62 protein-coding genes and 1 pseudogene (2 of these 63 only partly in view) are annotated in these 57,020 nt (G+C 44.3%); 46 read left to right on the plus strand and 17 right to left on the minus strand.

Going from position 1 to position 57,020, the window contains the following annotated elements:
- Window positions 1-72: the final stretch of a tryptophan 2,3-dioxygenase gene (gene kynA, locus AR335_RS15290; RefSeq protein WP_062237517.1), read on the plus strand. It extends 786 nt beyond the left edge of the window; the window shows 72 of its 858 coding nt (coding positions 787-858); its start codon lies off the left edge, out of view; it ends in the stop codon at window positions 70-72.
- A gap of 246 nt (window positions 73-318) precedes the next feature.
- Window positions 319-1,284, plus strand: a complete 966-nt coding sequence (locus tag AR335_RS15295) for a nuclease-related domain-containing protein (protein ID WP_062237518.1) — start codon at window positions 319-321, stop codon at window positions 1,282-1,284.
- Here AR335_RS15295 and AR335_RS15300 read toward each other — a convergent pair.
- Window positions 1,263-1,736: a hypothetical protein gene (locus AR335_RS15300; protein WP_062237521.1), complete on the minus strand. Its 474-nt coding sequence runs from the start codon at window positions 1,734-1,736 to the stop codon at window positions 1,263-1,265. The genes AR335_RS15295 and AR335_RS15300 overlap by 22 nt on opposite strands.
- A gap of 147 nt (window positions 1,737-1,883) precedes the next feature.
- Here AR335_RS15300 and AR335_RS25235 point away from each other — a divergent pair, with 147 nt between their 5' ends.
- Window positions 1,884-2,012 (plus strand): hypothetical protein, encoded by a 129-nt coding sequence (locus AR335_RS25235; protein ID WP_255357588.1) that lies wholly within the window; start codon window positions 1,884-1,886, stop codon window positions 2,010-2,012.
- A gap of 64 nt (window positions 2,013-2,076) precedes the next feature.
- On the opposite strand, the gene AR335_RS25240 is transcribed toward AR335_RS25235, so the two are convergent.
- Window positions 2,077-2,205 (minus strand): hypothetical protein, encoded by a 129-nt coding sequence (locus AR335_RS25240; RefSeq protein WP_255357589.1) that lies wholly within the window; start codon window positions 2,203-2,205, stop codon window positions 2,077-2,079.
- Window positions 2,206-2,409: 204 nt separating this feature from the next.
- Between AR335_RS25240 and AR335_RS15310 the strand changes: the two genes are divergently transcribed.
- Window positions 2,410-2,991 (plus strand): VanZ family protein, encoded by a 582-nt coding sequence (locus tag AR335_RS15310; RefSeq protein WP_156419020.1) that lies wholly within the window; start codon window positions 2,410-2,412, stop codon window positions 2,989-2,991.
- Between the two features lie 157 nt (window positions 2,992-3,148).
- Here AR335_RS15310 and AR335_RS15315 read toward each other — a convergent pair whose 3' ends face one another.
- From AR335_RS15315 to AR335_RS15325, 3 genes are all read right to left on the minus strand, one after another.
- Window positions 3,149-3,928, minus strand: a complete 780-nt coding sequence (locus AR335_RS15315) for an HAD-IIA family hydrolase (RefSeq protein WP_062237528.1) — start codon at window positions 3,926-3,928, stop codon at window positions 3,149-3,151.
- A 612-nt stretch (window positions 3,929-4,540) separates the two neighbouring features.
- Entirely contained in the window at window positions 4,541-5,743 is a 1,203-nt protein-coding gene (locus AR335_RS15320) for an MFS transporter (protein WP_062237530.1), read from the minus strand.
- A gap of 229 nt (window positions 5,744-5,972) precedes the next feature.
- Entirely contained in the window at window positions 5,973-6,998 is a 1,026-nt protein-coding gene (locus AR335_RS15325; protein WP_062237532.1) for a YeiH family protein, read from the minus strand.
- Between the two features lie 144 nt (window positions 6,999-7,142).
- Here AR335_RS15325 and AR335_RS15330 point away from each other — a divergent pair, with 144 nt between their 5' ends.
- The 4 genes from AR335_RS15330 (at window position 7,143) to AR335_RS15345 (ending at window position 11,868) form a co-directional block, all read left to right on the plus strand.
- Window positions 7,143-8,018, plus strand: coding sequence for a LysR family transcriptional regulator (locus tag AR335_RS15330; RefSeq protein ID WP_062237534.1), 876 nt, complete (start codon window positions 7,143-7,145; stop codon window positions 8,016-8,018).
- A gap of 78 nt (window positions 8,019-8,096) precedes the next feature.
- Window positions 8,097-9,794 carry a ribulokinase gene (locus tag AR335_RS15335; protein ID WP_062237536.1) on the plus strand — a complete coding sequence of 566 codons (1,698 nt, stop codon included), beginning with the start codon at window positions 8,097-8,099 and terminating at the stop codon, window positions 9,792-9,794.
- Between the two features lie 254 nt (window positions 9,795-10,048).
- On the plus strand, window positions 10,049-11,035 hold the full coding sequence (locus AR335_RS15340) for a nuclease-related domain-containing protein (protein ID WP_062237538.1): 987 nt from the start codon (window positions 10,049-10,051) through the stop codon (window positions 11,033-11,035).
- A gap of 62 nt (window positions 11,036-11,097) precedes the next feature.
- Entirely contained in the window at window positions 11,098-11,868 is a 771-nt protein-coding gene (locus AR335_RS15345; protein WP_062237540.1) for an SDR family NAD(P)-dependent oxidoreductase, read from the plus strand.
- Window positions 11,869-11,909: 41 nt separating this feature from the next.
- On the opposite strand, the gene AR335_RS15350 is transcribed toward AR335_RS15345, so the two are convergent.
- Window positions 11,910-12,683, minus strand: coding sequence for a DeoR/GlpR family DNA-binding transcription regulator (locus AR335_RS15350; protein ID WP_062238005.1), 774 nt, complete (start codon window positions 12,681-12,683; stop codon window positions 11,910-11,912).
- Between the two features lie 326 nt (window positions 12,684-13,009).
- On the opposite strand from AR335_RS15350, the gene AR335_RS15355 reads away from it, so the two are divergent.
- From AR335_RS15355 to glpX, 6 genes are all read left to right on the plus strand, one after another.
- The gene (locus AR335_RS15355; RefSeq protein ID WP_062238007.1) at window positions 13,010-14,119 is read left to right on the plus strand and encodes an MDR/zinc-dependent alcohol dehydrogenase-like family protein; all 1,110 of its coding nucleotides are present in this window, start codon (window positions 13,010-13,012) and stop codon (window positions 14,117-14,119) included.
- A gap of 96 nt (window positions 14,120-14,215) precedes the next feature.
- A complete protein-coding gene (locus AR335_RS15360; RefSeq protein ID WP_062238009.1) occupies window positions 14,216-15,463 on the plus strand; it encodes an MFS transporter in 1,248 nt (415 codons plus the stop codon).
- A gap of 205 nt (window positions 15,464-15,668) precedes the next feature.
- A complete protein-coding gene (rpiB, locus tag AR335_RS15365; RefSeq protein WP_062237542.1) occupies window positions 15,669-16,151 on the plus strand; it encodes a ribose 5-phosphate isomerase B in 483 nt (160 codons plus the stop codon).
- Window positions 16,132-17,136, plus strand: coding sequence for a dihydroxyacetone kinase subunit DhaK (locus AR335_RS15370; RefSeq protein ID WP_062237544.1), 1,005 nt, complete (start codon window positions 16,132-16,134; stop codon window positions 17,134-17,136). Before rpiB ends, AR335_RS15370 begins: the two co-directional genes overlap by 20 nt.
- Before the next feature lie 12 nt (window positions 17,137-17,148).
- Window positions 17,149-17,799, plus strand: coding sequence for a dihydroxyacetone kinase subunit DhaL (gene dhaL / locus AR335_RS15375; RefSeq protein WP_062237546.1), 651 nt, complete (start codon window positions 17,149-17,151; stop codon window positions 17,797-17,799).
- Window positions 17,800-17,890: 91 nt separating this feature from the next.
- Window positions 17,891-18,856 carry a class II fructose-bisphosphatase gene (gene glpX, locus AR335_RS15380; RefSeq protein ID WP_062237548.1) on the plus strand — a complete coding sequence of 322 codons (966 nt, stop codon included), beginning with the start codon at window positions 17,891-17,893 and terminating at the stop codon, window positions 18,854-18,856.
- A gap of 229 nt (window positions 18,857-19,085) precedes the next feature.
- On the opposite strand, the gene AR335_RS15385 is transcribed toward glpX, so the two are convergent.
- Window positions 19,086-20,351 carry an ATP-binding protein gene (locus AR335_RS15385; RefSeq protein ID WP_062238011.1) on the minus strand — a complete coding sequence of 422 codons (1,266 nt, stop codon included), beginning with the start codon at window positions 20,349-20,351 and terminating at the stop codon, window positions 19,086-19,088.
- Between the two features lie 249 nt (window positions 20,352-20,600).
- Here AR335_RS15385 and AR335_RS15390 point away from each other — a divergent pair, with 249 nt between their 5' ends.
- Window positions 20,601-22,043 (plus strand): amino acid permease, encoded by a 1,443-nt coding sequence (locus tag AR335_RS15390; protein ID WP_062237550.1) that lies wholly within the window; start codon window positions 20,601-20,603, stop codon window positions 22,041-22,043.
- Between the two features lie 41 nt (window positions 22,044-22,084).
- Here the strand turns inward: AR335_RS15390 and AR335_RS15395 are convergent, their stop codons facing one another.
- A complete protein-coding gene (locus AR335_RS15395) occupies window positions 22,085-23,851 on the minus strand; it encodes an ABC transporter substrate-binding protein (RefSeq protein WP_062237552.1) in 1,767 nt (588 codons plus the stop codon).
- A gap of 112 nt (window positions 23,852-23,963) precedes the next feature.
- On the opposite strand from AR335_RS15395, the gene AR335_RS15400 reads away from it, so the two are divergent.
- The 3 genes from AR335_RS15400 (at window position 23,964) to AR335_RS15410 (ending at window position 26,062) form a co-directional block, all read left to right on the plus strand.
- Window positions 23,964-25,232, plus strand: coding sequence for an MDR family MFS transporter (locus tag AR335_RS15400; RefSeq protein ID WP_062237555.1), 1,269 nt, complete (start codon window positions 23,964-23,966; stop codon window positions 25,230-25,232).
- Between the two features lie 79 nt (window positions 25,233-25,311).
- Complete coding sequence (locus AR335_RS15405) at window positions 25,312-25,728, plus strand: MarR family winged helix-turn-helix transcriptional regulator (protein ID WP_082316118.1); 417 nt, start codon at window positions 25,312-25,314, stop codon at window positions 25,726-25,728.
- Entirely contained in the window at window positions 25,712-26,062 is a 351-nt protein-coding gene (locus AR335_RS15410) for a DUF3147 family protein (protein WP_053356850.1), read from the plus strand. The genes AR335_RS15405 and AR335_RS15410 overlap by 17 nt, the downstream gene beginning before the upstream one ends.
- Window position 26,063: 1 nt before the next feature.
- Here AR335_RS15410 and AR335_RS15415 read toward each other — a convergent pair whose 3' ends face one another.
- Window positions 26,064-26,675: a flavin reductase family protein gene (locus tag AR335_RS15415; RefSeq protein WP_062237557.1), complete on the minus strand. Its 612-nt coding sequence runs from the start codon at window positions 26,673-26,675 to the stop codon at window positions 26,064-26,066.
- Between the two features lie 92 nt (window positions 26,676-26,767).
- Between AR335_RS15415 and AR335_RS15420 the strand changes: the two genes are divergently transcribed.
- The 4 genes from AR335_RS15420 (at window position 26,768) to AR335_RS24210 (ending at window position 29,651) form a co-directional block, all read left to right on the plus strand.
- Window positions 26,768-27,469: an ArsR/SmtB family transcription factor gene (locus tag AR335_RS15420; protein ID WP_062237559.1), complete on the plus strand. Its 702-nt coding sequence runs from the start codon at window positions 26,768-26,770 to the stop codon at window positions 27,467-27,469.
- A gap of 1 nt (window position 27,470) precedes the next feature.
- Complete coding sequence (locus tag AR335_RS15425) at window positions 27,471-27,854, plus strand: MmcQ/YjbR family DNA-binding protein (RefSeq protein ID WP_369795847.1); 384 nt, start codon at window positions 27,471-27,473, stop codon at window positions 27,852-27,854.
- Window positions 27,855-27,880: 26 nt separating this feature from the next.
- Window positions 27,881-29,257 carry a dipeptidase gene (locus AR335_RS15430; protein ID WP_062237561.1) on the plus strand — a complete coding sequence of 459 codons (1,377 nt, stop codon included), beginning with the start codon at window positions 27,881-27,883 and terminating at the stop codon, window positions 29,255-29,257.
- Window positions 29,258-29,336: 79 nt separating this feature from the next.
- Window positions 29,337-29,651, plus strand: a complete 315-nt coding sequence (locus tag AR335_RS24210) for a hypothetical protein (protein ID WP_156419023.1) — start codon at window positions 29,337-29,339, stop codon at window positions 29,649-29,651.
- On the opposite strand, the gene AR335_RS15435 is transcribed toward AR335_RS24210, so the two are convergent.
- Window positions 29,648-31,189: an MFS transporter gene (locus AR335_RS15435; protein ID WP_062237563.1), complete on the minus strand. Its 1,542-nt coding sequence runs from the start codon at window positions 31,187-31,189 to the stop codon at window positions 29,648-29,650. The genes AR335_RS24210 and AR335_RS15435 overlap by 4 nt on opposite strands.
- A gap of 573 nt (window positions 31,190-31,762) precedes the next feature.
- Here AR335_RS15435 and AR335_RS15440 point away from each other — a divergent pair.
- On the plus strand, window positions 31,763-32,143 hold the full coding sequence (locus tag AR335_RS15440; protein ID WP_062237565.1) for a hypothetical protein: 381 nt from the start codon (window positions 31,763-31,765) through the stop codon (window positions 32,141-32,143).
- A 27-nt stretch (window positions 32,144-32,170) separates the two neighbouring features.
- Here the strand turns inward: AR335_RS15440 and AR335_RS15445 are convergent, their stop codons facing one another.
- Together AR335_RS15445 and AR335_RS15450 are read right to left on the minus strand one after the other, a co-directional pair.
- Window positions 32,171-32,617 carry a hypothetical protein gene (locus AR335_RS15445; RefSeq protein ID WP_062237568.1) on the minus strand — a complete coding sequence of 149 codons (447 nt, stop codon included), beginning with the start codon at window positions 32,615-32,617 and terminating at the stop codon, window positions 32,171-32,173.
- A 155-nt stretch (window positions 32,618-32,772) separates the two neighbouring features.
- Complete coding sequence (locus tag AR335_RS15450) at window positions 32,773-32,973, minus strand: hypothetical protein (RefSeq protein WP_062237570.1); 201 nt, start codon at window positions 32,971-32,973, stop codon at window positions 32,773-32,775.
- 259 nt (window positions 32,974-33,232) lie between these two features.
- Here AR335_RS15450 and AR335_RS15455 point away from each other — a divergent pair, with 259 nt between their 5' ends.
- From AR335_RS15455 to AR335_RS15475, 6 genes are all read left to right on the plus strand, one after another.
- Window positions 33,233-34,444, plus strand: a complete 1,212-nt coding sequence (locus tag AR335_RS15455; protein ID WP_082683554.1) for an FtsW/RodA/SpoVE family cell cycle protein — start codon at window positions 33,233-33,235, stop codon at window positions 34,442-34,444.
- A 68-nt stretch (window positions 34,445-34,512) separates the two neighbouring features.
- Window positions 34,513-34,686 (plus strand): alpha/beta hydrolase-fold protein, encoded by a 174-nt coding sequence (locus tag AR335_RS25245; RefSeq protein ID WP_255357590.1) that lies wholly within the window; start codon window positions 34,513-34,515, stop codon window positions 34,684-34,686.
- 38 nt (window positions 34,687-34,724) lie between these two features.
- A complete protein-coding gene (locus AR335_RS15460; protein ID WP_255357591.1) occupies window positions 34,725-35,276 on the plus strand; it encodes an alpha/beta hydrolase in 552 nt (183 codons plus the stop codon).
- Between the two features lie 268 nt (window positions 35,277-35,544).
- Entirely contained in the window at window positions 35,545-36,033 is a 489-nt protein-coding gene (locus tag AR335_RS15465) for a zinc ribbon domain-containing protein (protein WP_082683581.1), read from the plus strand.
- A 12-nt stretch (window positions 36,034-36,045) separates the two neighbouring features.
- Window positions 36,046-37,683: a zinc ribbon domain-containing protein gene (locus AR335_RS15470; RefSeq protein WP_062237575.1), complete on the plus strand. Its 1,638-nt coding sequence runs from the start codon at window positions 36,046-36,048 to the stop codon at window positions 37,681-37,683.
- Window positions 37,684-37,716: 33 nt separating this feature from the next.
- Window positions 37,717-39,138, plus strand: coding sequence for a zinc ribbon domain-containing protein (locus AR335_RS15475; RefSeq protein ID WP_062237576.1), 1,422 nt, complete (start codon window positions 37,717-37,719; stop codon window positions 39,136-39,138).
- Window positions 39,139-39,198: 60 nt separating this feature from the next.
- Here the strand turns inward: AR335_RS15475 and AR335_RS15480 are convergent, their stop codons facing one another.
- A complete protein-coding gene (locus AR335_RS15480) occupies window positions 39,199-39,729 on the minus strand; it encodes a DUF2179 domain-containing protein (RefSeq protein WP_062237578.1) in 531 nt (176 codons plus the stop codon).
- A 231-nt stretch (window positions 39,730-39,960) separates the two neighbouring features.
- Window positions 39,961-41,193, minus strand: coding sequence for a cardiolipin synthase (gene cls, locus AR335_RS15485; RefSeq protein ID WP_156419024.1), 1,233 nt, complete (start codon window positions 41,191-41,193; stop codon window positions 39,961-39,963).
- A 131-nt stretch (window positions 41,194-41,324) separates the two neighbouring features.
- Here cls and AR335_RS15490 point away from each other — a divergent pair, with 131 nt between their 5' ends.
- The 3 genes from AR335_RS15490 (at window position 41,325) to AR335_RS24215 (ending at window position 43,070) form a co-directional block, all read left to right on the plus strand.
- Window positions 41,325-41,816, plus strand: a complete 492-nt coding sequence (locus AR335_RS15490) for a VanZ family protein (protein ID WP_062237582.1) — start codon at window positions 41,325-41,327, stop codon at window positions 41,814-41,816.
- Between the two features lie 87 nt (window positions 41,817-41,903).
- A complete protein-coding gene (locus AR335_RS15495; RefSeq protein WP_156419025.1) occupies window positions 41,904-42,716 on the plus strand; it encodes a hypothetical protein in 813 nt (270 codons plus the stop codon).
- Window positions 42,717-42,947: 231 nt separating this feature from the next.
- Window positions 42,948-43,070 (plus strand): DUF3789 domain-containing protein, encoded by a 123-nt coding sequence (locus tag AR335_RS24215; protein WP_156419026.1) that lies wholly within the window; start codon window positions 42,948-42,950, stop codon window positions 43,068-43,070.
- A gap of 82 nt (window positions 43,071-43,152) precedes the next feature.
- Here the strand turns inward: AR335_RS24215 and AR335_RS15500 are convergent, their stop codons facing one another.
- Window positions 43,153-43,581, minus strand: coding sequence for a hypothetical protein (locus tag AR335_RS15500; protein WP_062237586.1), 429 nt, complete (start codon window positions 43,579-43,581; stop codon window positions 43,153-43,155).
- 94 nt (window positions 43,582-43,675) lie between these two features.
- Complete coding sequence (locus AR335_RS15505) at window positions 43,676-44,386, minus strand: L,D-transpeptidase family protein (protein ID WP_082683555.1); 711 nt, start codon at window positions 44,384-44,386, stop codon at window positions 43,676-43,678.
- A gap of 76 nt (window positions 44,387-44,462) precedes the next feature.
- Here AR335_RS15505 and AR335_RS23245 point away from each other — a divergent pair, with 76 nt between their 5' ends.
- From AR335_RS23245 to AR335_RS15520, 3 genes are all read left to right on the plus strand, one after another.
- The gene (locus AR335_RS23245) at window positions 44,463-46,055 is read left to right on the plus strand and encodes a M14 family metallopeptidase (RefSeq protein WP_082683556.1); all 1,593 of its coding nucleotides are present in this window, start codon (window positions 44,463-44,465) and stop codon (window positions 46,053-46,055) included.
- A 169-nt stretch (window positions 46,056-46,224) separates the two neighbouring features.
- On the plus strand, window positions 46,225-47,832 hold the full coding sequence (locus AR335_RS15515; RefSeq protein ID WP_062237588.1) for a M14 family metallopeptidase: 1,608 nt from the start codon (window positions 46,225-46,227) through the stop codon (window positions 47,830-47,832).
- A gap of 469 nt (window positions 47,833-48,301) precedes the next feature.
- The gene (locus AR335_RS15520; protein ID WP_062237590.1) at window positions 48,302-51,496 is read left to right on the plus strand and encodes a hypothetical protein; all 3,195 of its coding nucleotides are present in this window, start codon (window positions 48,302-48,304) and stop codon (window positions 51,494-51,496) included.
- An 89-nt stretch (window positions 51,497-51,585) separates the two neighbouring features.
- Here the strand turns inward: AR335_RS15520 and AR335_RS15525 are convergent.
- Window positions 51,586-52,077, minus strand: a pseudogene (locus AR335_RS15525) (ComEC/Rec2 family competence protein); the annotation flags it as partial.
- A gap of 445 nt (window positions 52,078-52,522) precedes the next feature.
- Here AR335_RS15525 and gvpO point away from each other — a divergent pair.
- From gvpO to AR335_RS15580, 11 genes are all read left to right on the plus strand, one after another.
- Entirely contained in the window at window positions 52,523-52,780 is a 258-nt protein-coding gene (gene gvpO / locus AR335_RS15530) for a gas vesicle protein GvpO (protein WP_062237593.1), read from the plus strand.
- Window positions 52,780-53,514, plus strand: coding sequence for a GvpL/GvpF family gas vesicle protein (locus AR335_RS15535; protein WP_156419027.1), 735 nt, complete (start codon window positions 52,780-52,782; stop codon window positions 53,512-53,514). Before gvpO ends, AR335_RS15535 begins: the two co-directional genes overlap by 1 nt.
- Window positions 53,511-53,786 carry a gas vesicle protein GvpG gene (locus tag AR335_RS15540; protein ID WP_062237597.1) on the plus strand — a complete coding sequence of 92 codons (276 nt, stop codon included), beginning with the start codon at window positions 53,511-53,513 and terminating at the stop codon, window positions 53,784-53,786. The genes AR335_RS15535 and AR335_RS15540 overlap by 4 nt, the downstream gene beginning before the upstream one ends.
- Before the next feature lie 58 nt (window positions 53,787-53,844).
- Window positions 53,845-54,654 carry a GvpL/GvpF family gas vesicle protein gene (locus tag AR335_RS15545; protein WP_062237599.1) on the plus strand — a complete coding sequence of 270 codons (810 nt, stop codon included), beginning with the start codon at window positions 53,845-53,847 and terminating at the stop codon, window positions 54,652-54,654.
- Window positions 54,655-54,673: 19 nt separating this feature from the next.
- Window positions 54,674-54,943: a gas vesicle protein gene (locus tag AR335_RS15550; protein ID WP_062237601.1), complete on the plus strand. Its 270-nt coding sequence runs from the start codon at window positions 54,674-54,676 to the stop codon at window positions 54,941-54,943.
- The gene (locus tag AR335_RS15555; protein WP_062237602.1) at window positions 54,915-55,199 is read left to right on the plus strand and encodes a gas vesicle protein K; all 285 of its coding nucleotides are present in this window, start codon (window positions 54,915-54,917) and stop codon (window positions 55,197-55,199) included. The genes AR335_RS15550 and AR335_RS15555 overlap by 29 nt, the downstream gene beginning before the upstream one ends.
- 34 nt (window positions 55,200-55,233) lie before the next feature.
- Entirely contained in the window at window positions 55,234-55,524 is a 291-nt protein-coding gene (locus AR335_RS15560; protein WP_062237605.1) for a gas vesicle protein, read from the plus strand.
- 18 nt (window positions 55,525-55,542) lie between these two features.
- Complete coding sequence (gene gvpU / locus AR335_RS15565; protein ID WP_062237607.1) at window positions 55,543-55,896, plus strand: gas vesicle accessory protein GvpU; 354 nt, start codon at window positions 55,543-55,545, stop codon at window positions 55,894-55,896.
- A gap of 27 nt (window positions 55,897-55,923) precedes the next feature.
- Window positions 55,924-56,187, plus strand: coding sequence for a gas vesicle structural protein GvpA (gene gvpA, locus AR335_RS15570; protein ID WP_062237609.1), 264 nt, complete (start codon window positions 55,924-55,926; stop codon window positions 56,185-56,187).
- Window positions 56,188-56,299: 112 nt separating this feature from the next.
- A complete protein-coding gene (locus tag AR335_RS15575; RefSeq protein WP_062237611.1) occupies window positions 56,300-56,644 on the plus strand; it encodes a hypothetical protein in 345 nt (114 codons plus the stop codon).
- A gap of 94 nt (window positions 56,645-56,738) precedes the next feature.
- Window positions 56,739-57,020, plus strand: partial view of a glycoside hydrolase family 3 N-terminal domain-containing protein gene (locus AR335_RS15580; protein ID WP_062237613.1) — the 5' portion only. The gene runs 1,002 nt beyond the window's last position; only the first 282 of its 1,284 coding nucleotides appear in the window; the start codon lies at window positions 56,739-56,741; its stop codon lies beyond the right edge, outside the window.

A 57,020-nucleotide genomic window follows, 5' to 3' on the forward strand; every position in this document is an offset into this window, starting at 1 on the left:
GTCGGTTATTTGAAGAAGGTGCTCGACCAGCGGTTCTTCCCGGAACTTTGGGATATTCGAACGGAGTTGTAGGAGTTTAGGGAGAATTGAAGGAGAAATGAGGCGCCTCATTGAGGTCGGAATTCAGTGCCGCCAGTAAATATCGCATATGCGCCAGCAATTTTGGAGAACGCGCCAGTAAATATCGCATATACGCCAGTATTTTCCTTGACTGCGCCAGTAAAAAGTCCAAACGCGCCAGTAAGCCTAAAAAATAAATTGGCCACTCTTCACAGAAGAGAGGCCTTCTCTAAAATTATGTAAAAGGATGTGATTGGTTTGATTGTAAAGGAGCTAAAAGTACCGCTGATTATAAGAAAGTTAGAGGCTTTACTTCGAAGATTGCCATCCAATCATCCTCAACGAAGTGAGATTGAACGGCAGCTGGCCAGGAGAAAGGCTGGATACCGAGGAGAGCAGTCTGTAGAATATTCATTAAGTTATCTGCCCCCAAATAAGTATATTATTTTGTTTGATCTTAGACTTTATGACAGCTCTCATTTTTTTCAAATAGACACCCTGCTGATCTCCCCGCATTTCCTTCTTATTTTAGAAGTAAAGAACTTCTCTGGTACTCTCCAGTTTGATCAGGAATTTAAACAGCTTATACGAACCTCAATGGATAAAGAGGAAGCATTTCCTGACCCGATCCTTCAGGTTGCACGTCATAAAACCCAGCTTCAAACATGGCTTTCCTCCATGGGATTTCGCCATCAAATCCCGATTGAAACCATCGTTGTAGTAAGCAGCCCGCATACCCTCATCAGATCTTCCTCAACTGGAGTCTCACGAAAAGTTACTCACCTTTCTAACCTCATTGAACTCATTAAAGATCTTGAAAAACGATACAAAAAGGATGCTGTCACGGAAACAGAAATTCAGTATTTAACAAATCTGCTTATCAAAAATGAATATCCGCATGACGCCGATATCCTTAACCGCTTTCAAATTTCCTATCAGGAGATTCTCAAAGGTATACTATGCCCTGTCTGCTTGAGCTTTTCCATGTCCAGGTCCAGACAAGGATGGAAATGTATGAATTGTGATCATTATGACAAATTAGTGCATTATACCGCGCTTGAAGATTATTTCCTTTTATTAGGATCTGAGATTACGAATAGAAAACTAAAAGAGTTTCTTCAATTATCCTCTACAAGTGCTGCAAAACGGTTACTTTTGTCCCTTAACGTTCCGCATTCAGGAAGCTTTAAAGATAGGAAATATTATTTGTCACTCCCTTTATGAAAGGGCATCCCCTGCTTAAAAACTGCCGGATCCACATTAAAATGCCTGGAAACGACCTTTTGGAAGAACGCGGACTCACGCCTGATGGAGGGAAGGGTGGGGACAGGTTTAGGAACGCCGAAGATGGGTCCGCTGACGTTGATGGTGAAGCGCGCGGAACCGATGAAGCTTCCGGTCACACGGATCTGGTCGGCAATCAGGAGGATGGCGAGGCCGATGTCAATCACATCAATAAGAGTGGTGGCAGCCTGGTTGCCATTAATACCCTCCAGGCGTGTGTCTCCGGTTAATGGCCCCGCTAAAGATGGGCGAAAACCACCTGGTGTCACAAATACCCCGATGATCGTAATTTGTCCAGTCAGCAGCAAGGCCGCTGTTGCCAAATTCAATCCCCGCTGAAGCGCCCCTATAATTTGCAGCTCGTTTTCAATCTGTTCAGCTGTTTTCCCCATGTCGTCACACCTCACCCACTATCCTATTCAAGCAACTAGGCGATGGGAATTCGAGACAACCTGAAGTGAACATTTCTTTGAAAAAGTGTACGGATAACTTGTCTGCGCAATATAGTGGTATAGAATCTCCCAAAAAGGAGTGATAAGGTGGCTCTTTCATTAACGGATATTCCAACAGTTAAACCCTCTGCGACGGGTGTTTTCCTGCTGGCCCTGCCCTTAATTATCTTTATTTTTTTCTTCACACAGCCTAAAGCGAGTGATGAGCTGCAGTAGTCAGGAGAACGGGGGGCAGCGCAGCAATGTGCTGCCCGTAACCGATAGACCAAAAATAAAAAACTTAATGATTCAGCAGCCGTTTATTGTAGTTATGGGCTGCGAAGGCTCCCCAGATCATGCAGATGGGATGGGTGATCAACAAGCCGAATCCCAGTGTGAGGACACCGGCAGCTCCTTCAATAATCAGCATGATAATGGCACCTGTGATTGTAGAATAAAACATGCCGAGAGAGCCGAATAGAAAGGTTAGTACCAAGGACAAGCCGACACTTTTTGTACTGGCAACGACCACGGTATTTTGTTGTATTTTAAACGAGTGTTTAAGGAGTAATCAAGCATTTGTAAAAATATGCTAAACTGACATGGGGATCAGATTAGAAAGGGACGTGTTGTGGTGTACAGGGTAGTGGATTTGGCCTGGCTCGGGTCTGTGTTTTTGCTTTTATTTGTTGTGGTGGACATGTTTCTTCATAAGATGAAGAGGCTGTTGCATCGGATTATTTTTTATTCCTTCCTTTTTTACATCATAAATGTACTTCAGCTGGTTGCTGAAGGCATTGTTGTTCCCCGATCGGACCAGCCTTTTCAGCTTCTTTTGCAGTCTGTGCCTTTTCACTTTTTGTCAGATTGGTACCAGGATTATAAGAATAATGGATTTGACTGGTTCTTTTGGAACTCGGTCAAGCTGTCATTTTTCAATGTGCTGCTGCTGTTTCCGATGGGCATCTACCTGCCTGTATTATTCAAGAAAGGTTCCTGGAAAAGAGTCATCGCCGGAGTATTTTTAACGAGTTTTTTCATCGAGTTGCTTCAGCTGACTTTAGGCTTTTTCAGGCTCCTTGAAATGAGCAGGAGCATTGATGTGGATGACTTAATCTTAAATACGATCGGCGGGTTGCTCGGGTTTGTATGTTACAGGATTGGCAGGATGATGGTCCCGTTGAAGAATAGGAAGGAGAAGCGTCTTAGCAGCTAGCTGCTTTTCCCTTCCTAATATTTAAACAATCGTTTAAAACCTGCGCCCGCCTTTCACTTTGCAGTATGCCCAGCGTTATGCGGTCTTAAAGAACATAAAAATAGTTCCTGAACACTGGAGGTCAAGAGCCTACAGGGGTTGAGGTTTTCTGTTTGGACTACAAGCTGGTAATGTCCTTAATGCTTTCCAGTATATACTTTGGTTTGTAGGGGGAGGTGGCTGCCATCTCTCTGTTGGAAATACCGGTTAAGACGAGGACGCTGTTCATTCCGCTTTCATTGGCCATCTTAATGTCCGTTTCCAGCCGGTCACCAATCATATAACAATTCTCATATTCAAGTAATAGTATCTTTTTCACGGCCACCTCCGCCAGATAGCTGGACGGCTTGCCGACGACCAGATCAATAGGTTTTCCTGTGGCTCCTTCCAATGCGCCGATGATGGCACCGCAGTCAGGCAGCTGCTGGTTATTTTCCATGGGACATGTCCGGTCAGGATTGGTCGCAATCACCTTTGCCTGATGAAGACAGGCCTGAAATGCAAGATTCAATTTTTCATAGTTAAATTCCCGGTCCCAGCCCAGCACTACATAAGCTGCCTCTGCAGGGTTTTCGGTCAAAGGGATGACGAACTCCTGAAGTTCTGATAGGAGGGGAGCTTCCCCGAGAGCAAGGACCTTCTCTCCGGGAACAAGTACTTCATTTAAATACATAGCGGCAATGTAATTGGAATTGATGACTTCCTGCAACGAAACCTCAATGCCGAGTTTCCTAAGCTTCCTCACATAATCCTGACGTGTCGCGATCGATTTATTGGTTACGAACAAAACTTTGTCGCCCCGTGTTTTCAGGTGATGAATGGCTTCTGCCGCACCGGGAATGAGGCGGTCACCGAGATACACCGTTCCATCCAAGTCGAAAATATAACCTCTCACCATGGCTATCACCTTCCTGCCGCAAATTTTCCTCATCCGACTTGGAATAGTATATGCAAAGGATGTTAGTAAGACTGGAAAAAAGAATTTCTGGCATCGGAGAATTTCATTTACCGTAAAAAGGATAAAACCCTAACCATATCGAAGAAATATGTAAAATATTTGTAGTGTGGTGATTGAATGAGCATCTTGGGATACAAAGGATTAACCATCGGCCTTATGTTTACTCACTATCTATTTGAGGGTGTTAAGAATTTTAAGGAACGGCCATTCTATGTTCACATCGTAGAATTTGTTTTTCTACTGGGGTTGTGTAAGTGACAAATTAATAGCTTTGTTTTAAATTTCACCTCACTATCCTAAGAAGTTTTTAAGATAGTGAGGTTTTATTATACTTAAATGTTTTATGTCGAATTTTGAAGATTAAATAAAAGGGGATGGGAAATAGAAAAAAGGATGTCCCATTTACTTAGGGGACACCCTCTGTTTTATGAGTGAAAAGATGATGTTTGATCGTGGATAGAAGGCTCGAAATGGATGCCGCCAGATTATTCGGCCCAGCCGCCACATTATTCCTTCCAGCCGCCCGATTGCATCATTAACTCTTCGATTTGCTTAAGCGGCCTTCAGCTTCTCTGCCTGTTTTGATTTGATTTTAACAAACAGCATAACGATGGCGCCCATTAACGGACCGGCGGCAAGTGTCAGGAATCCGTAAAAGTAGCTTGATGTAGCATCTACAATCATGCCGACGACAAGCGGTGAGATGAGCGAGCCGAGCTGCCAGATGGCATTGACGAGACCCATCGCCGTTCCAACGAGTCTTTCCTCCACCAGTTCACCGATAATGGCAGTCATCACCGGACTGTAGATAAACGCAGTAACGCCAAGTACAGCAGTCAGCGTAAAGAGAATTCCTGTGTGTGTATTCACGCCGAACCAGACCAAAACCGGCGCGAACAAGAATAAAGCCCAAAACGCGATCGTCTTTTTGTTCACGTAGTCCGACACGAATCCGATCAGCGGTTTGCACAAAAGACCTGCCATGCCATAAACCGCCATCATCCGGCCTGCTGAAACGAGCGAAAGGTGAAGCGAATGGTTCAAGTATGCATTCGCCCAGGTAGCGGTTCCCCATGTGGCCCAAAGACCTCCAAACCCCGCTATTCCTGCGAGAATGAGGTTTTTATTTTTCAGTACAGTGAGGATCTCACTCATGGAGGATACGGATTTCTTTGTTCCATGATCCCTCTTGCTCTCTTTTAGGAAAAAGAAGCTGAGCACGATGCCGGCAATCGGCAGGAGACCCGCAACAATAAAGGCAGAACGCCAGCCATGAGCGGCAGCGACTGTCGGAACAAACAAGTTAACGACCGTGACGCCAAGAGACGTTGCCGTCATAAAAAAGCCGATCGCCACACCTCTTCTTTTAGGTGAGATGTGATCGAAAATAGCAGCCAGTGATGCAGAAAAGATGGCGCCTGATCCAAGTCCGGCCAGCAGGCGGAAGACAAATCCCTGTTCAAAGGAATGCACCGTCGACATGGTGAACGTAAAGATTCCCATCATAAAATAGGAACTAAGCAGAACTTTTCGATAGCCGAACCGGTCGGTCAGCACGCCGCCCGGAAACTGGGTAATGACATATCCTATGTAAAAAGCGGTCATGTAACTGCCGGCATGCGCGGCCGTCAGTCCCATCTCTTTTGAAGCGAGCGGAATGACGGGCGGCCACGACAGCCTGTCCACAAACGAAAACATATACGTCATCCAGACAAGCACAACGACGGTAACTTGCCGGATCCAGGGTTTTTTCATAGATGATAACTCCTTGTATGGTTTGGATCAACGGGATCTTCTTCGAAAGTACACTCCTCCTCTTCCTCATGTACGTCTAGGTACACTCCGATGAGTCGTCGTTTGTTTCCTTGAATATCTTGTCGCTGACAAACCTTATCAGATTGAATTATTACACATTATTAAATATAACAGACAAGATCTTTTCAAGCATAAAAAAACCTTCTGGAAATGGAGATTTCAAGAAGGTTTATAAAGTGAAAAAAGTAAGCACTGACAAAAAGATCGAGGTCAATGTCATCGCGATCAGCGGACGCAGCGCGCGGCTTTTAAGTGCGCTAAAGCTGACGTTCAAACCAAGACCGACCATCGCCATCGTGAGGATAAACGTGCTGAGGTTTGAGATGTCATCCTGCACTTGTGAAGAGGCGGGGATGATGTCTCCCACTATATAGCTGCCAATCAGACTCGTGATGATGAATCCGATGAGAAACCACGGAAACTCTACTTTTGCGGAGTTTTTCTGGTTTTCCGGTGAGCGCTTTTTCATCCAATACATAAAGATGAAGCAGAGCGGGACAAGCAGGAAAACGCGTCCCAGTTTGGCAAGCAAAGCTACCGCGAGAGCATCCTGTCCGGCTGGTGCTCCCGCCAATGCCACATGGGCAATCTCATGCAGAGAGAGGCCTGCCCACGTCCCATAATCGCTGTCCGACAAGGGAAGCAAGGGCCAGAGTACGGTATAAAGGATGGAGAAAAGCGTCCCCATCAAGGCGATGATCCCGACGCTGATCGCCGTGTCTTCTTCCTTTGATTTTACGATTGGGGAAATGGCTGCGATAGCCGCTGCTCCGCATACTCCTGTACCGATGCCGAGCAGCAGGGAAATGGAAGCGTCCGCTTTCAGCCATTTGGACAATGCATACATCACAAGGATGGAGAAAGCAACTGTTCCGATACCCCGGACTAACAGAGGCAGTCCTTGATGAAAAATAACGTCGATGTTCAGTTTTAATCCATATAAAATAATCGCAAAACGCAGCAGCTTTTTCGCTGAAAACTCAATGCCTGATCGGAGTTTTTCAGGATAGCCGGAAACTTGCCGGTAAACAACGGCAATCAGGATGGCACTGGCAAGCGGTCCGATGTGATCGAATCCGGGCAGTTTGGATAAGCCTAATCCCAGCAATGCGATAAAAAAGGTAAAAGCGATGCCGGCAAGCCATTGAAGGCGCTGGCTTTTTACGATGTGAGTTGAAGTTTCAGTGTATTCCATAAGTCTTTCCTCCTGTGTACTTCCATGTTACTCTTGGTGGTAGTATAAGTAAAATCACTCTTTTGGATAGTGATGATAACTAATTTGTTATAAATGTACCAAACTAGGATTTAAACAGATGTTTAAAAACCGGAGGGAAAGACAGTGGATCAGGAACTGCATGTATTTGTGACGGTCGTGGAAAAAGCCAACTTTTCGCATGCGGCGGAAGTTTTGCATATCACCCAGCCGGCGGTGAGCCGTTATATCAAAAACTTAGAGAGTAAAATGAATGCGAAACTGCTTGAACGGAATAACAAGATGGTGCAGATGACGAAGGCTGGAGAAATTGTCTACCATCATGCCAAGGAAATCCTGTCGCTCTATGAAAAGATGAATGTGCTTGTCGCTGACTTGATGAGCGAGCCGAGCGGGAAGCTGAGCATCGGGGCGAGTTACACGTTTGGTGAGTATATTCTGCCTCACATCATTGCTACGATCCGTGCGGAGTTCCCGCAGATCAACCCGTCCATCATGATCGGCAACACCCGCGAAATTGTTCACCAAGTGGCATCCCGGCATATCGATGTGGGAATCATTGAAGGAAAGATGACAGATGAGCACGTGGCGATGGAGCGTTTTTCTGTGGATAGTCTCGTGGTCGTTGTTTCAGCTGGACATCCGCTGGCTCAGAAGGAAGTGGTTTCGTTTTCTGGTCTTGAGGATGAAACGTGGATCGTACGGGAGCAGGGATCCGGAACGCGTGAAGCAACAGAGCAGATGTTTGCTGACCATCGATTTACTCCAGGTTCAGTGATGGAGTTCGGGAGCACGCAGATCATTAAAGAGTCGGTCGAGGCGGGTCTCGGTGTTTCGTTTCTTTCCACATGGACGATACGGAAGGAGCTTGCTTTAGGAACGCTTAAGGTCCTTGATCTGCCGGGCTTTCCGGTCCAGCGGCAGTTCACTCTCGTGACACAGGATACGGAATTTCAGACGAAGGCAATGGAAGTGTTTTTGAGGGTTTTGAAGCAGGGGTGAGATTAATTTTTTGTGCGTTTCCCGAAAAAGTGTAGTACTATTCTACAAAAGAGCGATAGACCAAAGGAGGATGCTGTTTTGCAGAAAAAATATGTGATCGGAATTGATTATGGAACGGAATCCGGGCGGGTTTTGCTTGTGGATGCTGCTTCCGGAGAAGAAATTGCCACAAGTGTTACCGCTTACAGACATGGTGTGATGGATGAGAAACTTCCTGGAGGTACAGCCCTTGAAGCGGACTGGGCCTTGCAGCATCCCGGGGATTATTTTGATGTTCTGCGTGAATCGGTGCCTGCTGTCCTTCAACAGGCTAAGGTAAGCGCAGAAGATGTTATCGGCCTCGGGATCGATTTTACTGCGTCTACGATTATGCCGCTAACTGCAGAGGGTGAACCGCTCTGCCTGCAGCCAGACTGGGAAGATAATCCGCACAGCTGGGTCAAGCTATGGAAGCATCATGCCGCACAGCCAGAAGCGGACGAACTCACGAAACTTGCAGAAGAGAGGAACGAGGGTTTTCTGAAACGATATGGAGGAAAGGCTTCGTCAGAATGGATGTTTCCAAAAATATTGCAGATCTTGAGGGAGGCGCCTGACGTTTTTGAAGAAACGGATCTGTTTATGGAAGCGGGTGACTGGGTTACCTCACGGCTTGCCGGAAACATGGTCCGCAGCAGCAACACATGCGGCTATAAAGCCTTTTGGAATAAAGAAGAGGGTTATCCTTCCGCTGAATTTTTCAGCACGCTCGACACACGCCTTGAAAACATTTTAGATACGAAAATGCGAGGGCCAGTTTTATCCATTGGAGAAAAAGCGGGAGAACTTACAGAAGAAATGGCAAGGCTTATAGGATTAGAACCCGGGATTGCTGTAGCGGTAGGGATTATTGACGCTCATGCAGGGGTTCCGGCAGTTGGCGCTGTAAACCCTGGCCAGCTTGTAATGGCGATGGGGACCTCAACTTGCCATATGCTGATTTCTGATGTGGAAGAACCGATTAAAGGTGTGTGCGGGATTGTAGAAGACGGCATTATTCCAGGCTGCATCAGTTACGAAACCGGGCAGGTTGCTGTTGGTGATTCCTTTGCCTGGTATGTTGACCAGGCTGTTCCCGATTATGTGAAAAAAGAAGCGGCCGATGCCGGAATGAACGTCCATCAATTACTGGAGAAGAAGGCAGCAGCCTGCAGGCCGGGTCAGTCTGGGCTTGTTGCACTGGACTGGTGGAATGGCAATCGCTCTGTTCTCGTTGATGCTCATTTGTCCGGGGCGATTGTTGGTCTCACACTGGCAACAAAACCGGAAGAAATCTACCGGGCTTTGTTGGAATCAACGGCTTTTGGCACAAAAAAGATCATTGAAAGTTTCGTTGATGCCGGCGTGGCTGTTGATGAAATCTTTGCCGTGGGCGGACTGCCTGAACGGAATCACCTGTTGATGCAGATCTATGCGGATGTAACGAACCGCGAGATTAAAATCGCCGACTCACGCCAGACGACCGCACTTGGCGCTGCGATGTATGCGGCAGTAGCGGCAGGGCGTGAGGCAGGAGGCTATGATTCTATTTTTGAAGCAGCTGAGAAGATGGCACGAGTGAAGGAAGAAACATTCAAGCCAATTCCTGAAAACGTGAGGAAGTATGAAGAGCTGTACCGCTATTATTTGGAGCTGCATGATTTTTTCGGACAGGAGAAGCGTTCGTTGATGCATGGACTGAAGCGGCTGAAGAGTGGAGAGGCAGAAGAAGTGCTGCAAAATGGTGTCCCGCTTTGATGAGCGGGACACCATTTTGCGGGCGGGTGGATGTGGATGCGTTGTTTGGCATGTAAAGTGCTGTGTTTGGCATGTAAGCTACGAAAAGTCGCACGTAAACAAGAAAAAGTGGACAGTAAGTTCCCTTAAGTGGACAGTAAACCAACAAAACCCGCACGTAACCAAAATAACGCACCCCAATTATTTCACTCACCGTAGCAGGAATCGCTCTCAATCAACGGGAATAACTACCAAAAAGAAAGGAGAGTAATAATTTGATCATAAAAGAACGGGCGTACCCGCAATATATAACCGCTTTGGAGGCATTATTGCGGCGAATTCCCCAAAATCATCCTAAACGGCGGGAAATTGAGCTGGATTATGCCAAAAGGCTGGCCGGTTATCGGGGCGAACAGGCGTTGGACTATCCGCTGGGCTTTTTGCAGGAAAAGGAGTTCAGCATTTTCCATGATCTTAGGCTTCCTGACCGAAAACGGCACTTTCAACTCGATACTCTCATACTTTCTCAAAGTTTTGCTCTAATTTTGGAGGTGAAGAACATTGCAGGTACCCTCATTTTTGATGAAGACTTCAGACAATTGATCAGAATTTCCAATGAAAAAGAGGAGGCGTTCGCGGATCCAATCCTTCAAGCTGAACTGCAAAAAGTACAGCTGCTCTCTTGGTTCTCACAACAAAAGCTGACTGCATTCCCAGTTGAAACCCTGGTTGTCATCAGCCATCCCAAAACAGTAATTAAAAACTCTCTTATGAAGCTATCCCCAGAATCCTCAAAAAAAGTAACCCAGAACAAAGACATTCCCTTCAGAATTGCAGCCTTCCAACGCCAATATACAAAAGAAATTCCCCAAAAAGAGATGAATAGAATTTCCCGTCAGCTACTCAAAGCCCACAGCCCTTTTACCCCCGACATTCTCTCGCTCTATGAAATTTCGCCCAATGAAATTCTAAACGGTGTGCACTGTCCAAACTGCAATCACTTACCGATGACAAGGTTTTACGGAAAGTGGTTTTGCACAAGCTGCTCCCATTCTTCTAAAACGGCTTACCTTCCAGCGCTCAATGATTATGTAGCGCTGTTCGGAAGTACTATAACAAACCGCGAGTTGCGCAACTTTCTTAACATAGCCTCGCCTTCTATTGCAGCGAAAATCCTCCATTCTATGAATCTCCCATCTTCAGGAGGTTATCGAAACCATTCCTACCATCTAACTTCAGAAAACGAAATAAAACAAAAATAAAATTGACAAAACGAAAGTAAATGATAGAATTCTACATAACTTTTAGTTTAGGGAGGATATGTATGGACTATCAGCAGCTTTTTAGTTTAAAAGGGAAGACAGCTCTTGTTACAGGCGGAGGAAGAGGATTGGGGAAAGCGATGGCTGAAGCGCTCGCGCAGGCAGGCGCGAACGTAGTGATCGCCGATATGGACGAGGGCACGGCAAAGCAGAGTGCTGAAGAACTCAAAGCTCATCAGGTAAAAACGCTAGGTCTTAAACTGGATGTGACCCTAGAGGATGAAGTGAAAAGCTGTATCAACGAAATTGTAAGCGATTTCGGTGCCATCGATATTCTTGTTAACAACGCGGGAATCTGCCAGAAGATCACGGTGGAAGAACAGAGTTTAGAAGATTGGAAGAAAACAATGGACGTGAACGTGAATGGTGTCTTTCTGCTTTCCAAATATGCGGGAAAGGTTATGAAAGAAAATGGAGGAGGCTCGGTTATTAATGTTGCTTCCATGTCGAGTTTTATCGCCAACACAGAAGCGCAGTGCGCGTACAATGCTTCAAAAGCGGCAGTAGCCATGATGACAAAGTGTCTTGCCTCTGAGTGGGCACCTTATAACATCCGGGTGAACGCCATCGCGCCAGGCTATATGAAAACGGAGATGACAAAGCCAATCTTTGCGCCGGGAGGGGAACTCGCGCATGTGCTTGATCTTGTACCGATGAAGAGGCTGGGAGAACCGCATGAACTTGGCGGGTTAGCGATCTATTTGGCATCGGACGCTTCCACCTTTGCAACAGGATCGACCTTTATTGTCGATGGAGGTTATACCATTTGGTAATAAAATAAGCAGCCGACATAATTGTGTCAGGCTGCTTTTCTTTATTCCGTTTCCACCGTTATCAATTCAACACCATGCTGCTCGAGAGCGGATTTATCGCTTTCTGCTTCACTGCTGTCCGTAATGATGATGTCAAGGTCATCGAGAGCGGCGAAGGATGCGATGGAGTTTTTGTGAAATTTGGAGTGATCGAGCAAGGCTACTACTTTCTTGCTTGCCTTTACCATCGCTTTTTTCAGCTCGACTTCATAGACGCTGAAATCGGTAAGTCCGGATTTAATGGAGAACCCGTTGGAAGAGGTAAACAGCAGATCAATATTAATCTGGCTTAGAATGTTGACCCCGAGTGTACCTTCTAGGGAGTGTGATCCCCGTTTTACGATGCCGCCCAATAAAATGACGGTAATGTCCGGATGTTCATTCAGCTCGAGAGCGGTGTTGATTCCGCTGGTAACAACAGTGAGCCTGATTTGCTTTTCCTTCAAGACACGGGCAAGTTCGAGGGCGGTGGAGCTGGCATCGAGCATGATGCACTGTCCGTTCTCGATCAATGCGGCGGCCTCTTTGGCAATCACTGACTTTTCGGTTTTGTTTTTCTTTTCACGAATGGAAAAGCTCGTTTCATTGTCATTTGACTCTGCCAAGACAGCTCCGCCATGGGTTCGTTTCAGCAGTCCCTCTTCTTCCATGCGTGTTAGATCTGTCCGGAGGGTGGCTTCAGATACTTGAATCTCTTGAGCAAGTTCTTTGATGGAGACTCTCTGGCTTTCATTCAATCTATCAAGTATGGCTTTGCGTCGTTCTGGCACAAACATTTTTCCCAATAAAATCACCTACAAATCGATTAGTTATGTTTATCGTTTTGGCTGTTTTACTTTTATTATTCTATTACACCATCTTTCATAAACATTGTAAATCAATAATAAAACAAAATAAAACGAAAATAAAATATAAAAAAACCAAAAATTAATTGACTATTCAAACATAAAGGTACTATAATGAACCCAATACCTCGCAATTACGAAAATAAACGATAAAAAAAGAAAGAATATAAAAACAAAAAGGAGGAAAGTCAGTTATTTTTTGAGAAAATGAAAGCGTTCTCTATAACTATCATACAAAGGGAGAGATATTGATGAGCATGAAGACGGTTGCTGAACAAGAGACGAAGAATGTGAGTATTCCGAAGACCATGAAGGCGGTTGTAGCATATGCGCCAGGAGATTACCGGTTTGAAACGGTTCCTGTTCCTGAGATCGGAGAAGGTGAGATTCTTGTAAAAGTGGAAGCGTGCGGAATTTGTGCCGGAGATTTAAAAGCGTTTGACGGTGCACCAAGCTTCTGGGGAGATGAAAAGCAGCCTGCTTATATTAAAGCTCCAATGATTCCTGGCCATGAATTTATCGGTCATGTAGTAGGTCTTGGTGAAGGGGTAACCGGGTTTGAGCTGGGCGAACGTGTGATTTCGGAACAGATCGTTCCTTGCTGGGATTGCCGATTTTGTAATCGCGGACAATACTGGATGTGTGAAAAGCATGATCTCTACGGATTTCAGAATAATGTAAACGGTGCCATGGCAGAATACATGAAGTTTACGAAGGAAGCCATCAATTATAAAGTGCCTGAGAACCTTCCGATTGAAAAAGCTATCTTGATCGAGCCATATGCATGTTCTTTCCATGCTGTACAGCGTGCGCAGATTCAGCTTGGAGATGTGGTTGTTCTTGCAGGTGCGGGAACACTCGGTCTTGGGATGATTGGTGCCATCAAGAAATCAGGCCCTGGGAAACTAATCGTGCTTGACCTTTTCGAAGAGCGTTTAGAGCTTGCCAAAAAATTCGGAGCTGACATGGTGCTCAACCCGGCAAAGGATGACGTGAATGCCATTGTCAAAGAATTAACGGACGGTTATGGCTGTGACATTTATATTGAAGCAACAGGCGCACAGAAGTCGGTGGAGCAAGGACTGACCATGATCCGCAAGCTTGGACGTTTCGTGGAATTCAGCGTATTTAAGGAGCCGGTAACGGTAGACTGGAGCATCATCAGCGATCGCAAAGAACTGGATGTGCTTGGTTCCCACCTCGGCCCATACTGCTACGAGCATGTGATTAAAGGAATCTCCAACGGCGACCTTCCGACAGACGGTGTCGTGACGCATACACTGCCGCTGGAAGAATTCGAAAAGGGCTTCCAGCTTGTGAAAAACGGGGCAGAGTCCTTGAAAGTTGTGCTTGATCCGAATCTATAAAAACAATGGCTGCTGGTTGGAAGCTGGCAGCCTTCTTATTAAAAACCATCAGGCAAAGGAGGAATACAAGTGGATCGTCTTTTGGACAGAATCGGAATGGATCGGAAAATGGCTCTCGGTTATTTCGGGGTTTTGATTTTTATGATGGGTGATGGCCTTGAGTTAGGCTGGCTTTCTTCTTATTTAACAGACCATGGCCTAACGATGCAGGAATCCGCTCTTATTTTTAGTGTTTATGGCTTTGCTGTTGCGATAGCAGCGTGGCTGTCAGGTGTCCTGGCCGAAGTGCTCGGACCGAGGAAAGCGATGATGCTGGGGCTGACGCTGTTTATAGCTGGTTCGGTAGTTTTCCTGACGTTCGGAATTACGAGCATGAATCTTGCTATTATGCTCCCAACCTATGCTTTACGGGGACTGGGATATCCGCTTTTCGCCTATTCTTTCCTCGTATGGGTGACTTATTATGCCCCGGCTGACAAGCTTGGAACAGCAGTAGGCTGGTTCTGGTTTGCTTTCAGCGGCGGATTAAACGTACTTGGCGCGTACTATTCAAGCTTTGCACTGCCGGTGCTGGGTGAAATGAAAACGTTATGGAGCGCACTTGTTTTCGTACTATTGGGAGCGACTGTTGCAATTTTTCTGAACAAAGACAAAGAACACAAAAAGAAATTTGAAAATAAAGGCGACGCTTTGAGATATCTATTAAAAGGCGTGACCATCGCATTTGAAAATCCGAAAATCGGCATGGGTGGAATCGTACGGACGATTAACACATCCGCTGCCTACGGTTTTGTAGTCTTCATGCCGGCGTTCATGATGGATCTTGGGTTTACTCGATCGGAGTGGCTGCAAATCTACGGCTCTCTCTGGACGAGCAACATCATCTTTAACCTTATTTTCGGCATTGTTGGTGACAAGCTGGGGTGGCGGAACACGGTCATGTGGTTCGGCGGCGTCGGCTGCGCTATTTTTACAGCAGCCTTCTATTATGTACCGCTCGCGGCCGGTCCTAATTACTTTGTGGCAACAGCAGTAGCTGCCTGCTATGGCGCATGTCTTGCAGGATTCGTACCCTTATCAGCACTAATTCCTTCGCTAGCCCCAGAAAACAGGGGTGCAGCGATGTCTATTCTTAACCTTGGAGCAGGACTGAGTACATTCGTCGGTCCGGCAATCGTAGGGGCTTTCATTGGAATGGTAGATACGGTAGGCATTATTTGGATCTACACAGGCTTGTATCTTGTGAGTGCTGTTCTAATGAAATTTGTAACTCTTTCCAAAGAGGAAGCGGAAGAAGCAGAACGGATCTCAATAGAGGAATTTAAAACAGCACAAAAGGCATAAGAGAGTTTGGAATTTTAAAAAGATGAAAAGAACGTCTTTTGCGAGGCGTTCTTCTTTTTACCCCAAAACACAAAACGAAAATAAATGAAAATAAATAACAATAAACAATTGACATAAAACGAAATAAATGAAAAAATAAATGAAAGAAAACAATAATTAGAAAATTTCGTTATAAGACTAAAATAGAGAGAAAGGGAGTTGTATAATGAGGATAGGATTGGGTTCTGACCATAATGCCTTTGATATGAAAGAAAGTCTTAAAAGCTATATACAAGAGCTGGGCCACGAGGTAGTAGATTACGGCTGCCATTCGTGTTCTGAGGTCGATTATCCGGAAGTGGCGTTTGAGGTAGGAGAAGGAATCATTCAAAACAAACTGGACAGAGGAATCCTGTGCTGCGGAACAGGAATCGGAGTGGCGATCGCAGCAGGAAAAGTGCCAGGCATCCGCGCAGCCCTCTGCCATGATACGTATTCTGCAGAACGTGCCCAGAAAAGCAACAATGCTCAGGTGCTGACGATGGGATCGAAGGTTATCGGGATTGAGCTCGCCAAACAGGTGGTTAAAACCTATCTCGAATCTCATTTCTCAGGAGGAAATTCCGGAAGAAAAGTACAGCAGATCACAGATAAAGAACAAGAATTTCTGAAAGGGGATGCCGTTCATCATGAAAAAACTTATAAATAATCCGAATCGTGTTGTAGAAGAAATGATCGATGGTTACGCAAAAGCCCACCCGCAGCATGTCAGAGTGCTGTCAGAAAACAGCCGCTCGATCGTAACGGCCCGGGAAACAGCAGAAGGCAAAGTCGGCGTATTAATCGGCGGAGGATCTGGGCATGAACCTGCTTTTATGGGTTATGTCGGACCAGGAATGGCAGACGGGGTAGCGGTAGGAAACATTTTTGCTTCACCACCACCGGATCCGATTCTGGAAGCGACGAAGGCTATTGATAAAGGGGCAGGAGTCATTTATGTATACGGCAACTATGCCGGAGATCTGATGAATTTTGGGATGGCGGCTGAACTGGCAGAATTGGAGGCTGACATTCAGGTCGGCAAAGTTATCGTCACCGATGACGTCGCATCCGCTCCGAAAGAGGAAAAGGAAAAACGAAGAGGGATTGCTGGAGAATTTTTCGTAACAAAGGTGGCCGGTGCGGCTTCTGAAAAAGGCTACAGCTTAGAGGATGTCGTCAGAGTCGCCAATAAAGCAAACGATCAAACCCGTACGATGGGTGTCGGACTTTCTCCTTGTTCTCTTCCTCAGACTGGAAAGCCCAGTTTTGAGCTTGAAGAAAATGAGATGGAAATCGGCCTCGGACACCATGGTGAGCCAGGAGTAGAAAAAGGCGATCTGCAGCCGGCTGATCAGGTAGCAGACCGATTGGTTCAAGATATTCTAGCCGATATGCCATTAGGTGAAGGGGAAAAAGTAGCTGTTCTTGTAAACGGCTTGGGTTCAACCACCAAGATGGAACTCTATATCGTTTTCCGCAGAGTGGAACAGATTTTAAATGAAAAAGGGATTCAGATCCACCGTTCTTTTGTAGGCGATTACAGTACGTCACTAGAGATGGGCGGCTGTTCGGTCACACTGATCAAGCTTGATGATGAACTTGCAGAATTTGTGGATGCACCGGCAGATTGCCCGATGTATGTTCAACGATAAGGAGGAGATCACATGTCATTTACAGCGAAAGAATTGAAAGGCTTTTTACAGAGTGTTGTGGATACAGTCGAGGAAAATAAAGATTACTTATCCGAGCTTGACCGCAAATTGGGCGACGGAGACCATGGTGTCACGATGTCGATCGGCTGGCAGGCTGTTCAGGAAAAGCTCCAGGGTGAACTGCATGAGGAAGAAGATTGCGGAAAAATCAGCATCACAGCAGGCCGTACGTTTTTAAGCGCGGTCGGTTCAACGGTCGGCCCTCTTTATGCGACAGGATTTTTGAGAGGCGGTAAGGAAGTTCAAGGCAAGACCGAACTTTCAGGGGAGGACCTATACAGCTTCTGGACTGCTTTTATTGAAGGAATTAAAGAAAGAGGACAGGCGGAAGTCGGCGATAAAACGATGGTCGATACTCTTCAGCCGGCTTTGGGTACGCTGAAGCTGGAGTACGAAAAATCCGGGGACTTTACTGGCGCATTCACGAAAGCGGTTGCTTCGGCAAAAGAAGGCATGGAATCGACGAAAGATCTTCTTTCTAAAAAAGGGCGGTCCAGCCGGCTGGGAGAGCGGTCACTCGGCAACCAGGATCCGGGCGCCACTTCTTCCTATCTTATCTTATCCGCCTTTGAAAGCGTCGTCACATCTGTACAAACCGTGTAATAGCTATATGCCGGAGGGCCGCTGAACTGAAAACAACCAGGAAGGCGGCCCTCTTTTTCTATGTCCAAAATCAGAAGAGGAGGGATCGTACATGAATATGAGCTTGGATAAAAAAGAAGACATTCAGACGCTGGCGCTGGATTTTCTAGCAGTTGCCCAGCAGGCGGCCATTGCTTCTTACCCGTGGGTCGGCAAGGGAAAGAAAAACGAAGCTGACGGGGCAGGTACAGAAGCGATGCGTACCCGGATGAACACGATCGGGATGGATGGAACAATCGTTATCGGTGAGGGAGAACTGGATGAGGCACCTATGCTGTATATCGGAGAAAAGGTTGGTACAGGAGTTGGCCCTGCTGTGGACATTGCGGTCGATCCGGTGGAAGGCACGACCCTTATGTCTAAGGGACAGGACAATTCCTTAACCGTCATTGCTGTTGCTGAACGCGGCCATTTGCTGCACGCGCCTGATATGTATATGAGGAAAATTGCGGTGGGACCAAAAGCAAAGGGGCGAATTTACATTGAGGCCCCTTTGACGGAGAATATTTTGGCTGTTGCTGATGCATTGGGTAAAGATGTGAGTGAGGTTACGGTCATGATCCAAGACCGAACCCGCCATCATGATCTTATTCAGCAAGTGTTTGAAGCCGGAGCAAAAGTGAAGCTGTTTTCCGATGGAGATGTGACAGGAGCCATAGCTACAGGAATCGATGAGATTGACGTCGATCTGCTCGTGGGAACTGGGGGAGCGCCAGAGGGAGTAATAGCGGCTGCGGCTTTGCGAAGCCTGGGCGGTGATTTTCAGGCACAGCTGGTCTGCCAAAATGATGAAGAGTTTAATCGCTGTGTGACGATGGGATTGAGCGATCCGGGTAAAATCCTAAGAATGGATGATCTTGTGAAAAGTGACAGCTGTTTCTTTGTCGCGGCGGGCATCACGGACGGCATCCTCCTGGACGGTGTCCGCAAGAAGGAAGGCGGGACTATGCTTACCCACTCGTTCATCACCATCGGAGGGAAAGGAAACTATTTTCAATTTATCGAGACTCGCCACTGAAATGGCGGGTTTTTTAATATAAGGTCTGTTGGTCCATGTTGTTGATTTTTGGTAGGGGGTGATTGAAGCGCCATCAGAAAAGCAGAAAGGTATATGCAAGCTTTTTCCCATCTGCTTTTCTGGCGCTTCATTTGTTTCACAAATCAGCTGGCTCTAATCATCGCCAGCTATCACCCCTTCTTATTGGATAAAAAACTCCCTCATAGCGGGGAGTTTTTGCTTTCAAAAATTATGGGTTGAGGTGCTGTGAGGATTCGGGCTTAATGGGAAAGGTAAGTAAGAATACGGTTCCTTTCCCTACCTTGCTCTGGACCTTGATGGTTCCCCGCAGCGCGCGAACAATGCTGTAGACGACCATCATTCCGAGGCCTGTGCCTTTTGATCCTTTTGTAGAATAATAAGGTTCACCAAGGCGGTCGATCTGCTGTTTTGTCATGCCTACTCCTGAATCTTCAATTTTGACGATGGCATTTATGGGAGAAGCCGTTGATTCTATGGTCAGTACTCCACCGTTTGGCATCGACTCAATGGCATTTTTTACGATATTTAAAAAGCACTGGCGAATCTTTTGGCGGTCTCCATGAATGGAAGATACGGGTTCAAGTTTTTCTGTGATTTCTACTGAATATTGGTTAGCGAGCGGCTGAAGAATTTTAAGGACGTGATGAAGTTCCTCGTGAAGGAAGATATCACTTAAGGTTACTAGCGATGGTTTTGAGAACGTCAGATAATCCTGTATCACTCGTTCAGCAGATTCCAGCTCACTTTTAATAAGGGTCAAATATTCCGTTTGTTTTTCCTGAGGGGCATCATTTTCCTGCAGCAATTGAACAAAGCCTATGGCAGTGGTCAGCGGATTGCGGATTTCATGAGAAATGGCAGCCCCCATCTGTTCTACGGCTTCCAGTCTTTTGGTTCTTACGATATGTTCCTGAAGCACCAGGTTTTTATCAATGAGCTCCATAAAATAAACAATCATTCCGGCACCTAATGGAGGAATAACCATATAGGCAAACCAGACATCAAGCAGCACCTTGGAAGAGAACATCATCTGGGTAAATATCATGGTTAAAAAGCTGATCAGCAGCGTAAAGAGACTGGCCAAACCGACGCGGCGGTTAGAAGAAAGCTTAAGGAACCACGGTGAGAGGCGCCATAGGGATAATCCGAGCACTGCATAGAGCACAATATTTAGGAAAAACCCGCTGTCGAATCCGTAAAAGGCTCTTAAAAGAACAGCGATCAAACAAAAGAGTGGAGCATACCCTGTATAAAATCCAGCGATGATGACTGGTATATTGCGCAGATCCAGATACATACTGCTGCTGAGTTTATATGAAAACAGATAACAAATCACCAAGGACACAATGAAATAAGCATAGAACATCATTCGGTACCGCTGCTGTGCATGAAATCTTCCAGTCCCCAGCAGGCAAAAAAAGAGCAAAACAATGAGCAGTGAGAGGTTAAACCAGAAATGCACAGTGATCTCCATCTGCATTTCACATCCTGTTAATTTTAGGTATATCTTACCTTTTAAAGATTTTTTAGTAAATAAGAATGAGGAAATTTTGTAATCGATAGAGTGAGGTAAAATATTACAATTGAGTAAAATGGTTTGCCGGATTGACATTTTCTTTATCTATCTGATATATTAGCATGGTAAAGTAATAAATAAATTTCGATATGAAACGCGGTGGTGGCTCACCATGCGTTTTTTTATATTTAGAGGGGAAAGGTTTAGATGAATACACCTACGAATACAACAAAAAAATGGGGGTTCTGGCTTTTAGCCGCCTTCGTTATCGGAAATATGGTTGGCTCAGGCATATTCATGCTTCCAAGTTCATTGGCTCAAACAGCCAGCCCGCTTGGAGTAACCGTTGCCTGGCTTGTCACGGGCTTTGGTGTCATGATGATTGCGCTGATCTTCAGTAAGCTGTCCATCCGCCGTCCGGACTTAACTGCTGGACCGCAAAGCTATGCACGCGCGATGTTTAAATCAAAAAGCGCAGGGAATGTAGCAAGCTTTAGCATGGTATGGGGATACTGGGTAGCCAACTGGATCAGCAATGTGGCGATGGTCACAAGCTTTGCTGGTTACCTGTCTACGTTCTTACCCATTATGAAAGCACAGCATGTTGTTTTTTCTATAGGATCACAGGATATTCAACTCGGTAAAATCATTACGTTTGGAGTTTGTACGGTTTTGCTGTGGGGAATTCACTTTATTTTGGTGAGCAGCATGAACAGAGCCGGAAAATTGAATTTTGTTGCAACAGCATCAAAAGTGGCCGGTTTTGCACTCTTTATTGTCGCAGCACTTTTTGCATTCCAGTCATCCAATTTCGGTGAATTCTATACACCTGTTGCTGATGAAGGCGGGACGTCACATGGACTGTTCAGCCAGGTGCAAATGGCCGCCATCTCTACGCTATGGGCGTTCATCGGTATTGAATCGGCCGTTATCTTATCAGGACGTGCGAAATCACAGCGGGATGTGAGCCGCGCTACGATCTTCGGACTCATTGTTGCTCTTGTGATTTACATGGCCATTACGCTTCTGACGATGGGAATTTTGCCTCAGGAAGTCTTAAAAGCCTCTGATAAACCTTTTGTTGATGCTCTTTCTGCCATAATTGGCAGTGCAGGTGCAAATGTTATGGCTATTCTCGCACTCGTTTCCTTATTTGGGGCAACGATCGGCTGGATCCTTTTAAGCGCAGAGGTTCCTTATCAAGCGGCAAAATCGGGGACTTTTCCTGCGTATTTTGCAAAAGTGAACAAAAAAGGAAGTCCAACCAGATCTCTTACTGTTACAAATGTGATGTCACAGATCTTAATTTTCTCTACGATTTCAGGAACCATCAGTCAGGCGTATACATTCCTGACGACAGCAGCTACACTTGCTTATCTGATCCCATATCTTGTTTCTGCCGTCTTTTTCCTGAAGCTCACCTTAAAAGGGGAAGCCATGGAAGGATCAAAAGGCTCGCGAGTCAAGGATATCATCATTGCGGTATTGGCACTTATTTACTCCGTATGGGTGATCAAAACGGGAACAGCGGACCTTAAGACGTTTGGCCTCGGAATCGGTTTGTTCCTTGCAGGCTTTATCATATATCCGTTGATAAATAAGCAGCGTCGAAAAAGCGATGTATCCTCGGTTTCTGTGGAGAACAACTAAATAACAAAAGACCAACTCGCCGATGAGTTGGTCTTTTTTTGTTATATTGTGCTCCCGACCTCTGGCTTCACCCACAGCTTCCGAAAATCGGCCCACCCAAAGTCATTCAGCCGAATACCCTTCAGCAATACAGGGTAGTTCCACTCTTTGGCGATATGGTACATGTGGAGGAGGATCTTTTCGTCCTCAATATATTTTTCGATTTCCTCCAGGATCAAATCCCGTTTCTCATAGCTTTCTTCCCGTGTGAACCGGGCTAAGTATTCATCCAGTATCTTAATTTGTTCTTGAGACAGCAGGGTGCGCATGCTCCGTTTACTTTTTATAAAGGAAAGGAAGCCGTATTGGGTATCCCTCTCAAGCACTTCGCCTTTGGAGAGGATCTCTGCGTCAAGGGGCTGCGGATCCAGCAGAGAATAAGGCGACAGCTCCACAGAAATACCTGCTTCCGAGAATCTTTTCTGCAGCCATTCCGCTTCTCTCAATCCCTCGCTCGTATAATCCAAATACTTAAAGGTAAGAGTCTCTCCCTGATAGGAACTTTTGCTTAACAATGCAATGGCGCGATCCAATGATGTTGGGGGATACGATGAATGCTGGCTGCGCTCTGGCCACAGGCTGCTCGCCGGGCTGTTCCGCCGTCCGCCAAGCTCGGCGATCATCCGGTTCCGATCGATGAGTTCATCAACCGCTTGCCGGAAGTACAGGTCGTGGTGTGGACCTTCCTTTTGAAAATTAAAGACTAAATAGTGAGAGCCGTTGTTGTTCACCTTCATGTGGCGGTTTTCTGTCGCCTCACTGCCAGGCAGCTCATAGTGGACAATCCGGTCAGCGTTCAGTTCCACGAACCACAGCTCCACTCGGTCGAGCAGTGCCCGTCCGTTGAAGTGCTCATCGAATGCTTCAAGGATAAACACCTTATCGTTATACTGTATCACTTTGAACGGCCCGGTCCCGATGAGTTCTTTGCCAGTGACGATTGGAACATCATGCGGCACAATCGGCGCGTGGTAGGAGCTGAGGTAATGCAAAAAGAACACATTCGGCCGTTTTAGAATAATCCTCACTGCGTAATCATTGAATGTTTGGATGGATTGGATCTCGGAAAACAGGTGGCGGTACGGTGATTGCACCGAAGGATCCTGCAGCCGGTCCAGTGTATATTTTACATCCTGGGCAGTAAGGGTCCTGCCGTGATGAAACCGCACGCTTTTCCGCAAATAAAAAGTCCATTCCGTTTTATCCTGATTAATGTCCCAATGGTGGGCAAGGTGCGGTTCGAACTTCCCGGTCACTGAGTTGTAGTTCACGAGCGTATCAAAGATCTGCCGTACAAAATGTGCTTCTGCTGCTGTATAAGAATGAGCTGGATCAAGGGCGGCAAGCGGGCGCCTCATCGGAATCTTCAGCAGATCAACCCGGCTTGAGACCGTCTGTTTGACCTGAAGGCCGAAGTTGTCCTGAATACGGGCTTGAAGCTTTTTCGCCAAGTGTTCAGGCAGAAGCGGCCGGTTCAGAAATTCTGCGGCTTCTGTAATTTGGTTCTTCGCCAGCAGTTTTGCAAAGTGAGCCTCAACCGCTTCTTCCAGGCTGTAATGAAAAAGGACCTTTGAACGGTTGCCGCGGCCTTTTCCAGGAATCCACGTTAGCCATTTTTCCTCGCCCATCCGTTTTAAGAGAAGGTTGACGTTTCGTTTCGTACAGAAAAATAAGGTTTCCAGCTGGCTGACGGTGACTTCTGCCGGGGTTTCATCGATCTTCTCGAGATACTGCAGATGAAGGGTGATGTAGTAATCAAGGATTTCCATGCCGGTTTCCTCCATAAAAGGTGAAATTCTTTTCTGAATTTTACACTTTTTCTTCCCCTTTTACTAGAGGAAAATAAACAGCAGATAGAAGAAATGGTAAAAGGAGGGAGAAATTATGTTTCGGGATTTGCATCCTAATATAAAGATAAGGATTATTACATCATTTATGACACGCGTGGTCGGAACGATGATTTTTCCGTTTATGGCGATCTACTTGTCTGCCAAGCTCGGGCAGGCGCTTGCGGGAATCATCCTGCTGATCAACGTGTTCGTATCCATCCTGGTCGGATTTTACGGAGGCTATATTTCGGACCGGGTCGGGCGGAAAAAGGTGATGGTCGTTGCCCAGCTGATTACGGTCGTGGCGTTCGTGTTCATGACAGCAGCCAATTCCCCGTGGTACGATTCAGCTTGGCTCACTTCGTTCATGATGCTCATACAAAGCATCAGCTCGGGGCTGATGAATCCGGCGGCTGAGGCAATGCTGATCGACGTCAGTACGAAGGAAAACCGGAAGTTCATGTACAGCATTAACTATTGGGCCGTGAACCTGTCGATTGCGCTCGGTTCCATTGTCGGAGGATTCCTGTTTAAGTCTCACCGGTTTGAGCTGTTCACTGCCATAACTCTTGTCAGCATCTTCACGCTTTATCTGGTGGCTTATGTGATGAAAGAATCCTACACCCAGACGGCTGTTCCGCAAAAAGTGAATGTGTTCAAAGATATGGCAGGCAACTACAAAACGGTCATGAAAGATAAAATGTTTTTATGGTTCTGTCTAGCATCCACACTGATCGTCAGTATTGAATTTCAAACAGGGAATTATATTTCCGTACGTCTTGAGGAAGAATTCACGTCCCGGCTTGTAACGTTCGGCGATCTGTTTTCCTACCATCTTGACGGTCTGCGGATGATCAGCTGGATCCGGACGTTCAATACGGTGCTTGTTGTTGCAGGAACGGTTCTGGTCACACGCTGGATGAGCCGGTATTCGGACCAGAAAGTCATTTATACTGGATTTTGGATGTATGCTGCAGGCTATGCGGTACTGGGCTACAGCAATTCAGCGGGATTGCTGCTCGTTTCCATCTTTATCGCAACAATCGGAGAGCTCATGTACGTTCCAGTCAAACAGTCCATGATGGCTGATATCGTAAATGACAATGCACGGAGTTCCTATATGGCGGTGCATGGATTAACCTTCCAGATGGCAAAAATCCTGGGAGCTGCGGGAATCACGATCGGTTCCTTCGTTCCTTCCTGGGGCATGGCTTTATCCTATCTCTTGTCCGGAATGCTCGGAATCTACTGTTTTACAAAAGTAACGGGGCCGCTGAACAAGGCGGTTAAAAAAGAAACGAAAAAAGTGGCAGCAATATAAAAAAAGGAGGCGTTTAATGTGCGTCTCCTTCTTGATAAAAAATATATCGTATTGTACGATATAAAAAGAGGTGAAGAGGATGAATGTTCAATTCATAAATGAGATATGGACCGATCTGTATTATTTATTGCATTACAAACACGAAGAACGGTTGACCCACCAAAATGTGAGGTGCATGCAGGCGGTGAAAAAGAATAAGGATGCCACGGTTGCCTTTTTGGCAGATGTCCTGCAGATTACGCATCATTCCGCATCCGAGCATGTGAAGAGGCTGATCGATAAAGGCTATGCTCAAAAAGAACGATCGGCGACGGATAAGAGAGCGGTATATGTGAAGCTGACCGGGTTAGGAGAGGAAGTACTCAAACGGAACACCGAACTGGACGAAGAAAAGCTGCAGAACGTTCTGGGCCGTTTGAGCAAAAAAGAACAACAAGAGATTTTGGACGCGTTTGAGAAGCTAAGAACGGAGGCAAAGCATGTATACAGTCGTTAAAATTACAATTTCGGCGCTGGTGATCGGTATGATTACCGCCCTTGCCAAACATTCCCCTCGTTATGGAGGAATTATCGCGGCTCTTCCGCTGGTCAGCCTGTTAAGTCTGTTTTGGCTCTATACACAAGGAGAGCGGACCGATCACCTGAGCCAGTTTTTATATGGTGTTCTGTACGGGCTGCCGAGCACCATCGTCTTGATTTTTGTTGTCGCTTTTTCCCTTAAGCATTCCATGCCTTTTTTTCTGTCGATTGTACTCGGGATCGGCGGATGGGGGTTGTGTTTGGTCCTTCAAAAGCTCCTTCTTTCAGGGGCTCTATTAAATCTGCGGTAGTTTACGTCTCCGAACGGTATGTTTTTCCGAGCTCTTCTCCCAGACTGAAGTAATGGCGAAAATTATAGATTAAAGGATTCCACTTAGCAGGATCGATGTGATTTTCCCCCTTGATGATGTCGGTGTGGGCATGAACGCTGACAGCCTGGGTCTCCACAATCGCAAAGAACGGTGAGTACTCGGGAATCCGGATCTGCTTTACTTCGGCTTCAATCTGCAGAGGGCATTCTGCGATTCTTTCAGGCTGGACTGAAATGGATGAAGTGGAAGTGAAACCTGCTTCGGCAAACTTATCTTTTTTGTAGGTGAAGCCAAGCTCTTGTTTGTATGGTGGAACCGGATCTTTTCCTGTATAAGGAGCAAGTCTTTCAACTTGTTCCCAAAGCGAAGCGTCCGGTATATTTAGCACACATTCCGGTGTTCTCTCCAGGTTCTCTATGGCTTTTCCACCGATTCCGATGCCTAATAGGATACAGTTGCCGAGTGCCCAGGAGGACGATATGGGGCTGATGTTGACCGTGCGATCCTCATTTAATGTGGTCAGCAGAACGACAGGTGTTCCGTAGTATAAAATTTTCGGTGTGATGAATGAGGTGTTTGGCAAAGTCTTCATTTGTATTCTCCTTTATATTGGATTCGCATTCAGTATAAAGCAGGAATTCTTCGATGTTCATCGAAGTATGGATGTAAAAGGAGGCGATGAGATTGATGGCACAATCGAATGTGGCTGAAATTGCTTCGATCGTAAGCGAGTCTTCACGCGCGGCCATATTAACGGTCTTGATGGACGGCCGGTTTCATACGGCGAGCGAACTCGCTTTTATGGCCGGCATCAAACCGCAGACCGCAAGCTTTCACCTGTCAAAAATGCAGGAGGCTGGTGTGATTGCTCAGGAAAAACAAGGGAGGCACCGTTATTACGGCATTCATAACGAAGAGGTCGCTAAGGTGATGGAGTCCTTTCTTTTAATTGCACCGCCTGTAAAAATCAAATCGCTGAAGCAGTCCTCACAGGACAAGGCGATGAGGTTTGCGAGAACGTGCTATGACCATCTGGCGGGCAGCGTCGGAGTTCAGCTGACCGATGCATTGCTGGAAGCAGATTTTTTGGACGAAGATGAGGAGAATTTTATGGTAACGGAAGAAGGCGTTCATTTTTTCAATGGATTGGGCATCGACCTTGAAACAATCAGCAAGAAACGCCGGTCCTTCTCCCATCGGTGCCTGGATTGGAGTGAGCGCCGCCATCATCTGGCAGGAGCGCTGGGCAATGCCCTTTTGGAACAATTATTGGAGCGGGGATGGATTGAGCGAGTTCCGCAGCACCGGGCGGTTAAGGTAACAGAAGAGGGGAAAAAAGGACTGAAGGAAACGTTCGGAATGGACCTTTTAAAGGAGGGAAAGTAAGGTGGCAAGCCATAAAGAAATCGTTTCAGAGACAGGCAAGCAAATGCTGCAGCAGGTCCGGGGAATTTGTATTGGTTTTCCGGAAGTAACGGAGCATGTCGACGGTTTTGGCCATACATCGTTCCGTGTGAAGGACAAGCCCTTCGTCATCATGGGAGAGAATGAACAGGGAACTTCATTGGCGATAAAAACACTGCCGGAAACACAGGAAATACTTCTTCAAGAGGATCGGTTTTTCAGACCTGCTTACATCGGCCAGCACGGCTGGACCTCGATCTACCATTCAGGCGGAATGAACTGGAAAGAGATTCATAGCCTGATTCTTGAAGCCTATCAGCGGACTGCGCCTAAGCGTTTGGTAAAATTGCTGGAAGAAAACCAATAATTCGAAGAGGAAAGGAAGTACATACCATGAACGAAAAAATAGAAGAGTACCTTGCAAGCAACAGAGATGCCCATTTGAGCCAGCTGAAAGATTTTCTCGCCATACCAAGCATCTCGACGCAGACAGAGCACAAGGGAGATATGGAAAAAGCAGCGCAATGGACCGCAGAATCCTTGCGCCAGCTAGGCATGGATAATGTAAAGGTATATGAGACAAAAGGACACCCGGTCGTTTATGGGGAATGGCTTAAGGCAGAAGGAAAGCCGACTGCCCTCATCTATGGCCATTATGATGTCCAGCCTGTCGACCCGGTCGAGCTATGGAACAGCCCGCCATTTTCTGCTGAGATTCGTGATGAAAAGCTCTATGCCCGTGGGGCGAGTGATGATAAAGGCCAGACCTTTATGCACTTTAAAGCACTGGAAGCTTATTTAGAAACAACAGGTACACTGCCGTTGAACTTCAAGTTCTGTATTGAGGGCGAGGAAGAGATGGGAAGCCCCAACCTGCCTGCTTTTGCGGAGGAACATAAGGACTTATTAGCTGCTGATCTGATCGTGGTTTCGGATACAGGCATGATCGAAAAAGGAAAACCCGCCATCACTTACGGACTTAGAGGATTGTGCGGCCTGCAGATCGATTTGAAGGGACCGAGCGGAGATGTTCACTCCGGACTGTATGGCGGGGCGATTCAGAATCCCATTCATGCACTCGTTAAAATCGTAGACTCCTTCCATAGTGAGGACGGACATATTTTGGTGGATGGTTTCTATGATGATGTTTTGACGGTTACCGAACAGGAGAAGGAAGAGTTTGCTTCCCTTCAGTTTAATGAGGAGGAAGTGAAGAAGGAATTAGGTGTGAATGAGTTATACGGTGAAGAAGGCTACTCTTACCTTGAGCGCACATGGACCCGTCCGACTCTTGAGGTGAACGGGATCTATGGCGGCTATCAAGGCGGAGGTTTGAAAACCGTACTGCCGTCAGAAGCCCATGCGAAAATTTCGTGCCGTCTTGTACCGAATCAGGATCCTGATAAGATTGTTGAACAGCTCAAAAAGCATATCACGAAGCATCTCCCAGCTGGAGTTGAAGTAGAAATGTCTCGCTTTGATCAAGGGCATCCTTACTTGACGCCGATCGATCATCCTTATGTTCAGGCAGCAGGGGAGGCTTATGAAAAAGTGTACGATGTGAAGACTTCCTATATAAGAAGCGGCGGTTCCATTCCGATCATCGCAACATTTAAACAGTTGTTTAACCTGCCGATTGTATTGATGGGATTCGGCCTGCCGAATGAAAACTTCCACGCACCAAATGAGCACTTCCATCTTGAGAATTTTGATAAAGGGATGCGCGTTCTGTGCCATTATTGGGAAGATATCGCGAAATTAGAGCTGTAAATGAAATTGGAAGACCCGGGCTATGGCGCCTGGGTCTTTTTTGGTTATAAAAGGGGCTGTCCAAGAAGTCTGGTAGCGGTTGATCTCCGCTCCAGGCTGCTCGCTTTTACCGGCGCGAGCTCCTACTTTCGCGGGGCGTGCGGTGAGCCTTACCGGCGTGAACGCCTACTTTTTGGCGCAAGCGCCTGCGGGAGTCTCACCTGTCACGCTAGTCCCGCAGGACAAGGAAGGCTCCGGCAGCTTTTTATCGCACGAAGAAAATGTGAAGTTCATTTTCGAGGAGTCTCGCACCTTGCACTCCAATCAACTTTTCATTGAAGATTTTTCACGTCAAAGGAGCTGCCTGAAGGTCAATTTTCGACTTTCAGGACAGCCCCTTCCCAAATTCTATTAACTTGCCGGCACTTCTTCCCGGGTTTCTGTTTTCTGATTTCGGTTGCCCATCACATAGCGATCGCCTCCGACGAACAGGGCAACGATAAAACCAATGGCACAAGCGATTAACGCGAGGTAAAACCCGTGGTGCAAAGCCTTTTCGACCGCATCTCTTAAAAAGCTGACGACTTGAGGGGGAAGCTGAATGTTCTTTTGCATCAGGATTTCCGGCTTAGCCATCTGCTCCACTTTATCCGCTGGAAGCTGAGAGGAGGCCGCAAATTCCTTCATCTTGTCTTTTAGATCATTGTTTACGATCGTAGCGGTAATGGCAGCCCCCATTACACCGCCGATGCTCCGCCAGAATCCGACGACAGAAGAGGCAATCCCGATGTATTTACGATCTACAGACTGGGCAACGGCATTTTGTGAAACGCTCATGAGCGGCCCAAGAACGAGGAGGCCGAGTCCGATCATGACTCCCGTTACGACCCAGTTCGCGGTTTCGTGTGTAATGGTTCCGAGCAAGTAAGCTTCGATGATCCCAACACCCATCGCAAACGCCATGATTGTGCGGAAGCGTAATTTGGTACAAAGGAAACCAGCTGTTATAGCCCCAACCATGATCGGAAACATCATCGGCGTCAGTACGCTGTTTGAGTTTTCGTTCCCGATGACAGCCACCGAAAGAATAGGCAAGTAGGTGATGGCCGAGAACATGATCGCACCTTGGCAAAACACGACGATGCTCGTTCCGAGGACCATTTTATTTTTAAAGATGGAAAGCGGAAGGATCGGTTCCTGCGCTTTTCGTTCTACCAATAGGAATAGCGCAATGGATACTGCGGCTCCGGAAAACAGTCCAATGATCTGTGCTGAATCCCATGCATAATCTTTTCCTCCCCACTCCAGTCCAAGCAGAAGCAGGACGGTAGAGGAAACGAGCAGCAATGTTCCTAAGTAATCAACCTTAGGTTTAAAGTCGGATTTGGATTCTTTTAGAGCGATGGCCAGCGTAACAATCGAAAGCAAACCAAAAGGAACGTTAACGTAAAAGCACCATCTCCAGCCTAATAAGGAAGACTCGGAAATCCATGTGCCGATCTGCGGCCCCAGAACGGAGGAGATTCCAAAGATACCTGCAAAGATACCCGACATTTTAGCTGCTTGCTTCGGATCAGTTGAGACTGAATAGATAATCGTAAAAGAAATAGGGAAAATTGCACCTGACCCGATACCCTGAATGACACGGTAAAAGATCAGCTGGTCGATGTTCTGGGCGGTTCCGCACAGAGCGGATCCAATCAGAAACATGCTGATACCAATCAAATAAAACAGCTTTCGTCCAAATAAATCGCTCATCTTCCCAAAAACGAGCATTGTACTGGTCGCTGACAGCATATAGGCTGTGAAAATCCAGCTCATTTTGTCAAAACCGCCGATGTCTTTAATCACTTGACTGATGCTGGCTGAAACAATTGTGTTATCCAATGAAGACATGAAAAGCCCCAAAGCCATTGCCAGCACGACGAACCCCATTCTTTTATCTTGAGCCATAACCTCACCACTTCCCCTTTATATATTCAAGAAATACCATTATTTAGAATACCATCATCACTGATGGCTGAACAGTTAATTTTTTATAAAGGAAAATAAGCCCCACGTACAAGCATTCCATTAAAATCATCATAGATTACTAGGAGGAGGTGATTAGTTTGCTGCGAATCAGATGCAACTGTTCAGCACAAAGACAGCATGCTTTACGTAAACCTGTAAACGTCATTACTTTTGGTGGTATAGGATGCAGAGGCTGTTGTTCACGTTAAGAAGAAAGATTAGGATGCTGTCGATTATTTTCCGGGAAATATGATGCGATATGTCGTTTAGATTCAATGTTTGGCGGATACACATAAGAGTAGGCGATGGAAAAATAAATGTAGACATATAATGCAGCCATCTACGACAACTTTTTTAACAAAAATAGAATAACCTAAACCCAGAAGGAACCAAAACAAAATTTCCTGTTAGAAAATATTACGAATTTCTATTTTATATAGCCATTTTTCCGTATAGTTGCATAAAGATATGTACTACAAGCCTGTTGAATAAAAAGGAGAGGCGTGTAAACCAATGGCTACCTATCACAATCAAGTATTTGTGTCTGTGCCGGAACACGAAGTCCGTGATAAATGTTCACCTATTTACTTTACCTGCATTCAGGAAGGTTTGATCGTGCGTGCCGCTTATATCGGAGAGGGCATACAATGCGGGACATTAGTCGGCATGGTTGATCATGAAGGGGAACTTCATTTTAAATACCATCATGTGAACAAGAACAATGAGCTGCGGAGCGGAGTGGGGAGGCTGGTGCCTGAATGGCTGCCAGATGGCCGCTTAACGCTGACTGGAACCTGGCAGGGAATGGACGGCTTACAACAAGAGAAAATGCAGTGCCATTCCTTTCAAGGCGCTTTTCAAGGTGCCAGGCACCTCAATTACACAAGTGTGTAATCGTGGTGCCTGGCACCGTTTCTTTTTTTAACGGCAGAGCTGAAGCTGTGGCTGAGAAAGAATTCTTATGGCTTCCTTATTGTTTGAAACATCCAAAAAAATTTTTGTCTTCTCTCCCAGATAAATCGCTTCGATTGTCACTCTACACCACAATGCCCCATGGATCATTCCGATTTGTCCGGGTGCACCTGAAGCAATATCAAGGATTTGAATGACTTGCTTTTCTGTCCAATGCAAATGCAAAGGATAAAGAGTATTCCTGACGGCCTGAATTTCGTTCGGAATCTCACCTTCTGTACTTCCGACTACAAATCTAACGACATTTTGAGGACTGTTGGGATCTGGTTTCAATTGTTGGAAGCCATTGATGTTTATACCGTTCAGTGCAAAGTGCTTTAGTAATTTTGCAAGGGTCCGATCATCTGCTATTAATAGAAACTGGGTTCTCATTTTATAATTTAGTCCGTTAGGCATCGATTCCATTACTCCTTTAGTGGCTCTTATTTATTTAAAAATATGTCATAGGAATAGTACTCATAACCAAAAACCAGAGGACACCCAACGCTATTTTTAAAATGTAAAAAGCCCCTCCTGTTAAATAAGGAGAGGGCTGCTTAAATTTAAATCTATTACTTGAAAATATCATACGAGACGGTTCCACTTTTGATGGTGAGTGATTTTAGTTTTTGGTTTACTTCTGGGTTGGTTTTGAGTTCTCCCATGAATTTATCATAGGCTTCCTGGACAGAGGAGACCGTGTAAACCGCCCGCTGCCGTTTTTGGTCTGTTGAAGCTTCTACTAAAAAGAGATCAAACGTGTCTTTGTTCAAGAATCGCACCCCCATAGCTTTATAGTTATTATTTTCTGCAATAGTATTGAGAGTCCTGCCTATGGAGGTGCTGTTACAAAAAAGTAAAATTAACAGAGGAGTTGTAAAATAGCTTCTATTAAATGGATAGTTAAAAAACAGGCAGCAGTGAACGCTGTCTTTTTTTGTCCGGTTCAGAGGATAATGTATCGATTTTGTCGCATAATTTATCATCCAAGATGTTCCAATATAGAGTAGAATAAGAGTGGGTGATCAAATTATGCTGAAAAAATTAATAAAGAATATGGATTATAGTTTAGTAGTGGCCACGGTTGGCTTATGTATATTTGGTTTAGTCATGATCTATAGCAGCAGCTATTGGGTCGCATTTAATTATGGTAGAGAAGCTGATTTCTTCTTTAATCGGCAGCTCATTTTTGTACTCGGAGGTTTTGTGATTTTTTGTCTCTCCTCTATCTTTCCATACAAAGCGTATATGAAACTAACAAAACTATTAATTACGGTGACGGTCTTTCTATTAATTCTTGTTTTTGTTTTGGGAAAGGTCGTTAATAATGCGCAATCGTGGATCAGTCTGGGAGGGTTTAACCTTCAGCCGGCTGAAGCGGCAAAAATCGCGATCATCATCTACTTGGCATCGATATTATCGAAGAAACAATCCTACATTTCCGACTTTAACAAGGCCATTGCACCACCGTTAGTCGTCGTTGGATTTATTGCCTTCCTTATTCTCATGCAGCCTGACTTCGGTTCAATGCTCATCCTGGTTTCCATTGCGGCATGTATCCTGGTTTGTGCGAAGATACGCTTTCGCCATGTTGCGATTCTTTCGGTATCGTCGGCAGTACTGATGATTGTTTTCTTCATGTTTGTGGCTAGTGATGAACAGCTTTCCCGTTTTAAGGGAGCCTACTCACCATTTGAACACCAGAAAGAGGGCTATCAGCTCATCAATTCCTATGTCGCCATTTCTGCCGGAGGAATGGAAGGGGTAGGGCTCGGGAACGGGCGTACAAAGTATGGATACTTGCCAGAGGGACAGACAGATTTCATCATCGCCAACGTCTCGGAGGAGTTTGGATTTGCCGGTGTTCTGGCCTCAATCACAGGATTATTTTACATCGTGATCAGAGGATTTATCATTGGCCTGCGCTGTAAAGATACGTTCGGCCGGCTGCTGGCGTTCGGAGTGGCCAGTATGATCGGGATCCAATCGTTCATTAACCTTGGCGCTGCCACAGGGCTCCTGCCAGTTACCGGTGTTCCACTGCCTTTTCTAAGCTATGGCGGGTCATCACTTCTGGTCATCATGTTCTCGATGGGGATTCTGACGAACGTTTCCGCGTTTGTGAACATAAAACGAAACCCGGTTCATGAAGATGCTTTGGATAAAGATAAGCCTTTAACACCTCTTCACAAAAACACGGTTGCTGCGTTTCCTTATCAAAACAAAAAGAAACCAGCCCACTAAAAAAGGTTTGCAAATTGCTCTCTCATTCCGTCATGATGTAAGAAAACCGAAGAATGGGAGAGTGGAAAATGATTGATACGTTCGAAGTTGTCATCACGCCATTTCAGAGAAAACGGAAGGTAAGGGTCTGCCTGCCGAATGGTTATGAAACAAGCGGAAAAACATATCCTGTCCTGTACATGCATGACGGACAGAACCTGTACCGTGATGAGATGCGAGCTTCGGCACATCCTGGGGTGTAAAGGATTATATAGAAGAAAGCGGTCTTGAGCTGATTGTCGTGGGGATTGATTGTGCGGATGGAACTGACCGTCTGGATGAGTACGGTCCATGGGAGAATGCCGACATTGCAGACAAGCTGAACCTGGATAAAAATGCTTACGGCGGCGAGGGTGAAAAATACATCGATTATATCGTGCATGAACTCAAACCTCTGATTGATCAAAAATACCGTACCCAGCGCAATGACACGCTGATGGCAGGAAGCTCGATGGGCGGTTTAATCTCGACATACGCGGCCTGCGCCTATCCGCTTATTTTCACTCGGGTAGCTTCTGTATCGTCTGCCTATTGGTTCAGCCAGCAGGAGATTGAAGAGCTGATCCGGGACAGCGACCTTTCCAGCGTGAAAAAATTCTACATGGACGTTGGTACAAAGGAAGACTCCGGAAACGTAAATAACCAGATGTATATCGATTCAAGCGACCGGGTTTACGAGATCATGAAGGATAAGGTGAGTGACTGCCGCTATGACGTAGTCGAAGGCGGCATACATAACGAAGCAGATTGGAGAAAACGCCTGCCGGAGATTTTGGGTTATTTGTTTAACTGAAATCAAAAAGTTCCTATCCCAATACAATGGGATAGGAACTTTTTTGATTGTAAATTGTAATTTTATTACAAGTATCGGCATTCATTTTCCTCATAAAAAGAAAAAATGAGAAATATAGTAAATAAAAGGTAGTCTTTTAGTCATATATCGGTATAATAAAAAAGTAGTAAAAAAGGAATGCTTTGGGTCGATACAAAAGGGAGCACCGTCCTTGATTTTTGGACGCTATTCTATATATTTTAAAGGTGAAAAAGGGGAGAAAAATTTTATGTCAGATTTGCAGGCTAAGTTAGGGGATGGACTTACCAAAATTCAGGGCAGCCTCCAGCAGGGAAAGCAGAAGCTGCATACTGCCCAAGAAGTGGGACAGCTCAGGAAATCGGGAGCAGAAGCATCGGCTAAACGGCTCGAGCTTATCGTGGGATTAGGGGAAGAAGTCTATTCCTTGATCCGCAAAGGGGAGTTTGTTCCTGCTCATTTATCACGTATGGCTGAAGAGATTCAAGTACAGGATACGGCGATTTTCCAAGTGAACAGAACCATTGAAGAGCTGAACCGTAAAAATACGGACGGCGGATATTCATGCTCATGCGGAGCACCTGTCAGTTCCGCTGACAAATTTTGCGGCAGCTGCGGAAAACCAGTTGTGATTCCAAACCAGAATAGCGAGCAATATACGCTTCAATGCCGTACATGCAGTGAAATGATTCCAAGCGGATCCGAGTATTGCGGATGCTGCGGAAATAAAACGGTTTAAGGGGGGACTTGCGTGTATTGCAGCAGTTGTGGACATTTAAATGATCCGAACATGAATTATTGCGCCAAAGACGGTGCGGCACTTAACCTTCCAAAAAAACCGAACGGCCTTTTCACAAGCCGGGACTCCAGGTTCTGCTCATCCTGCGGAACAGAAAATGACAGGCAGCAAAACTATTGCCGGTCATGTTCAGCGAGCTTGTTTGCATTAACCAAAGGTAAAGAAGATTTAACAGCCATTACAGGGGCAGCTCGTGATACGCTGAAAAACACGGTGAACAGCCAAACCCTGCAAAACGTGAAACAAACCGTTTTGAATTCAAAAAAAGTAAAATTCGCCCTTGGCGGAGCACTGATTTCTTTTTTAGTTGTACTTATTCTTTCATTTGCAATTAACGGGATTTTGAACAAAAAGGTAGAAGCGCTTTTAGAAAATGATGAAATTAGTGAATTTAATGTAGGTTCCATTCTGTCAGAGATGGGCTCCCTTGGAGACGGGGTCGATGCCCCCGAGCCTGATTCGCTGGTAGGTGTGACAGACTGGATTCTTGCTTCGCATATGGTGGATTCGACCATTCACGCAGGGATCAAGGGAAGTGCAGGAGAAGAAACGCATTCAAGCAGCGCTGATTTTGAAACAAAGTCAGGTGTGCTTATTCTGCTTCTCATTCCATTCATCGGTCTTGTGGCTGGGGGATATTTTTATGCTGCGAAAAACAAAAGTGAAGCATTGGCAAACCGCTTTAGCGCCGCTTTAATTATTGGTGCTGTATATGCACTGGTCCTTGCCATCCTGTCTTTCTTTGCAGGATTCTCCTATAATCTTTCTGTTAATGAAGAATTTATGAAAATGCATCTTTCCATCGATACGGATTATTCATTCTGGGGCTCATTGTTCAATGGCTTTGTAATCGGAACATTGTTCAGCTTCCTTGGGACTTTGCTCCAGCTCGGTGCTTTTAAAACGACAGGGCATCTATCTTCACGCCTTTCCTATGGAGAGCCGATCCATCAGGCGGCAAGCACACTTGTACGCGGTGTGATTTTAACAACCTTGGTGCTCTTTATCGTCAGTGTAATCAAGATTAACGATGAGGCAGCTCCTTCTGAAAATGTACCTTGGACGGCCGTTTTCGTATTCATAACGCAGCTGGGTTTATATGTTTGGAACATTCTTAACTTCTCTACCTTCAAGTTCCAGGGTACAGCTGACGGTGATTCCGGGTCCTTGCATTTGTCCCTCTTCTCGGGAGCGGGCGGCACAGCTACAGATAACTCTATTGTATCCGGTTTTCGCTATGCGATTGAAGAAACACTGAACCTTGATGCTTACATGTATCTTGGGCTGCTCATTCCGGTTGTACTGTTTCTCTATGCCGGCTACCGCATTTATTTAAAATCACAGAATTTCAACAAAGATTTACTCATTTTCAGTGCGGTATACAGTGTGCTGCTCACGTTTATTATTACGGCAACACGTTTAGCGATTACGGTATCAGGTGACTTGATGAGCCAAATGAGTATGGACGATATGGGAGGCATTCATTTTTCTCTCGGGTTCTCCTTCTTCGGCACGTTGTTTGCCAGTCTGATCTTCTCCGCACTGCTCGCTTATGCGGGAAGCTATATTGCACGTTTAAGACAACATTAAAAAGAGTTTGATAGAAAAGAAAGAGGGTAAACCATGAACTTTTGCAAGGAATGCGGAACCCAGCTGCCTAGGGGCAGCGGATTCTGCAAAAACTGCGGAACTCCGTATAAAGGACAGGAATCAGTGCCAGCACCAGCTGAGCCGACAGGGAGCCGTTCTTCAGAAAAGAGCAAACGTCCCAACAAGCCGCTGATCATTTCAGTGGCTGCCCTGGTGGTCCTTCTCATTGCCGGTTTTACGGCTTATAAAGTGATAGAGGGCAAAACAGGTCCGTCTGCTACCGTGAAGAATTTTAAAGAGGCTATTGAAAACAAAGACACGGAAGCGGTAAAAGGCTTCATTAACGAAGGACAGTCTGAAATTGAAGCGGATGACAAGACTACGAAAGACTTTATTGAATATGCCAGTAAAAACAACTCGTTTTCATCAGCGATCGATTCTCTGGAAAAACAAGCAAGCGGGATGGACGGCGAGACACTTGCCCGTCCGATTACCGATGAACATGATAATGAATGGCTTCAATTGAAAAGAGACGGCAAAGAATGGCTGTTCTTTGATCACTATGTGGTCGAGGTCAAACCGGTAACTGTTAAAGTGACTTCTAACTTTGAAGATTCATCCGTTTACCTGGACGGCAAGAAAAAAGGGATTCTGGATAAAGAGGACGGCATTGTAAAAGCAGGGGAAATCCTGCCGGGAAGCCATAATGTAAAAGTGGAGTACAAAGGAGAGTACGCAACCCTCTCCGATGACGTGGACGTTGATGTGTCAGAAGCGGAAAAAAACCTTCTTGAGGTGGAGGTTCCTCTTGAAGGGAAATACGTTTACATCAGTTCCAACTATGGTGATGCCAACCTGTTTGTCAACGGCAAGGACACCGGCAAAACAATCGATGACATCGATAAATTCGGGCCGGTGGCTACAGACGGTTCCATTTCGCTTCATGCAGAAAAAAACTTTGACGTCGGAAAAATGAAAAGTGAATCGGTTGTGGTCAACAACGATGAAGACGTGAGCCTGGACATTGACTATGACGAATCCGCTATGGCCGCAGGAGACGAAACAATGGATGACGATAGTGGATTATATAAAGATGAAGTTAAGAACTTTATGCGTGAGTACGTCAAACTGTCTGTAGAAGCGATGAACACCCATGATTTCTCGATGATCTCCGATTATCTCGATGAAAGTGGAGATGCATACGATGAAACGAGCAAGTACATCGATTATGTGAACGAAAAAGGAATCACAGAAAAATTGGTGGATTATGAAGTGATTGACGTTGAGCAGTTCGATGAAGAAATGATCCATGTTTCAGCATACGAAACCTTTGATATTACGTATGGCGATGGAGAAACAAAGAGAAAGAAATTCAAATCCCGCTATGCGATATATGCTCCATACGATGGAGGCTACTATATTAACAAGCTGCTCGAAACCAAAGAAGTGAAATAATATCGTACAGAAAAAGGTGCCAGGCACCGCAAATATGCGGGTGCCTGGCACCTTTTCAATTTATTTTGCATGTTTATCTTTCTTCATGCTCTTTGTAAGGTAGCCGCCTTTAAAGCTGCGGATCTCGAAGGAGACGAGGAAGGCTTTTGGAGCGATTTCGTCGATAATGCGGAGGAGTTCTTTTTCCCGGCTTCTTTTCGCCAGTACATCCAGACGAAACCGCGCATTTTCTTCGCGCCCTTCACCTTGATAGACGGTTACGCCGAATCCTTCTTCGCGAAGGCGGTTCACCAGTTTTTCTGACCGGTCGAGCAGGTTGATCTGGTGCGTGACGTAGCCGATGGCCAATTTATTCTCAAGCACTCCGCCCAGCAGGAGTCCTACTCCAAATCCGAGAGCGTAGGCGACAATGTTCCAAATGTTCGACATATCCTGAAACACGATCCCGAGGGACAAGACGTTGATGGCCGCTTCAACCACCCCGATGACACTCGCTTTTCGTGTTTCGCCTTTAACAAGCAAGATGGTACGGACGGTCACAATCGGGAGTAGAGATAGCTGCATAAGGAAAATAATGAGGGGTTGCCACATGTGAGTTGGACCTCCTTGAACGTAGTTCTGTTATTCGTGACAGTGTAACACAGCATGGTTATTTTTTCTTGTTGCTGTGTTCCTATTTCTTTTCTAGCAAAATTGTCACACGGTGTCGCATTATGTTTTACCTTAAATAGAAGCAGTGAAACACGATATGTGAAAGTAAACGCTTTCAAGGGCGAAGTTTTTTAAACAACTAAAAACAGACGGCCTATTTCACCGTCTATTCTATAAGAACCGGGAGAGCAGGTTGGCAACTTGTTCCCTTCCTTTTTGAAGCAGAGGTCTCTTTTGGTATCTTTCATAGGTAAGAAGTTCGGAACGCCGGATGTCCTCTTCAATCGATTCTTTTACCATGTTTATAAAAGAAGGGGTATAGAAGAACCCGTTCATTTCATCATTTAAATAGAAGCTTCTCTTGTTAAAGTTCCCTGAACCGATATTACACAGCTCATCATCCACGACAATGACCTTGGAATGGTAGAACCCTTGGTAGAAGCGATAAATCTTGCAGCCATGCGGCAAAAGCAGGCCATAGTACCTGAAAGCAGCTTCCTTTACGAGCGGGTAATCGGCCTGAAACGGCACTAGGATTTTAACATCTACTCCTCTTTTTATAGCTTTAATGAGCTCATCGGTCAGTTCCTTTCCAGGAATAAAATAAGGGGTGCAGATATACAGCTCCTTTTTTGCATGTTTCACAAGGGCAAGGAAGATATCCTGCAAATGTGCTCCGTTCGTGCTTTCAAAATGATGCTCGATTCCACCGGTTACCGTGACGTTCTCCTGCGGCAGATAGGTTTGCTTCTCTTGTGTGGCAACGTTCCAATCTCTGTAAAACTGATTCCGCAGGTCATCCACACCTTTCCCCTGAACCTTCAGATGATAATCTCTCCAATAGCCAAGCTTCGGATTGTTTCCGAGATATTCTTCGCCCAAGTTAAACCCGCCGATATAGCCAATCGTCCCATCGATCACACTGATTTTTCGATGGTTGTGGGTGAGGGAGGTGAAAAGCAGGTAAGGAAGACGAGGCTTATTGGAAAAAGCCACTTTCACTCCTTCATCCCGGCAGAGTTTGATCTCTGCTTTCGTCACATTTTTTGAGCCATAATGATCGAGCAGCAGCCGGACGGTAAGGCCTTCTTTTGCTTTCTGGCGCAGGATACTGAGAAATTCATTGCAGATCTTGTCGTCGCACATGGTATAAAACTGAATCTCCAATGACTTTTTTGCATTCCGAATGTCGTCAAAATAGCGGGTATACAGCTCCCTGCCGTCAATAAAGAGAGTTAGTTCGCCGCTGCGTTTTGGATATTGCTTTACGCCATGCAGGTTCAGGTGTTTTTTATATCCGAGGTAATAGCTTAGCCATAGTAAAAATACGATTAGAATGAGAATGAGTACTGTTATGATCAGTGCGTACATCGTAAAGGATAACCTCCATAGGATTATAATCATGCCATTTCCTTCACAGTTTTGCTCAATATAGACAGATTCATTCAATCGATGCCTCTAGAAATTGCACGCTTTCCATAGTATATTGGCTTATATATATGTAAACGTAAGTCAGGGGAAAGCCAGGTGTACTCATGAAACGCTTTTTATTTTATTGGCTGCCGGCCCTTTTAGCAGCCGGCGGTATTTTTTACTCTTCAGCCACGCCTTATGAAAAACAGGACATGCGGCCGACGCTCTCGCATTATTTGGACCATAAAATGATCGCAAACTTCTTCTCGTCCACCGTGTTCCAATATTCCGGTGAGGAAGTCAGTGTCCAGGCACTAGGCCCGGCTGGATTTGTAGAGTTCCTCATCCGGAAATTGGCTCATTTCTCAGTTTATCTTTTGTTAGCCTTTCTTTTATTCAGAGTGCTGCGCTTTTATTTTAATAGAGGAAAGACGTTCATCCTGTCGTTTGTCCTGACAGTAGCCTATGCAGCGTCGGATGAAATTCACCAGCATTTTACCGCGGGGCGTTCACCGCATGTGGAAGATGTTATGATCGATGCAACGGGTGGATTAGTGGGGATAATAATTGCGGTGCTGATTTACTGGAGGCATTTTCGTCGAAAAGCACAATAATTGTTCGACAATTATTTTATTTCCCCATGTAAGCTAGCCATTTTCTGCCGATATCTTTAATAACAGAGATGGAAGCGGGGGAAAATGTTGAAAAAGAAGAAGAAGTTTTTATACGTCATGATTTGTATTATCTGCCTGGGAAGTCTGGGATTTGGGAATTTCTATTATAATATGAAGCTTGAAAATACAGCTAATGCTGCAAAAAAAGCAATTCATGATGAATCCATTGTAAAAGAAACTGCCGAAGAGACAGCCATTAAAAGTACAGAGGTTAACAGTGAAGAATTGATGAAAAATTTTCCTGAGGATTTAGCTGCAAAAGTCAATGAAAAAATGAAAGCGGGAGAAATCGTTAAATTTGCAGCGCTAGGCTCTGAATCAACGTCCACTGAAGATGGATCTTGGGGGAAACTTCTGCAAAATGGGTTGGATAAAGCTTATGGTAAAGGCGCAATAGAGGTTACCGCAGAAGGGATTAAGGATGAGCTTTCAATTAATATTACCAAAGATAAAGAGTATAGATCCCTGTTGGAGGAGAAGCCAGATGTCCTTCTCATTGAACCGTTTTTGCTGAATGATAACGGAAAAGTAAAAGTGGATGATACGCTAGGAAGCCTTAATGTTCTTCTCGCTGATGTGAAAAGAATATCTAAAAGCACAACCGTAATGATTCAGCCGCCAAACCCTATTTATAAACCAGTCTTTTATTTGGACCAGGTGAACCGATTGGAAATGTTCACAAAGGAAAAAGGACTTATTTATTTGAACCACTGGGGATCATGGCCGGATCCTGATTCGGAAGAAATGAAAACGTATGTAGATATGAATACTTATCAGCCAACTGAAAAAGGCGATAAAGTTTGGGCAAAATACCTTATAAATTATTTCACAGGAAAATAAAGAAGAAAATCCCTCTTACGGATGCTAAGGGGGATTTTTTCGTTAAACGTTTGTTTAAAAAGGTTGTCGGTATCTTTACAGGACAGGCTGATTAGGTTCGACACCATTTTTTGATGGATTCCAGTATGATTAAATTAGCTTCATAATCCAAAGTCCTTAATATTTTTTTTAGTAACGAAAACTTTAGGTAAAATATGAAGATAGCACTTATGAGGTACTGGAGGTTCAACCATGCTGATGTTTATCGCAGGCTGTTTTGTAGGATCTATCCTTACTGTCTTTATTATGAGCCTAATGTTTGTATCCAAACGAGCAGATGAAACGAGTGAAAGACAGCATAAAGAAAAAGAATAGTAAAAAGTAAAATAACAAGGTGCCAGGCACCGCAGTTACACAAGTGTGTAATTCCGGTGCCTGGCACCTTTTCATATTTCTCCTATTGCTGGCGCTTCTTGATTTCCTTCAGTGCCACCAGTTTTAAGGCTTCCATTTCTTTTGGGGTAAGCTTTTCATTTAATGTGGCTTCGATTTCTCGCCGCTCTTGGGGAGAGACCCCATCAAGGGCTTTGTTCTTCATGTCTTTCAGGTCATCCATGCCTACTTTTTTTATGACGGTCTTCAGGGCTTCTTCTTTCGTATGAAAAGGGAGGTTCCGCTTTTCAGCCAGGGCGTCGAGGTCTCCGCTATTCTTTGCATACTGTGCAACTTCAGGGTCATCCATCAGTTTGTCAACGTCCTTGCTGTCCACGATCTGAGTGGCTACCTGATCTACCAGCTTGTTTGCGCCAAAATTGACAATAGCGTTGTAAGCAAAGTAGCCAATACCGCCAATCAGCAATACAAACACCACAACCCATTTCATCATCGAAAAAGCCCCCGTGTTTTTGTTTTTTTTATAAATGGTGCCAGGCACCGGCTCTTACATACTTGTGTAATCCCGGTGCCTGGCACCAAAAACTTTAATACATATCCTTCATCTGTTTCTCTGTCCCTTGAATGAACACTGGCTTCTTGGCTAGATCCATCCATTTAAGCAGCTTGACCACATTATCTTGAGACACTGCCGTACAGCCGGCTGTCGGTTTATCCGACGCTCTCCAAACATGGAAGAAGATCGCACTTCCAGCTCCTTTAACAATCGGATGCGTATTGTACTCGATGACCGCTCCGTAATGATAAAGCGGCTCAAGCTTCATGCGTTCAAAGGACTTCCAGCGCTTTTCTGGATCACCTTTGTACACGATCCATTTGTTGTAATCCCTGGATGTCACATCGTCGACCCAGTAGTCGTACTGATCGGTTTTTGTGTAAGGAAGATCCACTCCGGAAGGTTTCTTAACTGTTCCAAAGCTTCGGCCGATATAAAAGATGCCAGCGGGAGACTTGCCATCACCTTCTTTTTTCTTCGGACTGATGCCGTTTTTCCCGATTACAGCGGGCATGGAGTATTTTTTCACCCATTTGCCTTTTACATACTCATATGCCGTGATTTTAGCCGTGAATTTGTCTGCCTTTTCCGCTGTCACAAATACTGCCTGTTTTGCCTTCTTATCTTTATACACTTTTTTCAGCAAGGCTTTTTGATGAGAAGGAATGGAAACTGCATACGAAGGAGTGAACGAACAGAACGCAACGATTCCTAAAACTAGTAAACTCAGAAATTTCTTCATTATTCTTTCCTTTCTTTACCGTTTTTCTTTTATTATACAATCTTTGCTATGGCATAAAAGTGTTTAGGAGGTAATTATGAAAAAGAACCTAGTGATTTTCATTCTGGCTATGCTTATTTTCCTATCCGGCATTGCACCAGAGGCTTCAGCAGCAAGCATGGTGAATCCAATTCAAACGTATACATACACAGAAATGACGAGGGACATAAAAGCTCTTGCCAAAAAATATCCAGATCTGATTCAATACCGTTCTCTTGGAAAAAATCCGTACGGCCGGGAAATCTGGGCCGTAAAACTTGGAAAGGGAGATGCCACTGTTTTCTACAATGCTTCCCACCATGCCAGGGAATGGCTCGGCACCAACATCGTCATGGAAATGATCGATCAATACAGCAGCTCATATGCCAGCAAGAAGAAGTTTGATGGCTATGATGTTCGAACTCTATTAAATGATGTTTCCATCTGGTTTGTGCCAATGGTAAACCCGGATGGAGTTACATTACAGCAGCAGGGAGTCACTGCTTTTCCGAAATCCGTACAAAGCAAGCTGATTAAAATGAATAAAGGAAGCAGAAACTTTAAGCACTGGAAAGCGAACGGCCAGGGCATTGATCTAAATCGCCAATATCCTGCAGGATGGAACCTCCTCTCCAAGCGCATCAGCGGGCCAGCTTCCCAGAATTTCAATGGAAAGAAGCCGCTTGAAACGATTGAAACAAAGCTCATGTATGACTTTTCCTATTATATAGATCCGGAGGCTACCATTTCCTATCATACATCGGGAAGAATTCTCTACTGGCACTATCGTACGAAAAAAGAAAACTACAGCCGCGATTATACGATGGCAAAAGCGATTGGTTCGATGACCGGCTACCGCCTTGTTGCTCCAAGCAATTCGGCCAGCGGAGGGGGCTATAAAGACTGGTTTGTGTCATCATTCGGCCGCCCGGGGTTTACACCTGAACTCAGCTATCACGTCGGGGAAACCAATGTGCCGGTTAAGATGATATCCGAAGAATGGCGCCGAAACAAAAAGGTGGGTCTATACGTTGCAAATGAAGGACGAAAGCTGTGGGAAAAGAAAATTAAGAAAGTAAACATGCCGATCACAACCTTTGATTCTATCAATTTGTATGACCGCCCAGGAGCAGCCTATAAAACAAAAGCAGTATTCAAGCCGCAAAAGGTAACGGTGATTGCGGTGAAAGGAAACTATTTCAGGCTGAACACAGCATCGGGTAAAAAATGGATTCCTCAGGCTCACTACTTAAAAGGATCCTATAACGTCATTGATCTTGTGAAAAAACCAAAAGCTCTTCTATTAAAAGAAAAGACCCAGCTGTACAGTCTGCCGTCCACTAGCAAGAAATACGCAAAAACCCTTCCGGCAGGTGAAGTAAAAGCAATTAAAGAATCCGGAAACTGGTACGGCGTACAAACGAAATACGGCTTAAAGTGGATTCCAAAAAGCAAAACAGCGGATTTCACACCAAAAACCGTATCCTTGGAAGAAACAACAGAAGCTGACACTGCAGTGTATTTCTTACCATTGGATAACGCTACGACAGCTAACACCATACCTCAAGGAACAGCGATTTCCATCACAAAAGAATGGAACAGCTGGCAATATGTAAGTTCCCCGGCCTATAAAGGCTGGATTAAAAAATAATTTGAACGCTTTGGTGCCAGGCACCGCGATTACATAAGTATGTAATTGCAGTGCCTGGCACCTTTATTTGACAAAAAGATACGTAATTATCCTTATGTTCTGAATTATTCCTTTTCTAGTATAATTAGAGAGTTAGGGAAAAAACAAAAACTCCAACAGGGGGAAAAGGATGAAAAAAACATTATTTGCTCTAGTACTGGCTGTTCTTGTCGGCCTGTCTGGCTTCAGCTTTACGCCATCGGCTTCGGCAGCCAGCTATGTTAACCCGATTCAGACGTATACATACTCCGAAATGACAACGGATATGAAGCAGATTGCAAAAGCTTATCCGGATCTTGTTCAATACCGTGCACTCGGCAAAACAAAGTACGGCCGAACCGTCTATGCGATTAAGCTGGGAAAAGGGGATGCCACGGTATTCTACAATGCCTCTCACCACGCACGCGAATGGATCACGACGAACATCGCCATGGAAATGGTGGATGCCTACAGTGATGCCTACAAGAAAAATACAACCTACCAAGGCTACAACGTTCGCAATCTCTTAAATGACGTATCCATCTGGATCGTACCTATGGTTAATCCAGACGGGGTCACCCTTCAGCAATCGGGCTTAAAAGAATTTCCGAAGTCTGCACATGCCGGCCTCATCAAAATGAACAAAGGCAGCAAAAACTTCAAGCGCTGGAAAGCCAACGCACAGGGTATAGACCTCAACCGCCAGTATCCAGCCGGCTGGTCTCAGATTCCGCGAAGCGAAGCACCAAAGCCTTCCTATCAAATGTACAAAGGAACAAAACCGCTTGAGGCACCTGAAGTAAAGCTTCTCTATAACTTCACGTCCTATGTTAACCCGGAAGCGACCATCTCTTATCATACATCCGGACGCATTCTTTACTGGCACTACCTAAATAAAAAGGCAAACTACAACCGTGACTACGCGATGGCCAAGGAATTCGCGGCCATGACCAAATATAAGCTCGTTAAAGCGAACAACGACGAAAAGGGTGGAGGCTACAAAGACTGGTTCATCACGCAATATGGCCGTCCAGGCTTAACACCGGAACTGAGCTATCATGTTGGTGAGACCAATCCTCCGGTATCCGCGATCAATGAGGAGTGGAACCGAAACCGTAAAGCAGCTCTTTATGTAGCAAATGAAGGAAAGAAGCTGTGGGAGAAGAAGTTTACAAAAACGAACACAACGATCACAACGTTCGCGCCATTTAACCTTTACCACCGTCCAAGTTCCACTTACAAAACAATCACAAAGCTAAAAGCGCAAAAGCTGACGGCAATTGGTACAAAAGGCAGCTATTTTAGAATCAGCACGAAAGATTACGGCAAAAAGTGGATTTTAAAAGATAACTATGTAACAGGCACCGTCACTGAATTTCATACAAAACCAAAGACATTTCTCGTAAAAGAAGCAACACCGCTTTATTATTCTCCGATTGCATCCAAGAAAACAACAAGCAAACTTTATGCAGGTGAAGTTCAAGCCATTAAATCGTATGGCAGCTATTTCGCGGTCAAGACAAAGTTCAATTATGACCTCTGGATCAAGAAGGACAGCAATACAGTAGATTTCAATCCGACAGCTGTGAACCAGCAAGTTGAGCTAAAAGCGGATACAACGCTGTATTCCCTGCCGATCGAAGCAAAGAAAACGACAACCACCCTTAAGCCGCAAACGGTGAAAGCTACGAAAAAATGGAGCAACTGGCTCTATGTAGAAGGAACAGAAGGCAAGGGCTGGATACAACAGAATCAATAGTATTAGGACTAAATAAGGACTGCCATTTGGCAGTCCTTATTTCTTTTTTTCGACAAATGGAAAAAAAGAATATTATTTTTTAAGAAAACTATTAATATCTGACAAAAACTGTCGATAATACTTTTGTAGCAAGTAAGGATAAGAAAATAGGCTTGTACTTAATGTACTATTAATATTGTAATTTATGTTAATGGGTAGTAAAAAAATAACATTAAGTTTACAAAAAATACTAGCTTTTTATCGTAATTTGTTATATCATATGAAATGTATTACACAGTTGGAAGATTATTCCTATTTTAATATACTAAATACCTAATAGGTGATCTTGTCCGACAAAGGCTTTTGGTTTTAAAAATTAGTTGGAGCTGGCAATAGGTACATAGTTACATAGCTTCCTAGTCCGGAAGGTTTTTGCTCTCTGATTAGTTTTTATAAAATAATTGTGATTTAGGAAGGGGAATTTCAGGTAATGGACAAAAAGAAAGCTCTTAAGATCGCGACAGCAACGACTGTTGCAGCAAGCGCATTCGTTTCTGTAGCACCAGCAACATTCGCTGCTTCTACATCTACAGCAAGCAAGGCAGTAACAAAAGCAGAGGCAGATGCTAAGAAAGTAAAGGATCTTTACAACGCTAAAAAACTTAGCTTCAAAAAGATCTCTTACAAAACAGCTACAGCTTCTTACAACAAAGCAGTAGCTGAGGTTAAAAAACTTGCTAAAGGCAAAACAAAAACGGCTCTAGAGAACCGTTTGAAATCAGTTAAAAGCATCCACACTTATGCTGCTAACTATAACAAAGCAATCGATCTTAGTGCTGCACTAGCAACTGCTACAAGCAACGTGAACGCAGAACTTAAAAAAGCTTCTTTCGATCTTGCTGGAGCTAAAAAAGATCAAGCTGCTCTTAAAACAGCTACAGCTAACTTCTCTAAGCATGTAGTAAAAGGTACTGTATACGGTGAAAGCCCACGTGCACAATTCACTGCTAAATACCTTACTCCAGCTAAAACTGCTGCAACTGCAGTAGACAAAAAAATCAAAGCTGTTGAAGCTGAACTAAGCGACGTTAAAATTGCAACTGCTGATGTAACAGCTCTTGAGTCTGCTGTAAAAGGCCTTAAAGACGAAGCTACTGTAGCAACTGCAGAAAAACTTCTTACAGCTGCTAAAGCATCTTTCGCTAAAGTTGACACTGCATCTGTAAAAGCTGATCTTTCTAAAAGAATCTCTGCAGCTGAAAAAACACTTGGCGATTTCAAAACTGAGTGGAACGAAGTTAAAACAGCTACAGCTGACGTTGTAAAACTTGAAGAAGCTGTTAAAGCTCTTAAAGATGACGCTACTGTAAAAGCTGCTGAAGACGCTCTTGCAACTGCAAAAGCTTCTTACGCAAAAGTTGACACTGAGACAGTTAAAGCTGATCTTGGAAAACGCATCGAAGACGCTGGAAAAGGAATTGAAGCTAAAAAAGCTGAACTTGCTGTTCCTAAAGTTGAGTCTGTAAGTGCGATTAACGCTTCTCAAATCGTTGTTAAATTCAACAAGCTTGTTGACGAAACAACTGCTGGAGACAAGGCGAACTATACAGTTGAAGGAAGCCATCCTGCTTCTGTTGAAGTTCAAGAAGACGAGAAATCTGTAGTTTTAACTCTTGCAGCTCCATATGCTGAAGCTAAAACTGTTGCAGCTCAAGTTGAAGGTGTTAAACTTAAAGATTCTCAAGATAAATTCCCGTTATTTGCTGGTACAGTAACAATTGAAGATAAAGTTGCAGCTAACATCAGCAGTGTTGCAGGAACTACTAACGGAGATGTTTTAAAATCTGTTAAAGTTTCTTATTCCGAGCCTGTAAAAGCTGGTGCTGCAATTAAAATCGATGGTGTTAAAGTAGCTGTAACTTCAGCTGGTGTTTCTCAAGATATTTCAGGTCTTTCACTTGATGCATCTAAAGAACACACTGTTGAAATTGTAAACCTAACTGATGGTGCTAACAACGTGGCTCCAGTTGTTTCTTACAAATTCTCTGCAACTAAAGACGTTTCTGCTCCAACTGTTAAATCTGTTTCAGCTCTTAACGACAATCAATTTGTTGTAGAATTCTCGGAAAAAGTGGACAAAGCAACTGTAGAAACTACTGACTTTGCTGTAGTTAAAACTGCATCTCTTTCTCCTGTATCTGTAACAGGTGTTGCACCAGTTAGCGATGATGTAACAGGTACTAAATATGTTGTTACAACAAACCTTGCAAGTGCAGATTACTCTCTTGTAAATTCAATCGCTCTAAATATTGCGATTAGAGACAAAGCATTCAAAGACGTTCCTGGTAACGAAAGTGCAGCTTCTACAGCAAGCGTAACTCTTACTAAAGATGCAGTGGCACCAACTCTTGCTTCCACAGTATTTGAAAAGGATAATGACGGAGCAGTTACAAAAGTTACTCTTAAGTTTGATGAAGAAGTAAACTTAGGTGCTGGCATGGATTACACTGATCTAGAAGTAGTACAAGACAATGGTGTATTACAATCTGGATTCTTCACTAAGTCAGAAGTAGACGGTAAAAATGTTGTTCTTACTGTGAAATCTGGAGTTAAAGCTGGTAAGTTTAGCGTATCTCTACCTACTGGTTTCGTAGTAGATAAATCTATCGCTGGTAACAAATCTGTTGCTTCATCTTCTATCGTAGACTTTGGTAAAGGTGAAACTGCAACTACATTCGTTGTTTCAAGTGCTAAAGTTTTGAAATCAAACGAAATCACAGTTACTTATCCTACAAAAGTTGTAGGTGGAGCATTTGATGGATCCGCAACTTCTTTAGACCGTTATACTCTTAATGGAAAAATGCTTCCTGAAGGAACAAAAATCACTCTTGATGCTGGTCAAACTGTAGCTACAATTGTACTTCCTGCAGGTTCAATTTCTAGCACAGATGCTGCTGCAGTATTCCAAGTAAACGGAGTTAAAGCTCTAACTGGTGAAACAAGCAAATTGTTTACTGAAACTATAACTATTACTGACAACGTAGCACCAGTATTAACATCTGCACAAGTTCTTGCTGATGGTCAAACTTTCGTATTTAACTACAGCGAAAATCTTGGAACAGTAGGGGCAACTCTTGGTTCTGAATTCAAGTTTGTGGTTGATGGCAAGGAAGTAACACTCGCTGATGGCGAATTTACTAAGGTAAGTGCTTCTGGTAAGCAAATTGTTGCTAAGGTAAATGCAACTGTTTCTAACAATGATGCTAAACCTGCTTCTGCAGCAGTATCTGGAACTAATGCATCGATCGCAACTGTAGCGAATGGTGATAAAGCTACTCAAGATAAAGTATATACTTATACTGTAGGTCTTGGTGTAGTTGGTGGAGCTAATGAAGGTCAACCTGTTGTAACAGATGGAACTACTGAGTATGCACTTTCTAACGGCGACGCTACATTTAAAGTTGACAATGTTGATGTGTCTGTAAAAGGTGCTAAAGATGGAGATACATTTACAGTAACTACTAAGAAAGCAGTTGCAGCTACAACTTCTGCACTTGCATTCAACACTTCTAAAGTTATCACTGTTGAAACTGTTGCTCCAACTTTGGATGCTGCAAGTTTCGATATTGAGGACTTGGTTGGAAATGACCAAAAAGCAGAAGTAAAACTTACAACTACTAGATAATTTGTTATAAGAGATACTTCAAAAAAAGCTCTGTAGGTGATCTTCTCTACAGAGCTTTTTTCAAAAATTATTTTTATACTTGTGCTGAATTAAGGATTGGAAACATTCTTAATACGGCACCCCTTTTCTGGAAAAATCCCAAAGACAATTGTCTTTGGGATTTTTTCTATCGTTTTTACTGATAACGTGCTGCCGTTTGTTGTAAATACGATGGATCCCTTTTGATCGGTGCGTAAAATTTTAGCTGGTTTCAATAGATTTACCACTTCTTTCGTAGGGCGGCCATAATGGTTTTTACCCACAGAAATGACCGCATATTGCGGTTTCACCTTTTTAACAAAAGCCGAGCTGGTTGATGTTTTCGCTCCATGATGTCCTACTTTTAAAACGTTAGCTTGCAAGTTCTGCTTAGAGTTGATCATGTCGGTTTCTGATTTGAACTCTGCATCCCCTGTGAAAAGGAATGATTTCTTCCGAGATACCAAACGAACAACTGCACTCCAGTTGTTCAAGTCACTTTTGCTGTATGTTTTAACAGGAGCAACAAACGTGGCTGAAGTTCCTTTGAGGGGCACTTTAATACCTTCCATTCATCAGATTGCTGGATAATTTAAATCCTTTGATTTTTATCATTTTGCTCTTCCTCTTGGGGTGCCGGATCCTATCATCATTAGTAGCACATCCAGCTATAAGAAAAGCAGAAATCCACATAATATTTTTCACAGCAGGAAATAGTAAAAAGGATATAAAAGTTTAAATAGGAAGGATGAATTAAACCATGAATAAGAAATGGGTATCTATGCTGCTTAGTGTCATCTTTAATAAATTAAACTTTTAGTCAATCAGCTAGAGCATATAATCTACACTCCACAAATATACAAAAATGCTTTTCTCTATTTCTGCATGATTTATGCTCCTCATAAGCACTATTAATCCTAGATCTATTTGATTGCAGTATATTATTAATAAAAAAGATAAAAATGGTAAATCTGACATTAATAGGATGTAACGAAAGGGGTTTGATCTATGCAAAAAACACTGGAGATTATTGAACATTTTTTTACTGAACATCTTTCTCCGCCCCATAAAATTCCTTCAGTTGAACCCGAAGATGGAGGCTTTAGGGCTGTGGTTGAAATTATAGAGGAAAAAGAATATATGAGAAAATATGCAAGAGATGAAATAGTAGGAGTTTATGAGGTGAAATTGAACAGCGAGAATGAAGTTATTTCGTATTCGCGCATCTATTTAAAGAACAGGGGAGAGACAGGACATTGGGAGTAATGGCAGAAAAAAAGGGATTGTATGTATTTTGTATTGCTCAGTATAAGAGTAGTAAATCCGAGAGTATTTATTTTGCCTCAAGGGAACGAGAGTTGATTTTTGTTCCTTATCAGGACATGGTTCTTGCTGCAGTGGAAGTTCCTCTTAATCTTCGTCCATCAAAGGAAAACCTGCTTATACACCAGAAGATTATTGGCTCCCTTATAGAAACAAGTGAAGCGGTCTTTCCGTTTAGCTTCGGGCACGTTGTCAGATCATATCAGGAAGCAGCCTCTATGCTCCAGCGGCTTTATCCTCAGCTAAAAAATATGTTTCCTTCAATCCGCGGGAAAATAGAAGTTGGACTGAAAGTGATTGGAAAAAAGAAGTGGCTCTTAAAAAAGCTTGGGGAGGCCGAATCCTGTTTTCACAAACGATCAATAAGCCCTAAAGACCGTATTAAACAAGGTGAAATGGCTGAACAGTTTTTTCTCAAATTAAGGAAAGAGTTTGACCAGAATCTTCATAAAAAACTCTCCTATGCTGCTGATCAATCCCGGCTGAACAGCATTTTAACCGAAACGATGCTGCTGAATGCTTCTTACTTAATCAAAAAAGAGGAGGAAGAAGCCTTCGATCTTCTAGTGGATAGTCTTTGTGAACCTTGGAGGGATCAAGCTGATTTTGTCTATACTGGTCCATGGCCTGCTTATAATTTTGTTGAAATCCGGCTTCAGGCTGAACAGAGCTCATGATTTCCATTCTTTTATTTCCTTTAAAGCTTTTACTGATGACAGCTGAAAAAGTAAAGGAGGAGGCGGACCGGGAACTTTACGATGTTGGAATAATACAAAAAAAGCTACTGATGCTGGAAGTTAGTTATGAAAACGGCGAACTGGCTAAGGAAGAGTTTGACCAGCAATACTTACAATGGTTGTGCAGGTACGAAGATGCCAGAGAAAAGGAACGAAATGCATGGACTGATTGGATTGAATGTACATCCAATTCAGAGAATGAGATTGAATAAAAGACAAGATCAGAATAAATGGACAACTGACTGAATTGGTGAAATGAGGGATAACAAGATGGGCGACTTGATTTATTTATATGGATTGATACCAACTAAAGAAGCGGCAGCACATCAATCTTTCCCATCTTACACAGGCTTTGATGGTGAGCGCAAGCTATACACTATTCCGGTCAACAATGTCACCGCAGTTATTTGCAAACTGGATTCTGATCATTATTCAGAAGAAGCCATTAAAGACAAGATCGACAGTGATATGGACTGGCTGCAGGAAAAAGCGTTCCATCATCATGAAACGGTTGCCGCCCTGTATAAGAGCTTCACAATCATTCCGCTTAAGTTTTGCACGATTTATAAGAATGAAGCAAGCCTGAAGCAAACCATTCAATCCAATGAAACGAGGATTGAAGAGACACTTTCCACGCTTCAGGGAAATGAAGAATGGAATGTGAAAATCTATTCTGACGATCATGAACTGAAAAAGCAGGTAAGTGAAAACAATTCCGCAATTGAAGCGAAGAAACAGGAAATTAGCGAGCTGCCTCGCGGAAGACAATTTTTCGAAAAGAAAAAGATCGATAAGCTGATTGAGGATGAGCTTGAAAATGAGAAGAATCGAGTTTGTGAACAAGTGCATGAGAAGCTGACGGTGCACTCGCTTCACGCAGCTATTAAGAAAAATTGGAGCAAAGATGTCACAGGTCTAAAAGAAAATATGGCCTGGAACAGCGTGTTTCTTCTTCCGATCCCGAAAGTGGAAAGCTTCTTGGATGAAATGAAGCAGTTTAACCAGGAACTTGGCGGCACTGGCTGGAGATTCGAAGCTACAGGCCCATGGCCGGCGTACCATTTCTCCAGTTTTTCATAAAAAGTGAGGGATCTGACAGATGTCTCTTAGAGAATCAGTTAAAAATAAGGATATAGCACTTATTGATATTTTAGATGTCATCCTGGATAAGGGTGTGGCAATTAAAAGTGATTTGATTATTTCGATTGCAGGTGTAGATCTAGTGTATTTGGATCTAAGGGTTCTGATTGCTTCAGTTGAAACGCTTGTCCAATCAAAAGCAGGCAACCGAAAGCCCGTCACATCTGATCAATTCGATAAGCAGAGGGAGGAGTTAGTCGATGCAACAGGCAAGCGGAACAAATGGTAGGATTCAGCTTGATCCTGACAATGCCGAACACGGACTTGCGCAGCTAGTCCTTACCGTCGTTGAGCTTCTCAGGCAAATTGTCGAACGTCATGCGATGAGGAGGGTGGAGGGTGGAACGCTGACGGACGAGCAAATTGAAAATCTTGGTGTAGCCTTGATGAACCTGGAAGAAAAAATGGAAGAATTGAAAGAAGGCTTTGGCCTTGACGCTGAAGATTTGAATATAGATCTCGGTCCATTAGGAAGTTTGCTATAGCTTAAATATTGTGCGTGTTAAGGAGGAGAACAGCATGCTGTCAGAACATTCTCTGCAGGCAGGTTCCATTGTAGATGTTTTTGAAAGAGTCTTGGACAAAGGTGTCGTAATTGCTGGAGACATACGTATCAACCTTGCAGATGTTGAGTTATTAACCATAAAAATCAGACTCATCGTTGCATCTATAGATAAAGCAAAAGAAGTTGGACTCGACTGGTGGGAAACAGATCCTTATTTTAGTTCAAGAGCTGCGCTGCTGGAGCGAAAACACGTGGATGGAATAGACTATCCGCTAGATGTTCTTGACTTAGAAAGGTTAATTTAAGGAAGGGAGTGACTGGATGTGCGTCACGAAAATCGTGAGGATCCCGTTCTCGAAACCCTCGTGATAACAGCAAATCATCATGATATAAAAGTAAATCTTCATTTGACCGTCGATGGGGTGCTAGTCTCTGGGACAATTATTTCTGCAAAGGAATACTTATTGGAATGCGGGAAGCGATTTGAAAAAAATGAGGACGATGAAGCAAAAATACTGAGTCAGAAATTTTATGAGGCAAGTAAAGGGGCGGGAGACCACAAAGCTGCTGCCTATATTCATCTAAAAAATGTAAAAATTAAAGGCAACCAGCTTCCTTCTTCTTCCTATTGGAGATGCAGAATAGAAGATGTGAGCGGATTTGTAATCGGCAACTGAAAATACTAATGAGAGAAGGGATAAGGGATGCATGTCAAAAAATGCAGTGATGGTTCCAGCCTTGTTGAAGTAGTGGACCGAATTTTGGATAAAGGCATTGTCATCGATGTATACGCAAAGATATCGGTGCTTGGATTAGAACTCATTACAGTAGATGCGAGAATTGTTGTCTCAAGTATTGAAACGTGGCTAAGATATGCAGATGCAGTTGATCTTCTTAAAAATGGAGAAGAAGACCATACGGAGCGTGAACCAAAGGAACTATTGGATCGATTGTTATTTCCCATCTGATGAAGTTTCACTCTCGAAAAATGGAAAAACTGCAATTATTAAAGTAGGATGCTAACACATCAAAGGGACAATAAGACCACGGAATTACCGAAGAAAAAGTGAAGAAGTTACGGTGGACGAAGATACATCGGAAGTGGACCTGAACTTTGATCCATATGAAAGTGATTCGGATTACAGCGGAAGTGAAGACGAAAATTATGCGGATAGTGAAACTGGCGTTGAGGATGCCATCCGCTCCCATTATGCCAAGATCAGCCTGAATGATTATGAAGGGGCTTATGAAAAGTTCTCATCAGCCAGAAAAAGCAAAGTAACGCTAAGCGGCTGGTCCAACGGGCTGAAGGAAAACTATCGTGATGACGTGACTTACCTTAGCGTGAACAGATTTGACGGAGATACAGCAACAGCATATGTAGAAATGACATCCTATGATAAAATAAAAGCGGACATACATTAATACAGAAATGGGGCGGGGAATGGGATCTTGTCTATGAAGATGGCGAATGGAAACTCGATCAGGCCCATCTTGAAAAGCGGGATTCCAACGTACAATGAGAAGGCGAAAAAGGAAAAGCAGAAGACTTGCCTGGAGTATTTTAATCATCTTGGTCTGCCTGGCAGGTGCTGTCTATTTATTAAAAGGGCAGGATGAACAGAAGGCTCAGCCTGAAAAACAGCAGGATGAGGCGATGCCTTCCATGAAACCAATTAAAACTGACGAGAAACCAGCAGATCAACAAAGAGAAAAGCCAGAGGTTACTTTTTTTACACAAGAAAATCTTGATGAAAAAGTAAACCATCTGATAAAGAACATGACATTGAAAGAGAAAATC

It is taken from the genome of Fictibacillus sp. FJAT-27399, assembly GCF_001510655.1.
GTDB classification, from domain to species: Bacteria; Bacillota; Bacilli; order Bacillales; family Fictibacillaceae; genus Fictibacillus_C; species Fictibacillus_C marinisediminis.

Bases quoted from the DNA above. Each gene is read 5' to 3' on its own strand.
- dhaL (WP_062237546.1), top strand. From the start codon at position 17,149: ATGTCATTTACAGCGAAAGAATTGAAAGGCTTTTTACAGAGTGTTGTG.
- AR335_RS15550 (WP_062237601.1), top strand. From the start codon at position 54,674: ATGTCTCTTAGAGAATCAGTTAAAAATAAGGATATAGCACTTATTGAT.
- AR335_RS15490 (WP_062237582.1), top strand. From the start codon at position 41,325: ATGAAACGCTTTTTATTTTATTGGCTGCCGGCCCTTTTAGCAGCCGGC.
- AR335_RS15555 (WP_062237602.1), top strand. From the start codon at position 54,915: ATGCAACAGGCAAGCGGAACAAATGGTAGGATTCAGCTTGATCCTGAC.
- AR335_RS15360 (WP_062238009.1), top strand. From the start codon at position 14,216: ATGGATCGGAAAATGGCTCTCGGTTATTTCGGGGTTTTGATTTTTATG.
- AR335_RS15300 (WP_062237521.1), bottom strand. From the start codon at position 1,736: ATGGGGAAAACAGCTGAACAGATTGAAAACGAGCTGCAAATTATAGGG.
- AR335_RS15410 (WP_053356850.1), top strand. From the start codon at position 25,712: ATGTATACAGTCGTTAAAATTACAATTTCGGCGCTGGTGATCGGTATG.
- AR335_RS15560 (WP_062237605.1), top strand. From the start codon at position 55,234: ATGCTGTCAGAACATTCTCTGCAGGCAGGTTCCATTGTAGATGTTTTT.
- AR335_RS23245 (WP_082683556.1), top strand. From the start codon at position 44,463: ATGAAAAAGAACCTAGTGATTTTCATTCTGGCTATGCTTATTTTCCTA.
- AR335_RS15320 (WP_062237530.1), bottom strand. From the start codon at position 5,743: ATGAAAAAACCCTGGATCCGGCAAGTTACCGTCGTTGTGCTTGTCTGG.
- AR335_RS15515 (WP_062237588.1), top strand. From the start codon at position 46,225: ATGAAAAAAACATTATTTGCTCTAGTACTGGCTGTTCTTGTCGGCCTG.
- AR335_RS15480 (WP_062237578.1), bottom strand. From the start codon at position 39,729: ATGTGGCAACCCCTCATTATTTTCCTTATGCAGCTATCTCTACTCCCG.
- AR335_RS15545 (WP_062237599.1), top strand. From the start codon at position 53,845: ATGGGCGACTTGATTTATTTATATGGATTGATACCAACTAAAGAAGCG.
- AR335_RS15390 (WP_062237550.1), top strand. From the start codon at position 20,601: ATGAATACACCTACGAATACAACAAAAAAATGGGGGTTCTGGCTTTTA.
- AR335_RS15325 (WP_062237532.1), bottom strand. From the start codon at position 6,998: ATGGAATACACTGAAACTTCAACTCACATCGTAAAAAGCCAGCGCCTT.
- AR335_RS15430 (WP_062237561.1), top strand. From the start codon at position 27,881: ATGAACGAAAAAATAGAAGAGTACCTTGCAAGCAACAGAGATGCCCAT.
- AR335_RS15445 (WP_062237568.1), bottom strand. From the start codon at position 32,617: ATGCCTAACGGACTAAATTATAAAATGAGAACCCAGTTTCTATTAATA.
- AR335_RS15475 (WP_062237576.1), top strand. From the start codon at position 37,717: ATGAACTTTTGCAAGGAATGCGGAACCCAGCTGCCTAGGGGCAGCGGA.
- gvpA (WP_062237609.1), top strand. From the start codon at position 55,924: ATGCATGTCAAAAAATGCAGTGATGGTTCCAGCCTTGTTGAAGTAGTG.
- cls (WP_156419024.1), bottom strand. From the start codon at position 41,193: ATGATTATAATCCTATGGAGGTTATCCTTTACGATGTACGCACTGATC.
- AR335_RS25245 (WP_255357590.1), top strand. From the start codon at position 34,513: ATGATTGATACGTTCGAAGTTGTCATCACGCCATTTCAGAGAAAACGG.
- AR335_RS15405 (WP_082316118.1), top strand. From the start codon at position 25,312: ATGAATGTTCAATTCATAAATGAGATATGGACCGATCTGTATTATTTA.
- AR335_RS15435 (WP_062237563.1), bottom strand. From the start codon at position 31,189: ATGGCTCAAGATAAAAGAATGGGGTTCGTCGTGCTGGCAATGGCTTTG.
- AR335_RS25240 (WP_255357589.1), bottom strand. From the start codon at position 2,205: ATGCTGATTATTGAAGGAGCTGCCGGTGTCCTCACACTGGGATTCGGC.
- AR335_RS15520 (WP_062237590.1), top strand. From the start codon at position 48,302: ATGGACAAAAAGAAAGCTCTTAAGATCGCGACAGCAACGACTGTTGCA.
- gvpO (WP_062237593.1), top strand. From the start codon at position 52,523: ATGCAAAAAACACTGGAGATTATTGAACATTTTTTTACTGAACATCTT.
- AR335_RS15385 (WP_062238011.1), bottom strand. From the start codon at position 20,351: ATGGAGATCACTGTGCATTTCTGGTTTAACCTCTCACTGCTCATTGTT.
- AR335_RS15355 (WP_062238007.1), top strand. From the start codon at position 13,010: ATGAAGACGGTTGCTGAACAAGAGACGAAGAATGTGAGTATTCCGAAG.
- AR335_RS15535 (WP_156419027.1), top strand. From the start codon at position 52,780: ATGGCAGAAAAAAAGGGATTGTATGTATTTTGTATTGCTCAGTATAAG.
- AR335_RS15540 (WP_062237597.1), top strand. From the start codon at position 53,511: ATGATTTCCATTCTTTTATTTCCTTTAAAGCTTTTACTGATGACAGCT.
- AR335_RS15315 (WP_062237528.1), bottom strand. From the start codon at position 3,928: ATGGTGAGAGGTTATATTTTCGACTTGGATGGAACGGTGTATCTCGGT.
- AR335_RS15345 (WP_062237540.1), top strand. From the start codon at position 11,098: ATGGACTATCAGCAGCTTTTTAGTTTAAAAGGGAAGACAGCTCTTGTT.
- AR335_RS15465 (WP_082683581.1), top strand. From the start codon at position 35,545: ATGTCAGATTTGCAGGCTAAGTTAGGGGATGGACTTACCAAAATTCAG.
- rpiB (WP_062237542.1), top strand. From the start codon at position 15,669: ATGAGGATAGGATTGGGTTCTGACCATAATGCCTTTGATATGAAAGAA.
- AR335_RS15455 (WP_082683554.1), top strand. From the start codon at position 33,233: ATGCTGAAAAAATTAATAAAGAATATGGATTATAGTTTAGTAGTGGCC.
- AR335_RS15350 (WP_062238005.1), bottom strand. From the start codon at position 12,683: ATGTTTGTGCCAGAACGACGCAAAGCCATACTTGATAGATTGAATGAA.
- glpX (WP_062237548.1), top strand. From the start codon at position 17,891: ATGAATATGAGCTTGGATAAAAAAGAAGACATTCAGACGCTGGCGCTG.
- AR335_RS15370 (WP_062237544.1), top strand. From the start codon at position 16,132: ATGAAAAAACTTATAAATAATCCGAATCGTGTTGTAGAAGAAATGATC.
- AR335_RS15440 (WP_062237565.1), top strand. From the start codon at position 31,763: ATGGCTACCTATCACAATCAAGTATTTGTGTCTGTGCCGGAACACGAA.
- AR335_RS15505 (WP_082683555.1), bottom strand. From the start codon at position 44,386: ATGAAGAAATTTCTGAGTTTACTAGTTTTAGGAATCGTTGCGTTCTGT.
- AR335_RS15500 (WP_062237586.1), bottom strand. From the start codon at position 43,581: ATGATGAAATGGGTTGTGGTGTTTGTATTGCTGATTGGCGGTATTGGC.
- AR335_RS15395 (WP_062237552.1), bottom strand. From the start codon at position 23,851: ATGGAAATCCTTGATTACTACATCACCCTTCATCTGCAGTATCTCGAG.
- AR335_RS15415 (WP_062237557.1), bottom strand. From the start codon at position 26,675: ATGAAGACTTTGCCAAACACCTCATTCATCACACCGAAAATTTTATAC.
- AR335_RS24215 (WP_156419026.1), top strand. From the start codon at position 42,948: ATGCTGATGTTTATCGCAGGCTGTTTTGTAGGATCTATCCTTACTGTC.